Origin of the sequence: Nonomuraea sp. ATR24 (assembly GCF_041950485.1) — a bacterium.
Lineage (GTDB): Bacteria > Actinomycetota > Actinomycetes > Streptosporangiales > Streptosporangiaceae > Nonomuraea > Nonomuraea ceibae.
Map to the genome: position 1 here is coordinate 280,239 of NZ_JBGNUU010000006.1, position 54,734 is coordinate 334,972.

The 54,734-nt window shown below is 71.4% G+C and carries 57 protein-coding genes (1 of these 57 only partly in view); 29 read left to right on the forward strand and 28 right to left on the reverse strand.

Annotated elements, in window-relative coordinates:
* Positions 1-60: the final stretch of a hypothetical protein gene (locus ACBI99_RS18485; RefSeq protein ID WP_375072844.1), read on the forward strand. Its footprint begins 333 nt before the window's first position; the window shows 60 of its 393 coding nt (coding positions 334-393); its start codon lies off the left edge, out of view; its stop codon occupies positions 58-60.
* A gap of 60 nt (positions 61-120) precedes the next feature.
* On the opposite strand, the gene ACBI99_RS18490 is transcribed toward ACBI99_RS18485, so the two are convergent.
* On the reverse strand, positions 121-951 hold the full coding sequence (locus ACBI99_RS18490) for an alpha/beta fold hydrolase (protein ID WP_375072845.1): 831 nt from the start codon (positions 949-951) through the stop codon (positions 121-123).
* Between the two features lie 94 nt (positions 952-1,045).
* Between ACBI99_RS18490 and ACBI99_RS18495 the strand changes: the two genes are divergently transcribed.
* Positions 1,046-1,498 (forward strand): winged helix DNA-binding protein, encoded by a 453-nt coding sequence (locus ACBI99_RS18495; protein WP_375072846.1) that lies wholly within the window; start codon positions 1,046-1,048, stop codon positions 1,496-1,498.
* A gap of 27 nt (positions 1,499-1,525) precedes the next feature.
* Here ACBI99_RS18495 and ACBI99_RS18500 read toward each other — a convergent pair whose 3' ends face one another.
* Positions 1,526-1,930 (reverse strand): VOC family protein, encoded by a 405-nt coding sequence (locus ACBI99_RS18500; protein WP_375072847.1) that lies wholly within the window; start codon positions 1,928-1,930, stop codon positions 1,526-1,528.
* Positions 1,931-2,189: 259 nt separating this feature from the next.
* Here ACBI99_RS18500 and ACBI99_RS18505 point away from each other — a divergent pair, with 259 nt between their 5' ends.
* On the forward strand, positions 2,190-2,789 hold the full coding sequence (locus ACBI99_RS18505) for a hypothetical protein (RefSeq protein WP_375072848.1): 600 nt from the start codon (positions 2,190-2,192) through the stop codon (positions 2,787-2,789).
* Between the two features lie 134 nt (positions 2,790-2,923).
* A complete protein-coding gene (locus ACBI99_RS18510; protein ID WP_375072849.1) occupies positions 2,924-3,529 on the forward strand; it encodes a copper resistance protein CopC in 606 nt (201 codons plus the stop codon).
* A 22-nt stretch (positions 3,530-3,551) separates the two neighbouring features.
* Here ACBI99_RS18510 and ACBI99_RS18515 read toward each other — a convergent pair whose 3' ends face one another.
* Both ACBI99_RS18515 and ACBI99_RS18520 read right to left on the reverse strand, forming a co-directional pair.
* The gene (locus tag ACBI99_RS18515) at positions 3,552-4,784 is read right to left on the reverse strand and encodes an MFS transporter (protein ID WP_375072850.1); all 1,233 of its coding nucleotides are present in this window, start codon (positions 4,782-4,784) and stop codon (positions 3,552-3,554) included.
* A 5-nt stretch (positions 4,785-4,789) separates the two neighbouring features.
* A complete protein-coding gene (locus tag ACBI99_RS18520) occupies positions 4,790-5,881 on the reverse strand; it encodes a PLP-dependent cysteine synthase family protein (protein WP_375072851.1) in 1,092 nt (363 codons plus the stop codon).
* Positions 5,882-6,180: 299 nt separating this feature from the next.
* Between ACBI99_RS18520 and ACBI99_RS18525 the strand changes: the two genes are divergently transcribed.
* Both ACBI99_RS18525 and ACBI99_RS18530 read left to right on the forward strand, forming a co-directional pair.
* Entirely contained in the window at positions 6,181-6,357 is a 177-nt protein-coding gene (locus tag ACBI99_RS18525; protein ID WP_357592259.1) for a hypothetical protein, read from the forward strand.
* A gap of 234 nt (positions 6,358-6,591) precedes the next feature.
* Positions 6,592-7,302, forward strand: a complete 711-nt coding sequence (locus tag ACBI99_RS18530; RefSeq protein WP_375072852.1) for a helix-turn-helix domain-containing protein — start codon at positions 6,592-6,594, stop codon at positions 7,300-7,302.
* Here ACBI99_RS18530 and ACBI99_RS18535 read toward each other — a convergent pair.
* Positions 7,284-7,862 (reverse strand): dihydrofolate reductase family protein, encoded by a 579-nt coding sequence (locus tag ACBI99_RS18535; protein ID WP_219517019.1) that lies wholly within the window; start codon positions 7,860-7,862, stop codon positions 7,284-7,286. The genes ACBI99_RS18530 and ACBI99_RS18535 overlap by 19 nt on opposite strands.
* Before the next feature lie 282 nt (positions 7,863-8,144).
* Here ACBI99_RS18535 and ACBI99_RS18540 point away from each other — a divergent pair, with 282 nt between their 5' ends.
* Positions 8,145-8,864: an SDR family NAD(P)-dependent oxidoreductase gene (locus tag ACBI99_RS18540; RefSeq protein WP_375072853.1), complete on the forward strand. Its 720-nt coding sequence runs from the start codon at positions 8,145-8,147 to the stop codon at positions 8,862-8,864.
* A gap of 10 nt (positions 8,865-8,874) precedes the next feature.
* On the opposite strand, the gene ACBI99_RS18545 is transcribed toward ACBI99_RS18540, so the two are convergent.
* Positions 8,875-9,561 (reverse strand): MBL fold metallo-hydrolase, encoded by a 687-nt coding sequence (locus ACBI99_RS18545; protein ID WP_375072854.1) that lies wholly within the window; start codon positions 9,559-9,561, stop codon positions 8,875-8,877.
* A 140-nt stretch (positions 9,562-9,701) separates the two neighbouring features.
* Between ACBI99_RS18545 and ACBI99_RS18550 the strand changes: the two genes are divergently transcribed.
* From ACBI99_RS18550 to soxR, 3 genes are all read left to right on the forward strand, one after another.
* On the forward strand, positions 9,702-10,667 hold the full coding sequence (locus ACBI99_RS18550) for a LysR family transcriptional regulator (RefSeq protein ID WP_375072855.1): 966 nt from the start codon (positions 9,702-9,704) through the stop codon (positions 10,665-10,667).
* A gap of 65 nt (positions 10,668-10,732) precedes the next feature.
* Positions 10,733-12,220 carry an MFS transporter gene (locus ACBI99_RS18555; RefSeq protein WP_375072856.1) on the forward strand — a complete coding sequence of 496 codons (1,488 nt, stop codon included), beginning with the start codon at positions 10,733-10,735 and terminating at the stop codon, positions 12,218-12,220.
* Between the two features lie 27 nt (positions 12,221-12,247).
* A complete protein-coding gene (soxR, locus tag ACBI99_RS18560; RefSeq protein WP_308126238.1) occupies positions 12,248-12,721 on the forward strand; it encodes a redox-sensitive transcriptional activator SoxR in 474 nt (157 codons plus the stop codon).
* 33 nt (positions 12,722-12,754) lie between these two features.
* Here the strand turns inward: soxR and ACBI99_RS18565 are convergent, their stop codons facing one another.
* From ACBI99_RS18565 to ACBI99_RS18585, 5 genes are all read right to left on the reverse strand, one after another.
* Positions 12,755-13,738: a hypothetical protein gene (locus tag ACBI99_RS18565; RefSeq protein ID WP_375072857.1), complete on the reverse strand. Its 984-nt coding sequence runs from the start codon at positions 13,736-13,738 to the stop codon at positions 12,755-12,757.
* 75 nt (positions 13,739-13,813) lie between these two features.
* Positions 13,814-15,022, reverse strand: a complete 1,209-nt coding sequence (locus tag ACBI99_RS18570; protein ID WP_219518761.1) for a flavin-dependent oxidoreductase — start codon at positions 15,020-15,022, stop codon at positions 13,814-13,816.
* A 43-nt stretch (positions 15,023-15,065) separates the two neighbouring features.
* Entirely contained in the window at positions 15,066-16,025 is a 960-nt protein-coding gene (locus ACBI99_RS18575; RefSeq protein WP_375072858.1) for an ABC transporter substrate-binding protein, read from the reverse strand.
* 155 nt (positions 16,026-16,180) lie between these two features.
* The gene (locus ACBI99_RS18580; RefSeq protein ID WP_375072859.1) at positions 16,181-16,969 is read right to left on the reverse strand and encodes an ABC transporter permease; all 789 of its coding nucleotides are present in this window, start codon (positions 16,967-16,969) and stop codon (positions 16,181-16,183) included.
* Positions 16,966-17,760, reverse strand: coding sequence for an ABC transporter permease subunit (locus ACBI99_RS18585; RefSeq protein ID WP_308126239.1), 795 nt, complete (start codon positions 17,758-17,760; stop codon positions 16,966-16,968). The genes ACBI99_RS18580 and ACBI99_RS18585 overlap by 4 nt, the downstream gene beginning before the upstream one ends.
* Positions 17,761-18,045: 285 nt before the next feature.
* On the opposite strand from ACBI99_RS18585, the gene ACBI99_RS18590 reads away from it, so the two are divergent.
* The 3 genes from ACBI99_RS18590 (at position 18,046) to ACBI99_RS18600 (ending at position 20,713) form a co-directional block, all read left to right on the forward strand.
* Complete coding sequence (locus ACBI99_RS18590; protein WP_375072860.1) at positions 18,046-18,927, forward strand: hypothetical protein; 882 nt, start codon at positions 18,046-18,048, stop codon at positions 18,925-18,927.
* A 164-nt stretch (positions 18,928-19,091) separates the two neighbouring features.
* Positions 19,092-19,874: a GntR family transcriptional regulator gene (locus ACBI99_RS18595; protein WP_219518772.1), complete on the forward strand. Its 783-nt coding sequence runs from the start codon at positions 19,092-19,094 to the stop codon at positions 19,872-19,874.
* Between the two features lie 83 nt (positions 19,875-19,957).
* Entirely contained in the window at positions 19,958-20,713 is a 756-nt protein-coding gene (locus tag ACBI99_RS18600; protein WP_375072861.1) for a sulfite exporter TauE/SafE family protein, read from the forward strand.
* 60 nt (positions 20,714-20,773) lie between these two features.
* Here the strand turns inward: ACBI99_RS18600 and ACBI99_RS18605 are convergent, their stop codons facing one another.
* The 3 genes from ACBI99_RS18605 to ACBI99_RS18615 all read right to left on the reverse strand — a co-directional run bounded on the left by ACBI99_RS18605 (position 20,774) and on the right by ACBI99_RS18615 (position 23,523).
* Positions 20,774-21,583: a hypothetical protein gene (locus ACBI99_RS18605; RefSeq protein ID WP_375072862.1), complete on the reverse strand. Its 810-nt coding sequence runs from the start codon at positions 21,581-21,583 to the stop codon at positions 20,774-20,776.
* A gap of 136 nt (positions 21,584-21,719) precedes the next feature.
* Positions 21,720-22,427 carry an MBL fold metallo-hydrolase gene (locus ACBI99_RS18610; RefSeq protein WP_375072863.1) on the reverse strand — a complete coding sequence of 236 codons (708 nt, stop codon included), beginning with the start codon at positions 22,425-22,427 and terminating at the stop codon, positions 21,720-21,722.
* 190 nt (positions 22,428-22,617) lie between these two features.
* Entirely contained in the window at positions 22,618-23,523 is a 906-nt protein-coding gene (locus ACBI99_RS18615) for a nucleotidyltransferase domain-containing protein (protein WP_375072864.1), read from the reverse strand.
* A gap of 140 nt (positions 23,524-23,663) precedes the next feature.
* On the opposite strand from ACBI99_RS18615, the gene ACBI99_RS18620 reads away from it, so the two are divergent.
* A complete protein-coding gene (locus ACBI99_RS18620) occupies positions 23,664-24,149 on the forward strand; it encodes a hypothetical protein (protein WP_246647028.1) in 486 nt (161 codons plus the stop codon).
* Positions 24,150-24,206: 57 nt separating this feature from the next.
* Here ACBI99_RS18620 and ACBI99_RS18625 read toward each other — a convergent pair whose 3' ends face one another.
* Together ACBI99_RS18625 and ACBI99_RS18630 are read right to left on the reverse strand one after the other, a co-directional pair.
* Positions 24,207-24,779: a GNAT family N-acetyltransferase gene (locus ACBI99_RS18625; RefSeq protein ID WP_219519120.1), complete on the reverse strand. Its 573-nt coding sequence runs from the start codon at positions 24,777-24,779 to the stop codon at positions 24,207-24,209.
* A gap of 65 nt (positions 24,780-24,844) precedes the next feature.
* Positions 24,845-28,381 carry a serine/threonine-protein kinase gene (locus ACBI99_RS18630; protein ID WP_375072865.1) on the reverse strand — a complete coding sequence of 1,179 codons (3,537 nt, stop codon included), beginning with the start codon at positions 28,379-28,381 and terminating at the stop codon, positions 24,845-24,847.
* A 173-nt stretch (positions 28,382-28,554) separates the two neighbouring features.
* On the opposite strand from ACBI99_RS18630, the gene ACBI99_RS18635 reads away from it, so the two are divergent.
* Complete coding sequence (locus ACBI99_RS18635; RefSeq protein ID WP_246647027.1) at positions 28,555-28,704, forward strand: hypothetical protein; 150 nt, start codon at positions 28,555-28,557, stop codon at positions 28,702-28,704.
* 125 nt (positions 28,705-28,829) lie between these two features.
* Here the strand turns inward: ACBI99_RS18635 and ACBI99_RS18640 are convergent, their stop codons facing one another.
* The 7 genes from ACBI99_RS18640 to ACBI99_RS18670 all read right to left on the reverse strand — a co-directional run bounded on the left by ACBI99_RS18640 (position 28,830) and on the right by ACBI99_RS18670 (position 36,765).
* Positions 28,830-29,192: a nuclear transport factor 2 family protein gene (locus ACBI99_RS18640; protein WP_357593979.1), complete on the reverse strand. Its 363-nt coding sequence runs from the start codon at positions 29,190-29,192 to the stop codon at positions 28,830-28,832.
* A gap of 159 nt (positions 29,193-29,351) precedes the next feature.
* A complete protein-coding gene (locus tag ACBI99_RS18645; RefSeq protein ID WP_219519113.1) occupies positions 29,352-29,759 on the reverse strand; it encodes a hypothetical protein in 408 nt (135 codons plus the stop codon).
* 313 nt (positions 29,760-30,072) lie between these two features.
* Complete coding sequence (locus ACBI99_RS18650; RefSeq protein ID WP_219519110.1) at positions 30,073-32,577, reverse strand: NPP1 family protein; 2,505 nt, start codon at positions 32,575-32,577, stop codon at positions 30,073-30,075.
* A gap of 51 nt (positions 32,578-32,628) precedes the next feature.
* On the reverse strand, positions 32,629-33,882 hold the full coding sequence (locus ACBI99_RS18655) for a sensor histidine kinase (protein ID WP_375072866.1): 1,254 nt from the start codon (positions 33,880-33,882) through the stop codon (positions 32,629-32,631).
* 79 nt (positions 33,883-33,961) lie between these two features.
* The gene (locus tag ACBI99_RS18660) at positions 33,962-34,636 is read right to left on the reverse strand and encodes a hypothetical protein (RefSeq protein WP_375072867.1); all 675 of its coding nucleotides are present in this window, start codon (positions 34,634-34,636) and stop codon (positions 33,962-33,964) included.
* 187 nt (positions 34,637-34,823) lie between these two features.
* Positions 34,824-35,642: a GNAT family N-acetyltransferase gene (locus tag ACBI99_RS18665; protein WP_375072868.1), complete on the reverse strand. Its 819-nt coding sequence runs from the start codon at positions 35,640-35,642 to the stop codon at positions 34,824-34,826.
* Between the two features lie 112 nt (positions 35,643-35,754).
* Positions 35,755-36,765, reverse strand: coding sequence for a saccharopine dehydrogenase NADP-binding domain-containing protein (locus ACBI99_RS18670; RefSeq protein WP_375072869.1), 1,011 nt, complete (start codon positions 36,763-36,765; stop codon positions 35,755-35,757).
* Positions 36,766-36,810: 45 nt separating this feature from the next.
* Here ACBI99_RS18670 and ACBI99_RS18675 point away from each other — a divergent pair, with 45 nt between their 5' ends.
* Entirely contained in the window at positions 36,811-37,485 is a 675-nt protein-coding gene (locus ACBI99_RS18675; protein ID WP_375072870.1) for a TetR/AcrR family transcriptional regulator, read from the forward strand.
* Between the two features lie 62 nt (positions 37,486-37,547).
* Here the strand turns inward: ACBI99_RS18675 and ACBI99_RS18680 are convergent, their stop codons facing one another.
* Entirely contained in the window at positions 37,548-38,435 is an 888-nt protein-coding gene (locus tag ACBI99_RS18680; RefSeq protein ID WP_375072871.1) for a lysostaphin resistance A-like protein, read from the reverse strand.
* Positions 38,436-38,605: 170 nt separating this feature from the next.
* Here ACBI99_RS18680 and ACBI99_RS18685 point away from each other — a divergent pair, with 170 nt between their 5' ends.
* From ACBI99_RS18685 to ACBI99_RS18695, 3 genes are all read left to right on the forward strand, one after another.
* A complete protein-coding gene (locus tag ACBI99_RS18685; protein ID WP_375072872.1) occupies positions 38,606-39,790 on the forward strand; it encodes a histidine kinase in 1,185 nt (394 codons plus the stop codon).
* On the forward strand, positions 39,787-40,473 hold the full coding sequence (locus tag ACBI99_RS18690; RefSeq protein ID WP_357593808.1) for a response regulator transcription factor: 687 nt from the start codon (positions 39,787-39,789) through the stop codon (positions 40,471-40,473). The genes ACBI99_RS18685 and ACBI99_RS18690 overlap by 4 nt, the downstream gene beginning before the upstream one ends.
* Positions 40,474-40,887: 414 nt before the next feature.
* Positions 40,888-41,433 (forward strand): hypothetical protein, encoded by a 546-nt coding sequence (locus ACBI99_RS18695; RefSeq protein WP_357593806.1) that lies wholly within the window; start codon positions 40,888-40,890, stop codon positions 41,431-41,433.
* A 59-nt stretch (positions 41,434-41,492) separates the two neighbouring features.
* Here the strand turns inward: ACBI99_RS18695 and ACBI99_RS18700 are convergent, their stop codons facing one another.
* Both ACBI99_RS18700 and ACBI99_RS18705 read right to left on the reverse strand, forming a co-directional pair.
* Positions 41,493-42,767, reverse strand: a complete 1,275-nt coding sequence (locus ACBI99_RS18700) for a phytase (protein ID WP_375072873.1) — start codon at positions 42,765-42,767, stop codon at positions 41,493-41,495.
* A 74-nt stretch (positions 42,768-42,841) separates the two neighbouring features.
* Complete coding sequence (locus ACBI99_RS18705) at positions 42,842-44,008, reverse strand: ABC transporter substrate-binding protein (RefSeq protein ID WP_375072874.1); 1,167 nt, start codon at positions 44,006-44,008, stop codon at positions 42,842-42,844.
* A 215-nt stretch (positions 44,009-44,223) separates the two neighbouring features.
* On the opposite strand from ACBI99_RS18705, the gene ACBI99_RS18710 reads away from it, so the two are divergent.
* The 9 genes from ACBI99_RS18710 (at position 44,224) to ACBI99_RS18750 (ending at position 53,150) form a co-directional block, all read left to right on the forward strand.
* Positions 44,224-45,195: a Gfo/Idh/MocA family oxidoreductase gene (locus ACBI99_RS18710; protein WP_375072875.1), complete on the forward strand. Its 972-nt coding sequence runs from the start codon at positions 44,224-44,226 to the stop codon at positions 45,193-45,195.
* Between the two features lie 33 nt (positions 45,196-45,228).
* Complete coding sequence (locus ACBI99_RS18715; RefSeq protein WP_375072876.1) at positions 45,229-46,110, forward strand: deoxyribose-phosphate aldolase; 882 nt, start codon at positions 45,229-45,231, stop codon at positions 46,108-46,110.
* Between the two features lie 106 nt (positions 46,111-46,216).
* Positions 46,217-47,194 carry an anion permease gene (locus tag ACBI99_RS18720; RefSeq protein WP_375072877.1) on the forward strand — a complete coding sequence of 326 codons (978 nt, stop codon included), beginning with the start codon at positions 46,217-46,219 and terminating at the stop codon, positions 47,192-47,194.
* A complete protein-coding gene (locus ACBI99_RS18725; protein ID WP_219517656.1) occupies positions 47,191-47,847 on the forward strand; it encodes a DUF47 domain-containing protein in 657 nt (218 codons plus the stop codon). Before ACBI99_RS18720 ends, ACBI99_RS18725 begins: the two co-directional genes overlap by 4 nt.
* A gap of 26 nt (positions 47,848-47,873) precedes the next feature.
* On the forward strand, positions 47,874-49,715 hold the full coding sequence (locus ACBI99_RS18730; RefSeq protein ID WP_357593796.1) for an iron ABC transporter permease: 1,842 nt from the start codon (positions 47,874-47,876) through the stop codon (positions 49,713-49,715).
* Positions 49,716-50,813, forward strand: coding sequence for an ABC transporter ATP-binding protein (locus tag ACBI99_RS18735; protein ID WP_357593795.1), 1,098 nt, complete (start codon positions 49,716-49,718; stop codon positions 50,811-50,813).
* Positions 50,810-51,574: an HAD-IA family hydrolase gene (locus ACBI99_RS18740; protein WP_357593793.1), complete on the forward strand. Its 765-nt coding sequence runs from the start codon at positions 50,810-50,812 to the stop codon at positions 51,572-51,574. The genes ACBI99_RS18735 and ACBI99_RS18740 overlap by 4 nt, the downstream gene beginning before the upstream one ends.
* On the forward strand, positions 51,565-52,368 hold the full coding sequence (locus tag ACBI99_RS18745) for an inositol monophosphatase family protein (RefSeq protein ID WP_219517652.1): 804 nt from the start codon (positions 51,565-51,567) through the stop codon (positions 52,366-52,368). Before ACBI99_RS18740 ends, ACBI99_RS18745 begins: the two co-directional genes overlap by 10 nt.
* Positions 52,365-53,150, forward strand: coding sequence for a Cof-type HAD-IIB family hydrolase (locus ACBI99_RS18750; RefSeq protein WP_375072878.1), 786 nt, complete (start codon positions 52,365-52,367; stop codon positions 53,148-53,150). The genes ACBI99_RS18745 and ACBI99_RS18750 overlap by 4 nt, the downstream gene beginning before the upstream one ends.
* Positions 53,151-53,198: 48 nt before the next feature.
* Here the strand turns inward: ACBI99_RS18750 and ACBI99_RS18755 are convergent, their stop codons facing one another.
* The gene (locus ACBI99_RS18755) at positions 53,199-53,729 is read right to left on the reverse strand and encodes a hypothetical protein (protein WP_375072879.1); all 531 of its coding nucleotides are present in this window, start codon (positions 53,727-53,729) and stop codon (positions 53,199-53,201) included.
* A gap of 63 nt (positions 53,730-53,792) precedes the next feature.
* On the opposite strand from ACBI99_RS18755, the gene ACBI99_RS18760 reads away from it, so the two are divergent.
* Positions 53,793-54,251: a MarR family winged helix-turn-helix transcriptional regulator gene (locus tag ACBI99_RS18760; RefSeq protein ID WP_375072880.1), complete on the forward strand. Its 459-nt coding sequence runs from the start codon at positions 53,793-53,795 to the stop codon at positions 54,249-54,251.
* Between the two features lie 84 nt (positions 54,252-54,335).
* Here the strand turns inward: ACBI99_RS18760 and ACBI99_RS18765 are convergent, their stop codons facing one another.
* On the reverse strand, positions 54,336-54,698 hold the full coding sequence (locus ACBI99_RS18765) for a hypothetical protein (protein WP_219517648.1): 363 nt from the start codon (positions 54,696-54,698) through the stop codon (positions 54,336-54,338).
* Positions 54,699-54,734 lie beyond the last annotated feature (36 nt).

The window sequence follows — 54,734 nt, forward strand, 5'->3', positions numbered from 1 at the left end:
CTGGTCGTGACCGCCTGCGGCGCCCTGGCGCTCGCCCTGTCCTACGGCGCCTACCACTGAGCGAACCGCCGCCCACCCGCTCGCCACGATGAAACCCCTGCTCGATGAAAAGCGGAGGAGTCAGGCGTTCTGCAGAACGCGCCGGAGCTGGGCGGCGTAGGCGCGGGGGTGGGTGGTGTTGCCGTTGTGGCCGCCGGGGAACTCGGTGACCTCGGCGCCGAGCAGCGTGGCCAGCTCCTGCGCGCAGCGATAGTCGAAGACCGTGCGCGGGGTGGCGCGGCCGACGGCGGGGACGATGCGGGCAGGGGTGTGCGCCAGCTCGCCGACCGGCAGGGTGTCGTCGATGACGGCGGTGAAGTCGTGCTCGATGAAGAAGCCGAAGTTGGCGATCCGCCCCGAGGTCATGGGCTGCGGCGTCAGGCCGGGCTCGGCATCGGGATGGGCCGGGTCGATGCCCAGGACCTCGGCGACCGCCTTGAGCGCCGGCGGGAGCCCTTCCTCGCGGTAGAGCTGCTGGATCTCGGCCAGCTCGGCCTCATGGCGGGCGCGGTCCGGGGCGGGCAGCAGGCGAGGCGCGACCGGCTCGTGCGCGATGAGGGTGCTGAGTTGGCCGGGGTGCTGGACGGCCAGGTGAAGGCCGATGACCGCGCCCAGGCTGCAGCCCAGCATGGCCGCCGGCTCGTCGGTGAGCGCGGCCAGCAGCCGGTGGACGTCGTCGGCGTGCTCGGCCATCGTCACACCGTTGCCGGGGTCGTCCAGGGTGCTGCGGGACAGGCCGCGCCGGTCGTAGGTGATCACGGTGTAGGCGTCGGCGAGCTGGTCGACGAGGTCGGCGCTGCGTCCGGCGTCGCCCTCGCCGCTCTGGGCGATCAGCAGCGTGGGGCCGTTGCCGCGCATCTCGTAGTAGAGGCCGGCGCCCGGGACGGGCAGGTAGCCGGTTGTCGTGGTCATGGGAGGGTCCTTTCACCTTGGCTCGCGATCACCATATTCCATCATTGTTGATACATCAAAACTGATGCATCGTTTTGGATGTAATCTCGGTCACGTGAACGGAGTGGACCTGTTCCTGCTGGGACGCACCCTGATGAAGATCGGCGAAGAGGCCCTGCCCACCGAAGGGCTGGGCGACCAGCCCGGGAGCACCCGGAGCGTGCTGATCGTGGTCAGCGACATCCGCGCGCACCCCGCCAGCGCGATCAGCGAGATCGTCACCCGCACCGGCCTGCCGCAGAGCGCCGTGTCGGCGGCGGTCGCCCGGCTGCGGGAGGCGGGCGCCGTCGTCACGGAGCCCGACGCCCGCGACCGCCGGCGACTCCGCGTCCGGCCCGCCCCGGAGTTCTCCAGCCGCGTGGAGCAGGTCCGCTCGACCGCCATCGACGCGGCCTTGGCCAAAGCGCTGGGCAGCGACGACCCGCACCGGGTCGCCGAGATCACCGCCCTCCTGGAGGAGCTCGCCCGGCACCTGTCCCCCCAGGCGCTCAGCCGTTTGCGCGACTGACCAGTGCGGGCCGCTTCCCCCGGGCGATCAGGGCCGCTGGGTGATGTTGACCATCCAGGTGATGCCGAACCGGTCCACGAGCGAGCCGGCCTCGTCGCCCCACAACTGCTTGTCCAGCGGCAAGGTCACGGTGCCACCGGCGGACAGCCGCTCGAAGTGGCCGCGAAGCACGGCGTCGTCGCCACCGAGGAAGACAGCGACGCTGTTGCCGGGAGTGTGGAGCATCCCGTCCCGGACGTCCCAGCCCATCAGCGTGTAGCCGTCCGGGGTGCGGAGCGTGGCGTGCATGATCCGGTCGGCGGGCGCGTCCGAGGAGCCGAAGTCGGCGTACGTGCCCATCTCCAGCTCACCGCCCAGGACGTCCCGGTAGAACTCCATCGCCTGCCGGGCGTTCCCGTTGAAGGCGAGGCAGGGGTTGAGCTGAGATCCCATGTGATGATCCTCCGAATGCGTGGGTTGCGGGAAGCCTCGCAGCGAATCACGACATCCTGTGTCGCGTATTCGCGCACGTTCTCCCACGCGCGGCCCGTCCAGGGCGAGAGCGCGGCGGAGGTACGGTTCTCGACCTGATCAGGCAGGACGTCGAGCTGATCCTGCATGAGTTCCGGGTGAGAGGTCACCCACACGGCCCCGTGCTCCTCGTGGGTAGAAGTTAGGCGCCGGCGACGGCCTGGTCTGGCAGGATGGCGGCGTGCATGCCGGGGTGCGGATCGGGCGTCCCGCGGTCCGCGCGCTGCGCGCCGCGGCCTTCACCGCCATCTGCGTGCTGGCCTCGGCCGCCCTGCACATGCTGGTCGGCGGCACCTCGATCAGGCCGGGCGCGCTCGTCGTCGCCGTGGCGGCGACCTGGGCGAGCGCCTACGCACTGGGTTCGCGCCAGCGTGGCCGGCCGACGCTGCTGGCCCTGTGCGGAGCCTCCCAGTGGGGACTGCACCAGCTGTTCGCCGCCGGTGAGCAGACCGCCTCGGCCATGCAGGCGATTCCGCAGAGCGGCCACGACCACGGCACCGGGTTCGGCATGCTGCTGATCCACGTCGCGGTCGCCCTCGCCTCGAGCTGCTGGCTGGCGCGCGGCGAGAGCGCGCTGGCGTGTGTCCTGCACCTGGCCGCCGTCGGGATGACCAGGTATTGGCGCCTGCTCATGGCGGCGCTCGCCGCGCCGACCGGCCCGCCGGTCACCACGCGTCCCCGCCTCACGCCGGCCTGGCCGGACACGGCCCGGCGCATCCCGGCGGCCCTGGTCCGTGCCGTCTCCCGGCGCGGGCCTCCGGCGCTCCGGCTCTGCGGCTGACGCACGCCGTACGGCCATCTCTGACATTTCCTCGACGCCTGCCCGGCGGGCGCGCGGCGATCACGCCGTGCCCGGGGCGGGCGTCCGTTCCCTCGCCCGGCATGCTGCTGGGCCCCGCATCCTTCGGAGTCCCTTTGACTCACCTGTACACGTTCATCCGGCGGGCTGTGGCCGCGGCAGCCGGTGCCGCCCTGGTGCTGTCGCTGACCGCGCCTGCCGCGCTGGCGCACGACCGGCTCAAGTCCAGCTCACCCGCCGACAAAGCCAAGATCGAGCGCCTGGAGATGATCGAGCTCGAATTCACCTCGCGCATGACCATGCCGATCGTCGTCCTGGAAGGACCCGGCGGCAAGCCCGTACCGATCAGCAAGCCGCGGGCGGAGGGCACGACGGTGTCCGCTCGTCCCGAGGGGGAGCTCGCGGATGGCCGGTACCGGATCGCCTGGCGGGTGGTCTCCTCCGACGGCCACCCCATCGAGGGCGAGCTGCGCTTCACCCTCGCCGCGCCACCGACCACGGAGAGCCCCACCCCCAGCGCCTCCGACGTGCCGGCCGCGCCCTCGCAGCCGGCGCCATCCGTTGACCCTCCATCCCCGGCCGAGGCGCAGCCCGCTGCCGCCGAGGGCGGCGCGGGCGTGCCCGGCTGGCTGCTGATCGCCGCCGTGGTGCTCCTGCTCGCGGGGGCGGCGGTCTTCCTCGTCGGCCGCCGCAGCCGGAGCTCCGGCCCGGGCGGCACCTGACCGGCACCCGGGCCGGTTCCGGTCAGCCGGTGACGACCGGACCGGCCACCGGCAGCCGGCTGCGCCGATCCAGGTGACGGACGGCCGCCGCGGAGGCGAACCCCGCGGCGGCCAGCAGCACCCACGGCAGCCCGGCCAGCCCGACGGTGCGGCCCGCGTCGACCAGGGCGCCCGCGACCAGGTTCCCGGCCAGGATGCCCACACCGGACAGCAGGTTGTACAGCCCGTAATAGGTGCCGACGAGCCGTTCTCCCGCCATGTCGGCGATGGTGGCCATCTCGAACGGGAAGGCGATCAGCGTCCCGATGGTGAGCAGCAGCGTGCACGCCACCAGCGGCAGCAGCGCCCACCCGGTGGGCAGGGCCAGGCCGGCTGTCATGGCCGGGTACAGGAACGCGACCCCCATGAGCGCCAGGCCGCGGCTGATCGCCTGCCCCCGGCGCCAGCGGGCCGAGCACCAGGCGGTCAGGCGCACCTGAGCGGCGATGCCCAGCAGTGCCGACAGCGCGTACAGGACCATGACGCCCGTCTCACCGCCGCCGAGCCGGGCCACTTCGAGCGGCAGGGCCAGATACATCTGGTACGACAGCGCGTACGAGGCGATCATCGCGGCGGCGAACGACACGAACGTCCGATCGCCGAACGCCCGGCGCCAGTCGTTCAGCACCGGCGGCCGTCCGGTCACGGGCGCACGCCGGGCCGGCAGCCACACGCCCTGCAGCACGGTCAGCACCGCGAAGATCCCCGCGGCGGACAGGCACACGGCGGTGAATCCGGCGTTCAGCAGCGCGAAGCCCACCAGCGGGCCGAGCAGGATGCCGCCCTGGTAGAACACGTTGAACACGGCGAACGCGGCCACCTTGCGCTCACCTGCCTCGCACGCCAGGCAGGCGCGCGCCGCCGGGTTGAACAGCGCCCCGGCGAACCCCGTCACAGCCGCCGCGACGAGAAGCCAGGGCAGCGAGGTGCTCAGCCCGAACAGGGCGAAGCCGACGGTACGCAGCCCGCACCCCAGCATGATCAGCGGTTTGTGCCCGAGCCGGTCCGCCAGGGTGCCGCCGATCAGGAACAGGCCCTGCTGGCTCATGTTCCGCAGGCCCAGGACGAGCCCGATCGTCCAGGCGGCCAGACCGGCGCCGGCCGACAGGTGCTGGGCGAGGTAGGGCATGAGCATGTAGAAGCCGAGGTTGATGCCCGCCTGGTTGATCTGCAGGAGCTGGACGGGCCGGTCGAAGGAGCGGAACTCCGCCAGCATGCCCCTCATCGGGTGCCCGCCAGCGGGTCGGTCACGTGGGTGCAGCGCGTCCAGCGGTGCACCTCCCGCTCGGACGGCGCGTGCACCACGTCCGGTTCGTCGGCCGGGACGGTCCCGAGCAGGCCGTGAGCCTGGCCGTAGGCGTCGTCGAAGACGGTGTTCCAGTAGCGCCAGGGCCCGTCGGGAAGGACGGCGACGATGGTCCGGCCGGGCTGGGTGCGGGCCAGCCAGCGGGCCACGAGCGTGACGGCGCCGGTGCTCCAGCCGCCCGAGACGTAGTGCTGGGCGGCCAGCGTCCGGCAGGCCCAGACCGCTTCGGCCGGGGCCACCCAGTGGATCTCGCTGAAGGCGTCGTAGGCGACGTTGCGCGGATGGATGCTGGAGCCGAGCCCGCGCATCAGCCGCGGCCGGGCGGGCTGGCCGAAGATGGTCGAGCCCACCGTGTCGACGCCGACGAGCCGCAGGTCCGGGAAGTGGCGGCGCAGGACGCCGAAGATGCCCGCGCTGTGCCCGCCGGTGCCGACCGAGCACACCAGCGTGTCGATCTGCGGCAGCTGGTTCAGCAGCTCGTGGGCCAGCCCGGCGTAGGCGTCCACGTTGTCCGGGTTGTTGTACTGGTCGGGACAGTAGGCGCCAGGATCCTCGTCCAGCAGGCGCCGCACCCGTTCGCGGCGGGCCTGCTGCCATCCTCCGGCGGGGTGCGGCTCGGTGACGATCTCCAGACGTACGCCGTAGGCGGTGAGCAGCCGGCACATGAGCGGCTCCATCCCGGGATCGCCCACCAGGACGACCGGATGGCCGAACACGATGCCGGCCAGCGCGAGGCCGAGCCCGAGGGTTCCGCTGGTCGACTCGATGACGGTGGCGCCCGGCCGCAGGTCTCCCCGTGCTCTCGCCTGGCGGACCATGTGCAGGGCGGGGCGGTCCTTGATGCCGCCGGGATTGAAGCCTTCGAGCTTGGCCCAGAACCCTCCGCCGCCCGGCACGAACGGCTCGGAGATGAAGGCCAGCGGGGTGTTTCCGACCGAGAGAGAAAGTGTGGAGAATCCGATGGGCGGCGCCTCTTTCGGGCGCGCGAAAATCGCCGGTGATGACATGGGTACGATCCCCGAAGTGAATGGCAATTGTTCACGACATACCGCGAACAATGACGGACAGTTGACGACTCAAGACGTCGCGTGTCCTATATGCGCATCACGCAGAGGTCTTCCCGATAGGGCGCGGTAAGGCGGATTGTTGCTTCTGGGGGGCCGGCGACCGAGGCAGCAGCGGGAGGGTGAGAGACGGCGGCGGCCGAGTGCGCGGGCGCGCCGGCCGGTGGGCTCGCCGGACTGACCGCCGAGCAGTTCTGCTCCGTGCCGTGCTGGTGTCCCACCGGCAGCTGACGATGCCGGCAGTGCGCGTCGTGATCAGCGGTGACGACGCCCGCGTGGGCGCTGTGGCCGGCCTGCTCGGACAGCTCCACGGCCGCGCACGCGCCGCCGTGGGCGAACACCGCACCGAGGACCATGACGATCACGAGCAGCGCGTGCCCCGCCAGTCGCCCGGCGGCGGAGGTGGCCGGGCGGCGTGAACGAGCCGTTCGTGTCGCGAGCATCACCGGTGATGATGCCCGGAAAACCGCCCGGCGCGCCCGGCGATCGCAAAGCTTCAGGTAAAACTCCCGCCGTCGTCGCCATATCCCTTCGACATCGGAGAAGGTCGTCGTGCAGAAAGGAAATATCCACTGCCGCCTGCGAATTCCCGCTGACATGAGGTGAGAAGGGCCCTGGACCACGGAGAACGCGAGGCGACGTATCCTTCCCCCGTGGGGCTGCGGTTCAAGACGCGCGAATCGGACTCGGCATGGGTCGACACCGTGTGGACGTGCACGAGCGAGCAGGTCACCGCGATGACGTCGGTAGCGGGCGCGCGCTGGGGCCTGGTGTTCTGGGAGCACGCCGGCCGGTCGTACGCGGGCATCACCGGTCCGGAGACCCGGACCGGCACGGCGCCGGTGCCGGAGGGCGCCACCTTCACCGGCATCGAGTTCGCCGTGGGCACCTCGCTGCGGGCCGTGCCCACGCCGGCGCTGGTCGACGGCGGCATCGTACTTCCCGACACCTCGCGCCGGACGTTCCGGCTGGACGGCACGCGCTGGGAGAGGCCTGGCCCCGACGACGCCGAGGCTCTGGCCGGACGTCTCGTCCGGGCCGGGATCGTGGTCCGTGACCCGCTCTGCGCCGAGGTGCTGCGGGGTCACCGTCCCGCCGTCTCAGGGCGCACGGTCGAACGCCGGTTCCGCACCGCGACCGGACTGACGCAGGGCGCCGTCCGGCAGATCGAGCGCGCCCGTACGGCGGCGCACCTGCTGACCGCCTGCGCCCCGGCCGCCGACGTCGTCGCCAAGCTCGGCTACTGCGACGAGCCGCACCTGGCCCGGGCCCTGCGCTCCTACGTCGGACGCACCGCCGGGCAACTGCGCGAGGGCGCCGGCGGCGCGATCGCCCTCGACCTGGATCAGCGCCTGACGTCGTAGACCAGCTTCAGGATCCCGTTGGAGTAGCTCTCCGATTCGCGCAGCGTCAGCAGGTTCTTGTCCCGATCGGCCCGGCCGAACAGGCTCTTCCCGGCGCCGAGCAGCACGGGAAACACGAGCAGGTTGTACTGGTCGATCAGATCCGCGTCCGACAGCCGCCTGGCCAGCTCCGCGCTCCCGTGGATGAAGATCGCGCCGCCCTCGCCCTTCTTGAGCGCGGCGACGTCCTCGGCCGAGCGCAGAATCGTGGTCGGCCCCCACCCGTCGACGATCGCGTCGTCGGACAGCGTGGCCGACACCACGTACTTGGGCAGCTCCTTGTAGGCGGCGTGGTCCTGCGAGCCGGGCCAGACCGCTGAGAACGCCTCGTAACTGCGGCGACCGAACATCAACGCCGTCGTGTCGGCGAGCTCCTCACCCTTCAGCGACCACGCTTCGGGGACGAAGTCGAGGTCCTTGAACACCCACCCGCCGCTGCGGTGCTCCTCTCCCGGCCCGCCGCCGGGCGAGTCCACGACGCCGTCGAGCGACATGAAACCGGTGTAGACCAACTTACGCACTGTGCTGTCTCCTCATACGCGGGCGAACTGCCGGGTCCACACGGTAGACCACGGCTGCGGTCGCTGTCTTGAACGAAACCGACAGCGCAGCCCGGCCGCGTACCTGACCACCGCCGGGCCCGGGCGGATGTCCGGAATGTGCAAGGGGCCCGGTCTCCCCGGGGAAAGACGCCGCCGGCCCCTCCGGGATTGGATTCGGGCAACCGTACGGACGGATTCGAGGCGCTGCCGCGCGGACTGGAGCGGATCGACGTTGAGGGCACGACCTGAGGAGCGGCGTACATGAGCGGGGAGTTCGCGGGGCGGCGGGCGTTCGTGACCGGGGGCACCTCGGGGATCGGCGCGGCCACGGCCGTGCTCCTCGCCGAGCAGGGCGCCGAGGTGATCGCGCTCGGACTGCCGCCCGCCGACCCCGCCGACCTGCCCGCCCACCCGCGCGTCCGCGTCGTGGAGCACGACGTGCTGGACCGCGCCGGGCTGAGCGGGCTGCTGTCCACGGGCGGGCCGCTGGACGTCCTGGTGAACTGCGCGGGCGTCAGCCACGACCGCGAGGAGTACGACCTGGCCCGCTGGCAGCGGGTCATCGAGATCAACCTCACCGCCACCATGGTCGCCTGCGAGGCCGCCCGCCCGTCCCTGGCCGGGAGCGGCGGCGCCATCGTGAACGTCTCGTCCATGTTCGCCTTCTTCGGAAGCCGGGACCGGCCCGCCTACAGCGCGAGCAAGGGCGGGGTCTCCCAGCTCACCAGGTCGCTGGCGGCCGAGTACGCCTCCGACGGCATCAGGGTCAACGCCGTCGCCCCCGGCTTCGTGATCACCCCGCTGGCCCGGGGCGTCCTCGACGACCTCCGGGCCACGGCGCAGGTCCTGGCCCGCATCCCGGCCGGGCGCCTCGGGCGGCCGGGTGAGGTCGCCTCGGTGGTGGCGTTCCTGTGCTCGGCGGCGGCCTCGTACGTCACCGGCGCGGTCGTCCCCGTGGACGGCGGCTACCTGGCGGTGTGACCCGCCACCGCTAGTGCGCTGACAGGGCCGCCTTCCCGAGCGCGGCCCGCGCGTCCGTGACGGGGTCGCCGTGCCCCACGCAGGCCACCTCCGTGTCGAGGTCCGCGAGCCGCCGGAACGAGCGGAGCATCTCGTGGCGGTCCATGTTGAACACCCCGGGCATGACCTGCCCGTCGACGTGCGCCACGGTGTCGCCGGTGAACAGCACCCCCGCCCGGGGCAGGTGCACGGCGATGCTGCCGGCGGTGTGCCCGGGGGTGGCGATCACGTGGGCGCCGCCGCCGAAGGCGATCAGGTCGCCGTCCTCCAGCTCCCGATCCAGCCGGCACGGCGGGGCCGGCGGCAGCAGGTGGGCGCCGAGGCTGCGGTGCAGCGCTCGCTCCTCGTCGGTGAAGTTCGGCGGCGGCGCGGGCACCTCGCCCCTGATCACCGGCGCCTCCGCCCGGTGGGCCAGCACCTCCACCTCGCCCCACGCCGCGACCGCCGCCGCGCCGCCGCAGTGGTCCTCGTGGTAGTGGGTGAGCACGACCCGGCGTACGGCGTCCGTACGCAGGCCGAGCCGGCCGATCGCCTCGGCGATCGCGTCACCGCTGGTGGCGATGCCCGTGTCGACCAGCGTGAGCGTGCCCGCGTCGTTCCACAGGTACGCCTGCCCGAACGCAAGCCGCAGCAGGTGCAGCTCCGGACGGATCTCCACGATCTCCACTGTTCCGCCTCCCAACGCCGCGAGCAGCCTTCCTGCGTCGCGACGACCAGGTAACCCGGTCGGCGCCGTCCGCGTCCAACAGCCATCCGCGCCGGATTGACAACTGGTGGTTGTCAATCCATGCTCCTGGCGTGGACGCGAACATCTCCGGCCTGCGCGCCTTCGTGGTGACCGCGGAAGAGCTGCACTTCGGCAGGGCGGCAGCGCGCCTGTTCGTCACGCAGCAGGCGCTGTCGAAGCGCATCCGCAGACTGGAGGAGGGGCTGGGCGCCGCGCTGTTCGAGCGGACCACCCGGTCCATCCGCCTGACGGACGCGGGGCGGAGCTTCCTGCCTGCGGCGGCCGAGGCGGTGGCGGCCTTCGACCGGGCCGTCGAGGCGGTCCGCGAGGCCGCCGACCCGGTCCGGGTGGACATCTACGACGAGCGGTTCACGCCGCTGCGCCTGGTGCGGGAGGCCAGCGAGCGCGACCCCCGGCTGCGGGTGGAGCTCAGCATGCGGCAGGGGCTGGCGGTCGCGCTGCCCGCGCTGCGCAGGCAGGAGATCGACGCGGCCTTCGGGCGGGTGCACGACCTGCCCGGGCCGTGGCCGCCGGAGCTGGCGTACCGGCTCGTGCGCGTGGAGCCGCTGGCCGCGTTCGTACCGGAGGACCACGCGCTCGCGGGACGGAGCGAGCTGCGCCCGGCGGACCTGCGGGCGGGAGGCATCGCCATGCCGGACCCGGCGGGCGCGGAGGAGTGGCGCGGCTACCTGGAACGCCTCGCCGCCAGGCTCGGCGTGCCGCTGCGCTTCAACGTGCCCGCGATCGGCGTGCAGCACCTGGTGGAGCAGTTCCTGGGCGAGAAGAGCGCCGTCGGGCTGGGCGAGATGAGCATCGACGCCGCCGGGAGCGGGCTGCGCCGGATCCCGATCGTCGAGCCGACGCCTCTGCTGCCGTGGTCGGTGGTCTGGCACCGGCGCAATCCCCGCCCGCTCCTGCGCTCCCTGCTCGCCCAGCTCCGGCCCGCCCGCCTGCCCGACCCGGCCGACCCGCGCCAGTGGGTCCCCGACATCGACCACGTGGCGCCGGGGCGGCCGGCGGCTGACCAGGGGAGTTGACCTCAACTTCGGTTGAACTGATGGGCTGTTCGCCCTCCGACCCAAGACCAGGGAGAGCGAGCAGCATGGACCCCACCACAGACGCGTCCCCCGCTTCGGCCGTCAGGGACCGGCCGTCACCGCTGACACTTCCCGTAGTCCTCGCCGGCGTCGTCCTGGTGGCGATGTCCATCTCGGGAACCGCGGTCGCGCTGCCGAGCATGGGACGTGATCTCGATGCCTCCGGATCGGCGTTGAACTGGGTCGTCGCCGGATACAACCTCGCCTTCGCCGCGATGACCCTCGTCGCGGGCTCGGCCGCCGACCGCGTGGGCCGCCGCCGGGTGTTCCTCGGCGCGGCGCTGGTCTTCGCGGCCGGGTTCCTCGTGACGGCGCTGAGCCCGGCGATCGTCGTCACCGACCTCGCCCGGATCGTCTCCGGCGCGGGCGGGGCCGGGATCATGGCGGCCGGCGGCGCCATCCTCGCCTCCAGCTACGACGGTGCCGCCCGTAACCGCGCCTTCGCGCTGATGGGGACCATGGCCGGGATCGGCATCGCCATCGGCCCCACCCTGACGGGCTTCCTGATCACCGCCACCGGATGGCGGGGCAGCTTCGCGATCTTCACGGCGATCGGCCTGCTGATCGCCCTCGGCTCGACCCGTACCCGCGAGTCACGGGCCGACAGCGCCGGCCCGATCGACCGGGCGGGCAACGCGCTGTTCGTCGCCGCGCTGGCCCTGCTCATGTTCACGCTTCTGGAGGCGCCCGCGCTCGGCTGGACCCACCCGGTCATCCTGGTCACCGGGATCACCGGCCTGGCCATGTTGGCGATCTTCAGTGCCGGGCAGCGGCGTAGCGCCGCACCGGTGCTGGCCCCATCGCTGGTGGCCAACCGCGGCTTCCTGGGCTGGAGCCTCGCGACGCTGACCACCTCGATCGGGTTCCTCGGCGTCCTGGTCTTCCTGCCCACCTACCTCCAGGCGACGGGCGGGTTCTCCCCGGCAGCCGCAGGAGTGGTCATGCTGCTGCTGACGGCTCCCGTCCTGTTCACGCCCATGGTCGCGGTGACCCTGGTGAACAGAGGGGTCGCCGCCCGCCTCCTCATCATGGTGGCGCTGGTGCTGGTCGTGGCCGGGAACCTGCTGCTCACCGGGCTGAACGCCGACGACACGGTCACGGCCGTCGCGGCGCCGCTGCTGATGATCGGCATCGGCATGGGGGCCTCCTTCGGCATCACCGACGGCCAGGCCATGGCCCTGGTCCCAGCGGACATCGTCGGCATGGCCACGGGATTCCTCAACACCCTGCGCGGAGCGGCCGAGGCGCTCGTGATCGCCGCGTTCGGCGCCTCGCTCGCCGGCCTCCTGACGGTCAGGCTCGGCGACGCCGGCGACGCCGCCGCGGTCAGCGCCGGACGCCTGGCCGGCGGAGCCGGGGCGGCCGCGCAACTGGACGCGTTCACCTGGGCCTGGCAGGTGACCCAGCTCGGCGTCGCCCTGCTCAGTCTCGTCCTGTCGATCGTCGTGGGGGTGCTGCTCCTCAGCGCCCCACGCTCGCACCATCACGCCTGATCACCCCTCCCTCGAAGGAGAGACGCCGTGCGCGCCAGTCCGGACGATCCCCTCACCATCGGCGAGGTCATGCGCCGGACCGGCGTGCCCGCCTCCGCGCTGCGCTTCTACGAGCGCAAGGGGCTGATCTTCAGCGAACGCGGCACCGGCAACCAGCGGATCTTCTCCCGCCACATGCTGCGCCGGATATCGCTGATCATCGTGGCCAAGCGGCTGGGCATCCCGCTGTCGGACGTCGCCGACGTCTTCGCCACCCTGCCTGCCGACCGCGCCCCCACCCACAGGGACTGGCAGCGGGTCTCCCGGGTGTGGAAGAAGCAACTGGAGGAACGCCGCCGGGCTCTCGAACGCCTTGAGCACGAGCTCACCGGGTGCATCGGCTGCGGCTGCTTGTCCATGAGGGCCTGCCTGCTCCTCAACCCCGACGACGCCCTCCAGGGCAGCGGGCCCGGGCCGGTACGGCTCCAGCAGTCCGGCGCCCCTGATGGCCCGGCTTGGTGAGGATGCGCCGCTGACACTCCGGCCACCACCCGGTCAGGGGCCGGCCCGGCGGACCCGTGCGAGCAGCACCACGAACGCGGTCCCGAACAACGCCCCCGCGGCCGCCCACAGCGGGTTTCCGGTGAGTGCGCCGAACAGCACGGCCAGCGCCGCCTGTGCCAGCCCGGCGCCGAGCACGAACGCCACCGCGTCGCGCGGCCCGATCGGCCCACGCCGGACCGCCGACCACAGCACGCCACCGCCGACCACGGCACCGTACGCCGGCAGGCACGGCCACGGCACCCGCGAGAGAGCCAGCAGTTGCAGGACGAGGAACAGCGCCACGAACACGACCGCGCCGAGTCCGGCCGCCCACCACGGCCGGCCGGCCCCCGCGACCGGGTCCGGCCGCGCCGATCGGCGCGCGACCGCCGCCACCGAGCACAGCGCCACCGCCGCCCCCAGCACCACCGCGGCGTGAACGGCGAACGTCGAGGCAGGCTGGGTGCGCACGTCCTCGCCGATGATCAGGAACCGCCCGGCCCCCAGGGCGGCGACGAGGACGCCCAGCGCCCACGTGACCGGCAGCGGCAGCCACGGGCGTCCCGCCTGCCGGGTGAACACGTGCTCGGTCAGCAGGATCGGGGTCAGCACGGAGAAGAGCCCGTGCCACGGCACGATGAACACGAGCCACGGGATCCGCAGCCCGGCCACCAGGCCGTACGCCGCCCAGGTGTCGTCCTGGACGCCCAGCGGGTGGTACAGCGACTCCGTGAGCAGGCCCTCGTTGTAGAGCCCGTACACCAGGCCGAGGCAGAACAGCCCGAGCAGGCCGATCCGGGCGCGGACGGCGACCTCCCGGATCACCAGCACCGGTATCCCGTACAGGACGAGGACGTAGGCGGCGAACGTGCCCGGCGCCAGGAAGCCGATCAGCGAGGTGGCCCCACTGAGCACCTCGGCCAGCAGCGGCGCGGACACCACCAAGAACAGGACCGGCGGCCACACGCGGCCGTTCAGCAGCGTAGGAACCTTCATGGCGCCGACGTTAGGAGTCGCACCGGCGCCCGCGCGTCCCCCTCAGGCCATACGGGGTTCGGCCGCCGGTACGCCTCAGGTCGTACGCCGGTGCCGTGGCAGGGGCGGAGGCTCCGCGGACCAGCTGCGGCGCGCGTTCAGGGTGGCGGGTTCGAAGCCGGCCAGCCGTTTGTAGTGCAGGGCGATCTCCTCGCGTTCGGTGAGGGGCAGAACCGCTTCGATGTCGGCGAACCCGTGGGGGGCGCGCTCGTGGGCCAGGCGCAGGATGATCTCGGGGCCGTCCTGGCGGTTGGCCAGCACGATGCGGTTCGTGACAGGGCGGCGCTCGTCCTCGTAGAACTTCAGGCCCCGGCCGGTGGCCAGGGCGTAGGCGAGCACCCGGGCGTCGATGACGGCCTGGGTGCCGCCGTTGGACCCGGTGGGATACATCGGGTGAGCGGCATCGCCGATCAGGGTGACGTCGCCGGTCGACCAGTGGGGCAGCGGGTCGCGGTCCACCAGCGGGTACTCGTACACCTTCGTCGCCGCGGCGACGAGCTCGCTGATGTCGAGCTCGTCGCAGTGCCAGTCCTGGACGTGGGGGAGGATCTTGTCCACGCTGACGGGCTGGTTCCAGTCGCCGCGCGGGGTCGATTCGGGGGCCTGGTGCTGGACGGCCCAGTTGATCAGCTGGTTCCCGTCCTCGTCGGGCGCGATCGGGTAGATGACGATCTTCGTCGCCCCGTCACCGGCCATGATCATGGATCGGCCGGTCATGAACGGGGCCCGGTAGGTGGTGCCGCGCCACAGCACGTGCCCGCCCCACAGAGGTTCGCCCTCGCCGGGGAACAGGGCCTGCCGCACGCTGGAGCGGATGCCGTCGGCGCCCACGAGCAGGTCGGCGTCATGGTGGAGTCCGGTCACGGGGGAGCCGGTGACGACGGCGCCGGCGCCCAGGCGTTCGCGGACCGCTCGCAGGAGCATGAGCTGCAGGCGGCCGCGGTGGATGGAGTACTGCGGCCAGGCGTAGCCGGCCTGCCGTCCGCGTGGCTCGCTCCAGATGCGCTGGCCGTACCGGTTGATGAAGGTCAGGTCGGCCGTCTCGACGCCGATCTCCGCCAGGCGATCGCCCAGGCCGAGTTCGATGAGCTCGCGTACGGCGTGCGGCAGGATGTTGATGCCCACGCCCAGCGGCTGGATGTCCTCGACGGCTTCGTGGACGACCACGTCGGTGATCCCGGCGGCGTGCAGGCTCAGAGCCGTGCTCAGCCCGGCTATCCCGGCGCCGGCGATCTTCACGCGCATGGCTCGGCCTCCCGCGGGTGAGGCGTGGGTGGTGGGGTGGTGCTCATGACGTGCCTGCCGTCAGGAGCAAGGAGGAGACGTCGAGCTTCTCCTTCAGGTAGCCGAACTCGAGCATGAGGTCGGCCACCCGCTGGAGCCGGCCCTTGTCGACCGAGGTGGAGTAGCCGCCGAGGCGCATGAGGTCGGCCGTCGCCTTGTCGATCTTGGTGTACTTGAGGATGGCGGCCTTCGCGTCGGCGGAGTTCGAGATGGCCGTGGTCGTGGCCTGCTGCAGGCCGCGCTGGAAGGCCGCGACGGTCTTGGGGTGCTGCTGGGCGAACTGGTCGGTGACCACGTAGCCGGCCATCGGCCACTTGGCCGTCGCCGCGGTGAACAGCTCCGACAACTGGCGGGCACCGCTGTCCTCGGCCGCCGTCTGCCAGAAGGGCTCGGGCAGGACGGCGGCGTCCACGAGCCCGCTGTCGAGCGCGCCGGCCATCTGCGGGAAGGGCTGCTCGACGAACTTGACGTCGTCCGGTGCCAGCCCGGCAGTCTTCAGCAGTGCGCTGACGGCGAGGGTGGCGACGTTGTTGAGGGTGTTGACGCCGACCTTCTTCCCCTTGAGGTGGGCCAGCGTCGTGATGGGGGAGTCGCGCTTGGTCATGAGGACGAAGTTGCCGTCCTGGGCGACGTAGGCCTCGCCGATGACCTTGGGCTTGGCCACGCCGAGGCCGGCGGCGAGCATCGCCGAGACGTAGTTGCTGTGCAGGACGTCCAGCTTGCCGCTGAGCAGGTCCGGCATCGCGGCCGCGCCGCCCTGGATGATCTCGACCTTGACGGTGAGGCCCTGCGCTTCGAAGTAGCCCTTGTCGATGCCGATCTGGATGGGGGCGACTTCCGGCAGGGGGAGCATGCCGAGGGTGATGGTGCTCTTCTCCAGCCCGGCCTTTCCGGTGGTCGGGTCACCGCCGCAGCCTGCGGCAACCACGGCGATGACGGTGAGTAAGAGCGCGCGAATGCGCATGCGACAGCTTTTGGGTCCGGACATGAACGCTCCAAAGAAAGGGGAAAACGTCAGATGGCCAGCAGTTCCATTGGGCGACTTTGCCATTCGGGTCGTCTTTTCGCGACACGATTTCGGCGACGATTATTGTGTCGGCGGACGTGGCGGGGTGCCGGTCAGGTGGTGGTGTGCGCGGGGTGCCGGCTCAAGGCCCGGCGTTCCAGCAGGAGGAAGGCCTGGTTGAGCAGATAGCCCAGGACGCCGAGCAGGACAATGGCGGCCCACATGCCCGGCAGGTCGAAGGCGCGCTGCGCGGCACGCAGCTGGAAGCCGATGCCCTCGGTGCTGAAGAACTCGGCGATCACCATGAGGATGAGCGCGAGCGACAGGCTGACGCGTAACCCGGCGAGGATCTTGGGTGCCGCCGAGGGCAGCAGGACCCGCAGCAGCCGCTGCGTCCGGGACAGCTTGAAGACCTGGGCGGAGTCCAGGTGGAGCGGGTCGACGTTGCGGGCGCCGTCGGCGGCGTTGATCAGGACCGGCCAGATGATGCCGCAGGTGATGGTCGCGATCTGCATGCGGGTGCCCGTGGAGAACAGGGCCAGGAACATGGGCAGCAGAGCCGGTGGCGGCAGCGCGCGGCCGAACTGGATGATCGGGTCGAGGAACCTGGACAGCAGCGGCGACCGGCCGAGCGCGATCCCGGCGAGGACGCCGATGATCCCGGCCAGCGCCCATCCGGCCAGCAGCCTGGAGAGGCTGTGCGGAGCGTTGTCCAGAGCCATGGCGCTGAGCCAGAGCCTGCTGGGCGGGCCGTCGAACCACAGCTCCCGCATGCGCTGGGCGATCGCCGTGGGCGGCGGGAAGTACGGGTGCCGCATGAGCCGGGTGGTCAGTTCCCAGACGCCCAGGACGACCGGGACGAGCCACAGCCGAGCCAGGGCGGTGAGCAGCGGTCTGATCATCGCTCTGCCCTCGCTGCGGTGTGCCAGGGCAGCAGACGCCGGGAGGCGAGGACGAGCAGCCCGTTGGTGAGCAGGCCCAGCGCTCCGGCCCAGATGGTGGCGGCGATGGTCAGCCGCAGGCCGTCCGGGCTGCTCTCGGCCAGGATGATGAAATGGCCGATGCCGCGCGTGCCGCCGGCCAGCAGTTCGGTGCTCACCGCCAGGATGAGGGCGATCGCCGCCGCCACCCGGATCCCGGTCGCGATGAACGGCGCCGCGCTGGGCAGGCTGACCCGCCACAGCACCGACAACGGGCCGAACCCGAAGGCTCGCAGCGTGTCCTTGGCGAGCGGGTCGGTCTCACGCAGGCCGTAGAGGGTGTTGAGGAGGATCGGCCAGGCCGACGCGTACACGATCATCGCCACCTTCATCTCCAGGCGGTCGGCGAAGACGAAGGCGGCCAGCGGGATGAGCGCCACCGACGGGATCGGCCGCAGGAACTCGATCACGGGACGCAGCGCCCGTTCGAGCGGCGGGAGGCTGCCGAGCAGCACTCCGGCGGGGACGGCGAGGGCCACGGCGGCCAGCAGCCCCAGCGCCCAGCCGGTGAAGGTGGCCAGGACGTCGGCGAGGAAGCCGGCGTCGCCGGCCAGCGCGGCGGCGGTGACGAGAATCGTCGAGGCGAGCGGGAACTGCAGGGGAGACACCAGGCCGAGCCGGCCTGCGACCTCGGCGAGGCAGACCACGCCGGCGACTCCCGCGACACCGCAGACCACGACGCTCTGGAAAGGGCGCGGGGGGATCAGACCCACGATAACGCCGTCGCACTATTCGTGAAGGATGACATTTCAGCTCTCCCGAGGAGGTGTCCAACCGGATAGGTGAGCAGGGCAGGTGTCAGCGTAACCCGAGCCGACCGTCGCGCTCCTCGTGCGATTTGTGCAGTTTTGCGCGTTCCGTAAATCGTTGTGACTCTTGAAGTATTAGCGATGGCATTTCGGATGTGCTCAAATGCGCGCATCGCAGGGCCGTGACGTACTCGGGTGTCGTCATGCCAGGGTTGTGGCGAAAGTCCGGTGGGGGAGGGAAGGCGGCAGATGCGGACCTGGAGCGTGGCCGAGCGGCACTCTGTCCCCAAGGATCGGCAAGGCGGGGCAGGGGAGGACCGGCTGGTGGTCCTGCACGACAGGCACGGCGCGCTGCGCTGCGTGGCGGTCGTCGACGGGGCGACGGACAAGAGCGGACGGGACTACGGCGGGATGAGCGGCGGAGCTCGTGCCGCCGAGCAGGTGGCCGGAACCTTGGCCCGCCTGGCGGCGGATGCCGGACCGGAGCGGGCGGTCCGGGAGATCACCGCCGACCTGGCCCGCTTACGCGCCCGGTGGGGGATCGCGAACGACGACCTGGTCGCACCCTGCGCGGTGGCCGCGGTCATGCTGCCGCAGCAGGAGGTGGTGTGGCGGGTGGGTGACGTCCATGTCGCGCTGGCCCGCAGCGCGGAGGAGGACGCGCCCGGGCCGGCATCATGCTGGGAGTGTCATGACGGGGACAAGCTCCTGGACCGGGTGCTCGCGCAAGCCAGGGCGGCCTTCCTGCACTGCCTGCTGGCCGGCGACGGTGACGTCAGCACGCTGGCGGCCGAAGATCCCGGCCGGGCTTTGATCCTGCCGCTCCTGCGGCGGCAGAGCATCCTGGCCAACCGGCCAGGCCCCTACGGGTACGGGGTGCTGGACGGGCGGCGGGTGCCCGAGCGGTTCATCGACATCTTCCCCCTGGACGGCGTCGACCAGGTGGTGCTGGCCTCGGACGGCTACCTGAGCGCCGAACCCAGCCTCGCCTCGGCCGAGCGCCGGCTGGCGGCGTCCGTGGCCACCGACCCGCTGCGGATCGACGAGCATCCGGCGACCAAAGCGGTCCGGCCTGGTGCGGACAGCTTCGACGATCGCACCTACGTCCGCCTGATCCGGCCTCCGGGGTAGCCGGCCATCGCCGGCCCGTGGATGACCGGGTATCGGAGCTGCGAGCAGGCCGGGCGGGTGGCGGAGCGTGCGGGGCCGCCCCTGAACCGGCTGGTGAGGCGTTCGCGCTGGTCGGCGCAGGTGGCGTAACACTGGCGTAACGGGCGGCGGTTAGCGTGGCCGACATGGACCGCAGCGGGAAGGCGGCCGGTGCCCCGGCCGCGGAGTGGAGGTCGTCGCGGCCCCGGGCCGAGCGCGCCCGGCGGGTGGCCGACGTGCTGCGGCAGCAGATCACGGAGGACCGCTTCGGCGGCGCGCTGCCGGACGAGCGGACCCTCGGCAGGCAGCTGGGAGCCTCCCGCAACGCGGTTCGTGAAGCGCTCGGCCTGCTCCGGCAGGAGGGCCTGATCACGCGACGGCGCGGGGTGGGCACCACCGTGGTGATGCCCAAGTACGGGCACGGGCTGGACCGGCTGGCGGGCCTGGCCGAGACGCTGGCCGGCCACGGCACGGTGACCAACGAGGTGCGGGTGGCCGAGAAGGTGGCGATCCTGCCGGACGCCGTCGCCGCCCGCCTGGAGGTGCCCGCCGAGGCGGGCGGGGTGCGCCTGGAGCGCGTGCGGTGGCTGGACGGCCTGCCGCTGTCGCTGGACACCAGCTATCTCACCGCCGACGTCGGCGCCGCGGTGCTCGCCGGTGATCTGGTGCGCCGGGACGTGTTCGGCCTGATCGAGGAGACCACCGGCAGCCGGCTGGGCCGCGCCGACGTCGCGGTCCACGCCGTGTGCGCCGACCCGGACACCGCGGCGCTGCTGGGCATCGCGGCCGGGGCGGCGGTGTTCGCCCTGGAACGGCTGACCCGGCTGGCCGACGGCCGCGCCGTCGACGCCGAGTCCATCCGCATCCGCGCGGACCGCATGACCCTGCGCGCGACGCTGCACCGCGGCCTGCCACCGGCCACGGCCTGACCACCCCGCTTCTTCCTGGAGATCGTCTTGTCCGTGCCGTGTTCCACGCTGCCGTGCCGGCCCCACGTCTTTGGCGGTCGGTGATGGCCGGGCTGAGCCTGCCGGTGCTGGTCGCGCTCGGCCTGGCCGGGCTGGTCGGCGGGGTGGGGATCACCGCCGTGGGGCCCGGCGGGGTGCTGCCGACCATCGCCCTGACCGACCTGGCGCCGGCCCAGGTGGCCGGCACCGCCATGGTCACCCACGTCGCCACCGGGGTGCTGGCCACCGCCGCCTACACCCGCTCCGGGCAGCTCCGAGACCCCCGGACCCGGCGCACGGCGCTGATCCTCGCGGCGGCCGCCCTGGCCGGCGCCCCCTTCGGTGTGCTCATCAACACGCTGGTGTCCAGGCAGGTGTTCGGCGGGGTGCTGGCCGTCTTCGTGGCGGGCGTGGCGGCCCTGATGTGGTTGCGCGAGCGCCGCCGTCCGGCGGAGACCCGGCCGCACCCGTCACCCGGCGCGGTGGCCGTACTGGGGCTGGCCGTGGCCGTCGCGGCGGGCGTCGTCGGCGTCGGCGGGCCGATGCTCACCGTCCCCCTGCTGGTCGCCCTGGGCGTGCCCGTGCTGGAATCCCTCGCCTGCGCCCAGGCCCAGTCGATCGCCATCGCCGTCGTGGGCAGCGCGGGCTATCTCGCCCACGACGCCGTCGACTGGCCGCTGGCCGTCCTGGTCGGCGTCCCCGAGCTCGCCGGTGTCCTGCTGGGCTGGAAGATCGCCCGGGCGCTGCCCGCCCGCACGCTCAAGTACGCGCTGCTCGTGACCCTGCTGGCCCTCGCCCCCTACCTCGCCCTGCACGGCTGACCCGGGGCCCACGATCGTACGGCCGGCCTACGCGGGGCCTTCCGCCGGCGTACGTGAGGGCTACATCAGCTTGCCGGAGGTCAGGATGAGGTCGGCAGGGCAGGTGGCCGGGTCGGTTCTGCGGAGGTGGATCCGGAGGTCCTGACCGGGGGACATGTCGTCCGTCTTGACCTGGAAGGGTGAGTGGGCGGAGCTGAGTTCGCCTCGGAGAGGAGGGACGGTCCCGGTGATTTCGTAGCTGGATTTCGCTTCCGGGCATCCGGCAAGCTGAAGGCGGATGACGGTGTTTCCGCCGCAGTAGGCCAGGCAGTTGACCCGATATGTCGTGTCCGTTTGGGAGCGGCTGGGGAGTCGCAGGGTGTAGTGGTCGGTGCAATAGGCGAAGCCCAGAATTGGCCCGCATTCGCGAGTTTTGGCCGGTTTGTCGCCCTTCAGGTATTCGATGTCCATGTACCCGGTGGCCGCCCGGGGGATCGTGGCTATGCCCATGATCACGGCGAGAAAGACGACGAGCGCTCCCAGGGCCTGGAGGAGCCGGAGCACGGGACGGATGAACTGCATGAAACCGGGCAGCGACTTGTTGGCCATCGTCGCGCCCACCAGCGCCGCGACGCCGCCGATCGCTTGCATGACCTTGCTGGAATCCTCGTAGGAAACGCCGAACCACGTCGGCAGGCACGTGGCGCCGGCCAGAAGGCTCCCCACGAGAGTGAGGGCGCCGGCGGACAACACATGCCGTCTCTTTCCGGCGTTTTCCGCAGCATCGCGCTTGAACGCGGAGAAGGCGAGAACCGCCCCAGAGAGGACGAGCATGAGAATGCTGGTCACGCAGACGACATGGTCGGCGACCACGGCAAGCTGGAAATCCATGCCACCGTCCCGTCCACACCCAGAGGAAAGGAGACACCGAACCCGAACCCGATAAGGGAAATGTACTGGGTGAGGAGCGGCTTGGCGACGGGAGGCGGCAGTCAGGCGGCGTGGGCACGGTGCTGTCGCTGCCTGGCTACGCGGACTGAACCGCTTCGCGCACTCCGGCCGGCGAGATGCGCCAGGGAGCGCCGTGGCCGGGGAGAACCCAGGACGCCGGCAGGCCGGAGATCCGGTCGAGGGAAGAGAGCGCTTCGGCCGGGTCGTCGGTGAACGGCGCGGGCTGCGGGCCGCCGCGCCCGGTGAGGACGTGCCGCGTGGTCAGGGCGTCGCCGACGAAGAGCGCGTCGGCGATCGGGACGTGCACCGCCACGCTTCCCGGCGAGTGCCCCGGCATGCCCACGATCACCGGGCTCCCGGGCAGGTCCAGGACGTCGCCATCAGCGATCGTGGTGACCTCGCTGACGTAGCGGGTGCGCAGGCCGTTCTTGCGGATGGCGTAACCGAAGAAGCCGAGCGTCGGGCCGAGACGCATGGGGCCCCACGCGGTCTTGGGCTTCTCTCCCGTACGGGTGCGGGCCGCGTCGGCGGCATGCACGAACACCGGTACGCCGTGTTCGCTGCGCAGGCGCTCGGCGAACCCGATGTGGTCGGAGTCGCCGTGGGTCAGCACCAGCCCGCGGATGTCGTCGACGGACTTGCCGAGGGAACGGAGTTCGGCCTGCAGATCCCGCCAGTGGCCGGGCAGCCCCGCGTCGATCAGGGTGATGCCCTCGGCGGTGTCGACGAGGTAGCACGCCACGACATCATTGCCGAGGCGGTGCAGGTGCGGCGCGAGCTTCATGGGCTTCCCAAGGTTGACGGTCGTTCCAGCATGCTCTCTTTGGAGAGCATTGCCCTGTTATGAGAGCAATGCTCTCGCTCTGGAGTGCTCCCTGTCAAGAGCACTGATCTCCCTCAGGTGAGGAACCGGCGCGCAGGGGCGCTGGATGTGATCATCGGCCCTGACCGCGCCGGACCGCCTGCGTGGCTGGTCAGCTCACCTGGGCGATGACGTCGTGGAGGTACTGGACAGCGAGCTTTTCGGCGTGGCGACGGGGTACGAGCCCCGCCGCCGCGTTGTCGAGCCACTGCCGGTAGAGATCGACGCAGGCGAGCAGAGCCCGGCCGGCGTCAATGCGGTCGTAGCCGCAGAGGGTGGCCTGAAGGGCACGCGCCTCGTCCGGTGCGATGGATTCGAGGTGGCGGACACCCCGGGGTGACGCACCCACCCGCCGGGCGGCCAGCGGACCCAGCACGGCCTCGCGCAGGTAGCTGAGGAAGCCGATGACCTCGAACAGTTCGCCACGGCCGAGTTTCGTCGCGCCGTAGTGCACCCAGACCCAGAACCGGTCCTCGATCCACTGGAGGTCGAGCGACGAGTCCGCCGGCGGATGCTCCGCCAGGGAGGCGGCCAGGCTGCCGTCCCGATCCCAGAGAACGTCCGGGTCCTCGATCCGCTCGGCGAAGTCGGACGCCCGCACGAACTTGAAGTCGACATGGAGAAGGGGCGGCCCGACGAGCGTGATGATCAGACGCGGTTCGCCGACGTGCTCCCCGGTGAACCCCGCCACCAGGGCTGCCCACGAGCCGATCAGCTCAAGACGCTCCTCCATGACCCGGTCGAACGCCTCGTCGTCGATGACCACGATGAGATCGACATCGGAATAGACGTCGGGGTGCCCCTTGGCGATCGACCCCGCGACGGCGACACCGGCCACTCTCGGATCTTGCCGAATCCGGGGGAGCGCGTCGCTCAGGAAACGGTTGTGCAGGGAGAGAGAGTCCATGACGTGCCTTTCGATACGGACAAAGTCTTCGAACTTACCATGCTGTTGCGCGCGATCCGCAGCGCGGTGACCGCGGCCGAGCGGCGTACCCGGCAGGTCTCGGCGGCGCATCGCGCCCACCTGTGCCGGCCCTCGCCGCCGTGCCGGTCGTCGCCACTGAGATCAACTGGTGGCGAACCAACCACCCGTGAGCGGCATCAAAAGGAGGGATTTCCACGAACCACTGAAGAAACGGGGCGATGAGGATGAAGATGACTCCACTGGTTGCGGCGCTGGCGGTCGCCGGCGCGACGCTGGTGATCGCGAGCCCGGCAGGAGCCGTTACCGCTCCGTCGGGCACTTTCGGCCCGTACGGCTACGGCGGCGTCAAGCTGGGGATGACGGCCAAGCAGGCCAAGGCCACCGGCAAGATCGTGCTCAAGTGGCGCGGCTACTGCTCCGGCTGGGACTACAAGGCCCACCGCAACGCTCGCGACGAGGTGGGGCTCTACCTCTCCAAGAAGCGCGGCGTCGCCGTCATCTTCGCGCCGGCCGGGGTGCGCACCCCCAAGGGCATCGGCGCCGGCTCGACCCTCCGCCAGATCAAGAAGGCCTACCCCGGCGTCAAGGAGGAACCGAGCGGCTACTACGCCACCGTGCCCGGCAACCGCAAGGCGCACTACTACTTCGGCCTCAACCGGCAGAACAAGGTCGAGCAGCTCGGCCTCGCCCTCAAGAGCCAGGACTGCGTGAACTGACATCCCTCCGATGGCCGGAGGGCCGTCCTCTCGGGGACGGCCCTCCCCGGCTAGGCCCTAGGAGGCCGGAACCGGGACGGCTGACGGGCGCCACTCCCGCCTGAGCAACCCGAACACCCAAGAGTCGGACACCTCGCCGTTGACGATGCAGTCTTCCCGCAGCGTTCCTTCGCGTACGAATCCGATCTTCTCCAGAACCCGGCCAGATGCCACGTTGCGCGTGTCGGCCTCGGCCTGGACCCGATTCAGGTCCAGTGTGTCGAACGCCCACCGCAGCAACGCGTGCGCGGCCTCCGTCGCGAAGCCGTGGCCCCACATCGCATCGTCCAGGCAGTAGCCCAGCGACGCGCTGCGGTAGTCCGGGTTCCATCCGGTCAGGCCGCACCAGCCGACGAAGGCCCCGTCGGAGACACGGTCGATGGCCACCCGGGCTCCGGTGCCCTCGTCCGCGATTTTCCGGCATATCGCGATGAAACGCTCGGCGCGGGCCCGTTCGGTCCACGGCGGGGAGTCCCAGTAGCGCATCACGTGGGTGTTGCTGTGCAGCGCGAAGAGGGCGTCCGCGTCGGCGTCGGCGAAGGGGCGCAGGCGCAGGCGAGCGGTGTTCAGCATGGGGGTGGCCAGAGTCACGGGCACCATCTTGTGTCCTCGGCGGGCGGGCCGGCCACCGAATATCCGGGCCCGGCCCGTCGTCGTCATGGCCGGGGGCACGTCTCGTGATAGGGCGCACCCGTGACGTGACGCGCCCACTCCGTCCTGCTCAACGGGCTCCCGGCGCGGGCGCACACCGCCGCCGCGACCGCGCCCGGCTCGACGAGCTGCTCGCGCACCGTCCCGTTACCGTCGAGCACCAGCACCTTCGTACCGTCGGCGGCGAAGGCCAGGGCCTGCACGCCGTACTGGTTGGCGTCGGCCAGCACCCCCAGCGACGCCCGTCCCGCCAGGTCGAACAGCTGCACCCGGTCGTCCCGCGTGACCGCCGCGACGACGTCCTCGCGCGGCGATCTGACCGCGTGCCCGCTGAGGTTCCCCCTGATCGCCTCCCCGGCCGGGCGGCGGGTGGCCACGTCGTAGACGGTCAGGCGCCCGCCCGAGTCCACGACGGCCAGCGACCGGCCGTCCCGGGTGAAGACCGCGTCGGTGAGCGTGATGCCCTGGCCCGCGCCGCCGAACGGGCCGCCGATCGGCCGGCCGGAGGCGGCGTCGTAGAGGCGCTCGGCGTCGGTGGCGACCGCCAGCGTCCTGCCGTCCGGTGCGAACTCCACGTCCTGGGCCCGCCGCACGTCGCGTGACCACAGCAGGCGGCGGGCCTTCCAGTCCCACATCGCCAGCGAGTACGTGCGGGCGGCGCCGTGCTCCGGCCCCTCCACCACCGTGGCCAGCCGCGTGCCGTCCGGGCTGAACGCCAGCTGTTCGGTGGCGGTGAAGGCGGCAGGGGTCAGCCTGGCCAGCTCCCGCCGGGCGTTCGCGTCCAGCACGGAGATCGTCCGGGCGCCGCCGACGGCCGCCAGCCGCCCGTCCTGGCTGAGGGCGAGCGCGGTCGTCCCGTCCTCGCCGGTCCGGCGCTGAAGGATCTCGCCCGGCTCGCCGGGCGTCATCACGCGGATCTCTTCGCGGCCGTCGGCCTCGACCCTCAGCAGGCGTCCCGGGGTCAGCGCGGCCTTCGCCCAGTACGTCCTCCCTGAGACCAGTGACACGTCGGCGAGGCTCACGGTGACGACCCGGTCCACCAGGAGGTAGCGCAGGACGCGGCCGTCGAAGGCGACCTGGGGGATGGCGCCCGGGGCCAGGGCCTCGTCCGACAGGCCCTCAGGAAGCGTCACCTCGGTCAGGAAGTGGCCATCCCGCATCCACACCTGGATGTCGTCGCGGGTGGCCGTGGCGAGCAGCCGCCCGTCGGCGCTGAAGGTCACCTCGCCCTGGTTCCAGAGGGTGCCGCGGTCCCCGATCGTGTGCATGACCGAGCCGTCCCTGACCGACGTGATCACCAGGCCGTCCGGCGCCGCCTGCGCCAGCCCGCGGCCGTCCGGCGTGAGGGCGAGCGGCCATCCGCACAGGTCGCACCGGCCGGCCGCGCGGCGGGTGGCCTGCGTGGCGAGGTCCGGGACGCGCCGCCGGTCGATCCGGGTGGGCGAGACGGAGGCGGAGGAGTAGACGGCCGTCCCGGTCGGCGTCATCGGGCCGAGCTTGTCGGCGGTTCTGGCGCGGCGGTTCCGTTCCACGTCCCACAGGTAGTCGTCGCGGTCGATGCGGACCACCGCGTACCTGTCCACGCTGCCGTACTCCACGCTGACCGGCAGGTCCACGCCTTGCCCGAGTTCCTTGTCGAACCGCCACGTCGCGATCCGCCGGCCCGTTCGCAGCTCCCACACCCCGGCCTGCGTGCCGGTGGCCACCAGAACCCGGCGGCCGGTCGGGGAGAGCGCGGCGCCGGCCGGGCTGCCGTCCCCGAGCCCCAGCTTGGCTATCCCGCCCTTGGGCCTGCCCGTGGTCACGTCCCAGAGCCGTACGGCGTCGCCGCTCACGCTGGCCATCGTCCGGCCGTCCGCGCTGAGCACGCGAAGGGTGTCGCCCGCCGTCGCCGGATCCCTGAACATGGACACCTCGCGCTGCGCCAGCGACGCCGTCAGCGCCGTCCTGGTCCGCGGCGTGCGGTCCAGCCGCCACGCGGCCAGGCTGAGGTGCATGGCCAGGCGGGGATCGCTGTGCCGGTACGTGTCCGCGACCTGCGCCAGCCGCGCCGCCTCCGCCTTGCCGAGCTGGACGGCGATGCGGGCCGCCCGCTCGTCGGCCAGCCTGCCCTGCTGCACCGCCAGGCCGCCCGCGACCAGCGCGATCGTCAGCAATCCCGCCAGGCTCAGCGTGACGAGGCGGCTGCGCCTGGCCCTGCGCCTGGTCAGTGCGGCGGCGGATTCCAGGAAGTCGCGTTCCGTGGGGGAGAGGGTGATGTTCCTGCGGGCGGTGGCCGCCCACTGGAGGGCGTTCTCCAGGGCCGAGCCCTGGAACAGGTCGCCGTCCCTGCGGCCCGACTGGTCCCAGCGCCGTGCCGCCGTCAGGATCTCCCGGTGCACGGCCAGGCCGTCCCGGTTGGCCTCCACCCAATGGCGGTAGCGCGGCCAGGCGCGCGGCAGCGCGGGACGGGTCAGCCAGACCGACTCGCCGTCCCGGCCCAGCAGGTACCCGAACACCTCCAGAATCCTGTTCACCGACGAGACCTCGGGCAGCGACCTGCCCTCGACCAGCTCGGCCAGCTCCGCCCGGCACGCCGACAGCCCGCCGCTCTCACCCACCGTGACCAGCCGCAGGAACACCTCCGGCACCAGCTCCCGCTCCTCCGGGGCGAGCATCCCGTACGCGTCCTCGGCCAGCGCCCCGAGGCCGGGGTCGGCGGCGCCGGTCACTCCGGCCGCCTCCCTGCCGCCCTGCACGAGCAGCTGGCCCAGGTCCGGCCCCCCGCTGACCAGGGAGAGCAGCAGGTCGCGGGCGCTCGGCCGGTGCAGCGGCTCCTTGCTGAGCGCCGCCTCGACCAGCGGGCGCAGCGACTCGGGCATCACCCCCAGGTCCGGGATGGACGACAGCACCCGGTGCATGACGGCGCCCAGGGTGGCGGCCTCGAACGGGTCCTTGCCGGTCGCCGCGTACAGCATGATCGCGCCCCACGCGAACACGTCGGCGGGCATCCCCGCCCGGTCGCCGGTGAACACCTCCGGCGCCATGTACGTCGGCGTGCCCCGGACCAGGCCGGTCGCGGTCAGCGACATCTCGGCCGTCCTGGCGATGCCGAAGTCGATCACGCGCGGGCCGTCCGGGCCCAGCAGCACGTTGTCGGGCTTGAGGTCGCGGTGGATCACCCCGGCGTCGTGGATCGCGGTCAGCGCGGTCGCGACCGCCGTCGCCAGCCGGTGCAGGTCACCGCCGGAGAAGCGGCGTCCCTCGGTGACGGCGGCGCGCAGGCTCGGTCCCGCGACGTACTCGCTGACGATGTACGGCCTGGCCCCGTCCAGCCGGGCCTCGATCACCCGCGCCGTGCAGAACGACGCCACCCGCTGGGCCGCCGCGGCCTCCTTGGCGAGCTGGCCGGCGTCCTGGTCGCTGTGCAGCACCTTGATCGCGACGCGGGCGCCGTCCTCCGCGTACCCCTCGTAGACGACCCCCTGGCCGCCCGCCCCGAGCCGCCCGGCCAGCCAGTACGTCCCCAGGTACTGAGGATCCCCGTCGATCAGTATTTCCACGGAGCGTTGGATGTGCGGTCAGCCGGGAAAGTTTGCGCCTTCCGCGTTGTGCGTCAGGGTTTGTCCCCTCGTCGCCACGAGCTGAGCCATCTCCCCGACCGGGGCCGGCCGATCCTCCGCCTGCAACCTTTCGCCGCCCCGGTGGCGTTGGCAACGGTTGAGAGGAGAGCCCATTGAACCGTCATGAAGGCTTCCACGAGTTCGTGCTGGCCCGCCAGCAAGCGCTGATGCGCACCGCGTACCTGCTCATCGGGGACGCGCACCGGAAATCCTCCTCCCGGGCCACGCTCGCCCTGCCCGGCATCAACGGCGAGTTCATGTAGCGGGTGGTGGCGTGGTCAGGTGGAACCACTTACCCATCAATGCGGGTTACACCTGTCCGGTCATGTCCCCGACGTGAAGAGGACATGACCGGCCTGGACTGCCAAGGCCAGCGAGAGCGCCTATGTCAATCGGTCGTGCCGGCGTGCACGGCGATGATTCGCCAACCGTGCGTCTCGGTGTACAGCCACGTACGGGTGTAGCGCATCCTGGCCGAGAACGGCGCACCGGAGACGGTGCCTTCGACGGTGCCGAGAAACCACGTCACCCCGGTGTGCCCATCGGCGAGCACGGTCAAGTCCTCCTCGGCCACCTTCGTCAGCACCTGCGTCCGGGTGCGGTGCAGCTCCAGGTCGTCCGCCTTGGTCGCCACGTTCGCACCGAACGTGAAGATCAGCCGATCGTCCAGCAGCCGATCCAGCGCCTCGACATCTCCGGCGAGCTGCGCGGCCTGGAGCCGGCGTTCGGCGTCCCGCAAGTCTTCCATCATGACGCCCACCCTCCCAGCCGGGGCCGTATCCCCGCCAGGACGTTCACGCTCGGCTGATCTTCGCAGCCCGATCCAGGGACCCCGACGCCGCGGGGGCGGGCGCTCCTGCGAGGCACGGAACTGCTGGGCCGTTTCGGCACAGCCCAGCAGCGACTCGGGTCAGCCTTCGAAGCATTTATCGGATATTACCTTGCCTGTATTTCTGTCCTTGCACACCTCGCATTGACGGGTCTTCGTCTTTCCGTCCTCGATTATTTGGCTCGTCTTGAACGTGCAGGTGATCTGCTTGGGTCCTTCTTCCTTCTGGGGTTTGCCGGTCTTCGGCTCGCAGTACTGCTGCTTCCAGTTGCCGCTCTTCGTCTTGCAGAGCCGGCACCGGTTCTTGCTGCCTTCCATCCACTTGCATTTCGGGGCCGCGGCCGCCGCGCACGCGCCGAGCGATGCCGGTGCCGCCGCCGGCGTGCTTTGAGTAGAGCCCCCGGCCCGGACCTGCGGAGTCGCCGACACCGCCGAGGGAGCGATCGCGACCGTCACCAGAGCGCTCGCCGCGAATACTTCCTTGAGCATGAGACCACCCCCTTTTTGTGTCGCCTCGCGCTTTCTCTTTCCATCGTCACTCCTGCTTCCGGGCCGACGTCAAGTCGCTGCGCAAGATTTCCGAAACCGCTGCCGCGCGGCGGTGCGGGAGTTTTTACGGTCGATTCAAGCTTTTACGCAAACACTGCATTGTGCGCCCTGTCCCCAAGGAGTCGTGGCCGGGTTTTCCCCAGGTTCGCACCCTGGTCGAGGATGTTCGCCATCGGAGGGTGCGGGGGAGGCGGCAACGGCGACGTGCCCGGTCAGGCTCCACGCTGACCGGGCACAACTCAGACCTGGGGTCCTACGGGTGGAACTTGGCGAAGTACTCGGGCGGCAGCTTGTTGAGCCAGGCGTGCGTGACGCCGGTCCAGCCGATGCGCAGGAAGTCGGCCTTGCCGTCCCCGTCGAGGTCGGCGAAGTGGATGTCCTTGACCGGCACCTCCGCGTCACCGGCTATGCGCCCGATGTCGCGATACTTCCCGCCGGCGCCCTTGGCCCCTTCGTTGATCCAGGCCCTGGCGCCGCCCTTGGCGGTGATGAGGATGCGGTCGGCGCGCCTGTCACCGTTGATGTCGGCGTAACGGATCTCGCGGGGGTACTTGAGCGGGCCGCTGATCTTCTGGGGCGGGGCCCAGTCCAGATACTTGCGCTCGCCCTTGACCTGGAAGTCCCTGTTGTACCACGCGGTCGCCGTACCGTCGGGTTTGAGCAGCAGGTAGTCATCGCGGCCGCCTCCGGTGACGTCCGCGAAGCGGATCCTCGTGTTGGGATCGATGGTCAGCTTGTCCCCTTCTGAGCCGTTGGAGAAGACGTTCGCCACGCCGTCGTACTTCTTCATGCACATGCGCTGCCCGGCCGGGGCGCCGGCGTTCCACGTGCGCACGTCCACCTGCCCGGTCAGCCATACGGTCAGGCAGTCGGGGAAGCCGTCGCCGTCCACGTCGGCGAAGCGCAGCATGTTGCCGACCGCGCCGCCGGGCGGCTTGTAGGAGTGGGTGCCCTCCACGAACGGCACCCACTTGCTCCCCGAGGGCCCGCTGTTCCACCAGAACCGGAAGTTCTGGTTCGTGTCCACGGTCACGAACTCGGCCTTGCGGTCCTGATTGATGTCCACCATCCAGAACCTGTTGCTGGAGGGGAACTGGGTCTCCTGGATGACGCCGCGGTCCTCCCAGCCGGTGCCCAGCTTGTCCGACGTCGGCACGTGCAGGCCGGGGCCGTGGTCCACGAGACCACAGGGATTGCTGCCCGCGTTCGCCGCCATCGCGTGCGGCTTGCGGATCCAGTTCTTGCCCATGGCCTCGCGGGCCGCCTTCACGAACGCCTCGCCGATCTTGCGGTAGCCGGCGGCGTTCGGGTGGACGTTGTCGGAGCCGATATCGGACAGCTCCAGCCCGGTGGTGTCGGCGTACCCGACCCGCAGTCCCTGGCCGGCCAGCCGTCCGGCCAGCTCGGCGATCTGGGCGGTGAACGCCTCTCCGCGCCGGTTGGTGGCCGGGTCGCCGAACGGCTGCATGCCGGCCACCAGCACGGTCACGCGCGAGTCGTCCTCGATGACCTGCTTGATCAGGGATTCGAGCCGGCCGATCGCCCCGCCCATCTCGTGGTCATAGATGACGTCGTTGCCGCCCGCGATGAGCGTGATGAGGTTGGGCTGGTACGTCTTGACAGCGCACCGCGCCTTGTCGGCGATCTGGTTGATCTTGTATCCCCGCCAGCCTTCGACGTCGCGGTCGGGCATGGTCCCGACCCGTACGGATCCGACCCAGTCCACCTTGGGGGTGGTGTCCTGGGCGGCGGCCGCCGCCGCGTCCTTGGCCTCGAAGAGGTCGCTGAACCCGTGGTCGGCCACGTCTCTGTAACCGTTGCCGTCCGGGCTGCCCTCGCCGAAGGTGCTGGACGACCCCAGCCCCATCACCCGCAGGGAGTCCGCGGGTTCGCCGTCGCCGCCACCGTCGTCGCCGCCACCGTCGTCGTCACGAGGCGGGGTGTTCGGGTCCGGCATCCCCGGCGGCAGGATGTTGGTGTAGATGTTGAAGTCGAAGGGCAGCTCCTCCTCCTCGTAATACTCGCCGTTGGCGACGAGCCGGCGGTGGGCCTTGGCGAGGTCGCGGGCGAATTCGTTGCCCTGGTCCTTGAGGGCGAGGGTGGCCGAGCCCCAGTCGTGTGCCGCGAGCTTGTCGCGCAGCGCGTTGGAGGGGAAGCCGCTCCAGCTGATCAGGTCCGGCTCGTGCCAGCGCCCCTCATGGTTCTCCGGCTGCTCGCCCTTGTCGGCGAACCGGAACGCGTGCGTGTCGCCGCCCTGCAAGTGGTAGACGATCTTCGGGTGGTCGCCGTCCATCTCGATCTCGGCAGGCTCCCTGACGACATAGCTGCCGTGCTGGGAGGCGGCGACGTACTTGACCTCGTTGTCCTTGGTCCAGACCACGATGTGTTCCCAGTCGTGGACGTGTCCGTTGTGTACGAGGGTGCCGTCGTTCTTCTGGTCCTTCTGGAAGTACAGTGCGTACTTGTGCGCGCACCAGCCGTTGGCGTTGCACCGGGTGCGCGCGTACATGTTGCTGTTCTTCAGGTCGGAGGCGTCGTGGCACGCCCCGTTGCGTGCGCCGCCGAGCTTCAGCCCCGGGTTCATGGTGCCATCGTGGCCGATGGCCACCGACGGGTAGCAGCCGTCGTTGTCATAGTCCAGGAGCGGCCGGAACTTCAGGTGGGCGGCGCTGGCGCTCTCCGCGATCTCGGGAGGGGGCGGCTCGGCCCACGCGGGCGCGGTGACGCCCACGATGCCGAGGCCGGCGACCAAACCCATGGTCAGGGCATGGGTCGCGAGCCTTGACGATCTTCTCATGAATGCTTCCCCTCAGCATTGGCATGCCGGCCGTCGATGACCGGATCGACCTTCGCCTGGCCAGGGTCCACCACCGGCGCGATCTTCCAACAGACCACCTGTTGTCCATTTCGTGGTCAGAAGGGGGCGTCCTCCTGGGGCATCAAGACGGACGCCTGCCGGCGTTCCCGCCGAGACCGTCGTCGGCAGGGGCAGCATCACCTCCACCCGCGTCCCCCGGCCCGGTTCGCCGGTGATGACGCAGATGCCGCCCAGCTCCGCCGCCCGCTCCCGCATCGAGGAGAGCCCGACGCCGGGCCGGTGGGACTCGGGCAGGCCACGCCCGTCGTCGGTGACGGTCACCCGCAGCACGCACCGTTCCCGGCGCAGCGTGACGGTGACGGTCTCGGCCTCGGCGTGCCGACGGATGTTGGTCAGCGCCTCCTGCACGATCCGGTAGACCGCCACCTCGACGGCCGCCGGCAGATCCGACAGCGCCCCCTCGACCCGCACCGGCACCTGCGGCCCCGCCAGCTCACGCAGCGCCCGGGCCAGGCCCAGATCGTCGAGCGCGGGCGGGCGCAGCCCGTGCACCAGCTCGCGGACGTCACCGGCCACCGCGTCCATGCCGGTACGCAGATCCTGCAGAAGGGCGTCGGCGGAATCGGGCGAGTCCTTGAGCCGGCTGCGCGCGATATTGATGATCATCGCCATGCTCGACAAACTCTGGCCCAGCCCGTCGTGCAGGTCCCGGCGCAGGCGGCGGCGCTCCTCCTCGCGGGTGCTGAGGATCCGTTCGCGTGAGCGTTGCAGGTCGGCGGCCATGCGCACGGCGTGGGCCACGTCGGCGGCATACGGGGCGAGCGTGGCCAGCACGCGCTCGTTGTGCGCGGCCGGGAAACGCCGCGGACCGGGCGCGCCCACCAGCAGACGGCCGACCTGCTCACCGTGCCAGACCAGCGGCACCCGCCGCGGCGCTGCGCCGACACGGCCGTTCTCGACGTAGCGCGGCTCGCCGTCGGCGACCTCGACGGCCACGCCCTCCACCGCCAGCCCGTCCTTCAGCACCGCCACGACCGACGTGAGCGCCTCGGCGGGATCACCACGCCGGATCGCCTGGGTCAGCCGCTCGGCCAGCAGGGCGGGGTCACCGACCCTGCCGTACAGCATCCGGTCCACCAGCCGCCGCAACGCCATCGACGTGTAGACGAGCGTCCACCCGACCACGATCATCACCTGCAGGTACGGGCCCAGCGCGAGCGTCGCCCACGGGGGCAGCGTCGCCATCCGGCCTCTGCCTCTCCTGGAGCTGGACGCATAGTGCACGCCTTCGGATGGATGAATCGTCATAAGAGGTCGCTCGCTGTCACGCGAGGGTGAGGTGCCGCGCTCCCGGGGCGCCGCTGCGCCATTCGGTGTCCGTCATGCGCAGTACGCGGCGTCCGATCCAGCCGTAGGCGGCCAGGTGCAGCAGGGCGCCGGTGGACTGGGCGACGGGCGTCTGGTCCATGGTCAGGAACGGCACGAGGGTGCCGGCCAGTGCGGCGGCCGGGACCCACCAGGGCACGGACTTGACCTTGGCCAGGGTCACCAGCAGCGCGGTCAGGGCGAGGTGCAGCGCGAATCCGGGCAGGAGCATTCCGTACACGAAGCCCGGCAGGTTGTTGGCCTGCTGGGTGACCGCTTCGGCCTGGGCGTCGGGCAGGGTCTGGGCCAGGGCCAGGTCGTAGAAGTCGGTGGTGAACAAGGTCAGCCCGAGTCCGGCGCCGATCAGCCCGGTCGCGGTGGCGATCCCGCTTGTCATGGGGGCGCGCCGGCGCAGGAGGTGTCCCAGGGCCAGGACGACCGGGATGAGGCTGAGCGCCGCCCAGATGTAGAGCAGGGCGCTGACCTGGACCGCCGTCGCGTTCGTACGGAAGACGGCCGGATCGTGCTCGGCCCCCGGCGGAGAGGTGAGGAAGGCCAGGAACTCCAGCACCGGCCAGGCGAACAGGGCGATTGCGGCGGTCACCCGCCGGAACGCGTCAGGATCCTTCATCATGCGCCCAGCCAACCGTCAACCGGTCCCGGGCAGCCCGGGGCCCTGGTCCCCGATGCCCGGGAGGAATGTCCCGGGCATCGGGGCTTGAAGCGCGGCGAGCGGTCCGGCGTACGCGCCGGGCACGGCCATCAGCGGCGCACCCCGGCTCGCTGATCTCTACGCGACCGGGCCCCCTTCTGATGTCCGGTCAGCCCATCGAGATGAGGATGGGCGCGACGTATCGGCTGCGGTCGCCCGGGTGCCGGTCGGCGCCGTGGACCATCGTCGGGAGGGCCGACGGTCCTTGAACGGGACCCAGCCCGGTGAGCCACGGACGCAGGCCCGGGTAGGCGTCCAGCAGGTCGATCCGCACGTCGCGGTCGGCGCCGTGCGCGGCGGCCAGGATGAGCTCGCGGGCGGCCTCCTCCGAAGGCGCGACCACGGGGCCGATGACACGGTGGGGGCCGGCGTTCCAGGCCACGGCGAAGCCGCCGTCGGTGACGACCACGCGCTCGGCCATGGACAGCAGGGCGGCCAGCGCCTTGCTCCGGTCGGCCCCGGTGATCTCGGCGTCCAGGGCGATCAGCGCGGCGTGGTCGTCCGGTGTGGCCACGCGGACGGCGGCCGACGACGCCGTCTCCCGCATCGGCCCCGTGGTGATCGTCAGGTTTCCCGTCGGCCGGAAGCCCAGTCGCTCGTAGACAGGGCGCCCGAAGCGGGTCGCGGTCAGCTCCACGACGCGGTCCCCGGCGACCTCCAGGGCATGCTCCATCAGCCGGGTGCCGAGCCCCTGCCTGCCGTACCTGCCGGCGACGATCATCATGCCGACGCCGGCCAGCGCATCGCCGTACGGACTCACCACGACGCACCCGGCCAGCCCGTCCCCGTCCGCCGCGTCGACGGCGTAGACCTCGCCCGCCTCGAACATCAACCGCCACTTGGCCTCGTCGGTGGCCCAGCCGCGATCGGCTTCGAGCTGCCGGCACAGGGGCAGGTCCTCCGGACCAAGACGTCGAATATCACTCACAGGCGAGAACCTACATCCCCCGGTTTCGCCATGAAGTCCGGGTTCTGCCAAATAGGGCCTGGTCTGCACGCTGCTGCCCTGTTCCTGGAGGCGGGTTCGTGCTGAACGACGGTCATGCGGGGTCGTCGCCGAGGTCGAGGGCGAATCCGCCGGTGGCCAGCTCGGTCAGGAACGGTACGGGGTCCACGAGCTGCTCGATGTGGGCGGCCCCGGGTGGCAGGTCAGGAAGGTGGCGGATGAGCAGGGCGGCGGTGCGCCCGGTGGCGAGACTTTGCCGCCGTCCGCTGAAGGAGGCCTGGACCGCGCCGCAACGCACCGTCACGGCGAAGCCGTCACCGCCGACGTGGGCCGTGCCGAGCGCGCTGAGCAGCAGCCGACGGACCTGGGGGCGGTGGAGCAGGCGGGCGACGGCCGGCCGTCCGGCCACCGACAGCAACCGGGTGACCAGGCGGGAGTCCAGGCACAGTCCGGTGCGGGCCGAGGGGACGCCCAGGGTGGTGGGCAGGGTGTGCTGGTCGGAGAACGGGAAGCGGTGCACGGTGCGTTCGCCATACGGCGCGGGGAAGTTCATGGTCCACGAGCCGTCGAGCCGGCCGAGCCCGTCCAGCGTCCAGGCGAGTGCGGCGGGCCCGTGTGCCTCGCCCGAGCCGAGCAGCGCGCCGATGAGCAGCTCGGTGGAGGGGGAGCGTTCGGCGCAGACGCGGGCCAGCAGGTTGGTGACGCCGGGGATCAGGCCGACGCTCATCGCGAGCGTCGCGCCGTGCTCCCTGGCCGGCTCGTCCAGGGCCTGGAGGGCGGCGAGCAGGTGGTGGGAGGCGGTCACGTCCACGTAGTGGATGCCGCGTTCCACGCAGGCGCGGGCGACGCGGGCGTTGTCGACCTCGGCGCACATGAGCACGGTGTCGACCCCGTCCAGCGCTCTGGCCAGGTCGGCCGGGTCGGCGGCGTCCACGCGCCTGGCGGTGGTGCCGGGGACGGGCGGGGCCTTGCCGGGGTTGCGTCCGGCGACGATGACGTTCGTGCCGGGGTGGCCGGCAAGCGCGTGCGCGGCCTCGCGGCCGACCGCGCCGTAGCCGCCCAGGACGAGGATCGAGCGCCGCGCCCTTGAGCCCGGAGTTTTCATAGTCACACTATAAGAATGTTTTCATAGTGCCGCTATAGTCAAGTCGTGAGCGAAGCACCACGAACCCCATCGGGGCGCGTACCCGGGAAGAAGGAGGACGGGCGCACGGCGCGGGCCCGGTCCACCCGCGCCCGCATCGTCACCGCGGCCGCCGAACTGTTCACCACGGCGGGCTACACCACCACGAGCATCACCGCGATCGCCGCCAAGGCCGAGGTGAGCGAGCCGACCGTCTACTACTCCTTCGGCACCAAGCGGGCCATCCTCACCACCGCCCTCGACCTGGCCGTCGCCGGCGACGACGAGCCCATCCCCACCCTGGAACGGCAGTGGGTGCGCGACGCTCTCGCCGACCCCGACCCGCTCGGGCAGCTACGCCGCCAGGTCGCCGGAGCCGCGGACATCTACCTGCGCGCCGCACCCTTGCTGGACGTGGTCCGCAGCGCCGCCACCACCGACCCCGACCTGGCCGAGGTCTGGGCCGCCAACCTCCAGCAGCGCCTCACCGTGCAACGCGTCTTCACCGACGCCCTGGCCCGCAAGACGACCCTGCGCGACGGGCTCACCGCCGAGGCCGCCGCCGACGTCGCCCTGGCCGTGCTCTCGCCGGAGAACTACAACCTGCTCGTCAACCACCGCGGCTGGTCCCACCAGCAGTGGCAGGACTGGGCCGTCGACGCGCTCACCCGCCTGCTCACCCCGGCGGACGGCCACGCCTGAACTGCGCGCACGGCCCACCCGGCCTGGGTCTGGTGCGATGACGGGACGTACGAGCCGGGGGGTCAGGCGGGGTGCTCGGCGCGGCGGGAGCGGGGCCGGATCTGGCCGTTACGCGCGGCCCGCCGCAGCAGGAGGACGGTGGGCACCAGGCAGAGCAGCAGGGCGAGCAGGCTGGCCTCGGGTCCGAACGTCCCGCCGGTCAGCACGGAGGGGCCGGACAGCGTGACGTTCAGCAGGCCGTGGGACGGCACGTCCGCCCCGGAGATCGTGACGCCGAAGATCCCGCTCTGGGTGAAGTTCCACGCGAAGTGCAGCCCGATCGGCAGCCACAGCGCACGAGTGGCGACGTAGGCGGCGGTCATCAGGAAGCCGCCCGTCAACGCGATCGAGAGCGCACCCCACAGCGTGGCGTTGGGGTTGACCAGGTGCAGCGCGCCGAACAGCAGCGTGGAGACGGCCAGCGCGCCGGCCGTGCCGATGCGCCCCTCCATGATGCGGAACAGAACCCCGCGGAACAGGAGCTCTTCGGCCACCGCGACGCTCGACATCATGCCTGCGGCGCCGACGAGCCCGCCGACGGAGCCCCAGGACACCTCCTGCCAGCCCCCGAACATCGCGATCAGCACCATCAACCCGGCGAACAGGCCGAACCCGAGCAGCGTCCCGCGCCACAGCTGGGACCGGCTGCCCGCCTTCGGGAGTTCGGCGATGTCCGGGCGGAGCTCGACGGTCCGGCACAGCCATCGGTAGCAGGCCACGGCGGCGACGGCCAGGCCGATCCCCACCGGCAGGGCGAGGATCGGGACGGGTGAGACGACCTGGTTGATCCCGGCGATCGCGGTCATCACACCGAACATGGCCACCAGCAGGACAGGGAAGCGGAACTGCCGCAACCGGAGCCGTCCCGCCGAGGGGGCGGCCTCCGGGGAAGCGCTTGCCGGGTGTTCCATGGACGCCATGATCGCGTTCCTCTCGACCGAGTCGCCGCGGCGATTTCCGCGACCTCACCGAGACTAGGAAGCGGCACGGGGCCTGCCATCCCACCGGAACGGACATTCGCTGTAGCTCTCACGGGGGATGGAGGCACGGCGGAACCGGCCTGCGCCATTAAGCTTGCACGGTGTTCGCGAACGTCGTCCGTTCTGCCCGCTCCTGGCTGGACTTCTGGGGAACTCGCTCCACCCCCGCCAAGGACAGCGCGCTCGCGGCGTCGCTCACGCTGCTGGGGTTCGTGCCGACACTGTCGACGATCGCGGCGCGGATCGGCGATCTGGCCGAGCGGCCGTCCGACGCGGCGGCCGTGGTGCTGACCCTGGCGCAGTCCGCACCGCTGGCCGTGCGCAGCCGCTGGCCGGCGCTCTGCCTGGCGGTCACCGGCACCGCGTTCGCCCTGCACCAGGCGCTGGCCTATCCGCCGACCTTCGCCAGCATCGGGCTCTACCTGGCGGTGTACGCGGCCGGAGCCCATCAGGCCCGGTTCCGTCGCGGACTCGCCGCGGCGTCGACCGCCGGCTACGCCGTGCTGGCGGTGGTGCTGCACGGTCTGGGGTCGCCCAGCCGGGTCCAGGACTTCGTGGCGTTCTACCTGACATTGGCGGTGATCTGGACGGCCGGCGCGGCGATGCGCCGGTGGCGGGCGGACGAGGCCGAGCGCCGGCGACTCAGCGCGGACGTGGCCAGGGCCGCGGAGCGCGCCCGCATCGCCCGCGAGCTGCACGACGTGGTCACGCATCACGTGACCGCCATGGTCGTCCAGGCGGACGCGGCACAGTTCACGTCCGGCACGACGGCGGGGTTCGCCGCCATCAGCGACAGCGGACGGCGGGCGCTGACCGAACTGCGCCACCTGCTCGGCGTACTGGAGGCCACCGGCGACTCGGGCGGCGCGGACCGCGCGCCGACGCTGGCCGGGATCGCCGGTCTGGTGGAGAACGCCCGCCTGTCCGGCCAGCCCGCCGAGCTGACCGAGCATGGTGAGCAGCGGCCACGGGCCGTGGACGTCGAGCTGGCCGCCTATCGGGTGGTGCAGGAAGCGCTCACCAACGCGATGAAGCACGCGCCAGGACGCCGCACCACGGTCACGCTGCACCACCACCCCGACCACCTCGCCGTCGAGGTGGCCAACGACGGCCCCGACGGCACCGTGCCCGCCGTTTCCGCCGTGCCCGCCGTGCCGTCGGGCGGGCGCGGGCTGGACGGCCTGCGCCGGCGGCTGCGCCTGCTGGACGGCGAACTGGTCACAGAGCACCGGCCCGACGGCGGGTTCGGCGTACGGGCCCGCATCCCCGCCAGGAGTGAGACATGACCGACACCCCGATCAAGGTCCTCGTCTGCGAGGACCAGGAGCTGGTACGAGCCGGCTACATCGCCATCTTCTCCGCCCAGCCCGACCTCGACGTGGTCGGCGAGGCCGCGGACGGCCGGGCGGCAGTCGAGGCGGCGCGACGGCTGTGCCCGGACGTCATCGTGATGGACATCCGGATGCCCGTCCTGAACGGCATCGAGGCCACCCGGCAACTGGCCGGCCCCGGCAGCGCCACTCCGGCGAAGGTGCTGGTCGTCACCACGTTCAACGTGGACGAGTACGTGTACGAAGCGCTCAGGGCGGGAGCCAGCGGCTTCCTGCTCAAGGACACGCCACCGGCGGAGCTGGTCAACGGCGTGCGTACCGTCGCACGCGGCGAGTCGCTGCTGGCCCCCGCCGTCACGCGCTCCCTCATCGGCCACTTCGCCGACCGCCTCCGCCCCGCCGACACCTCCGGATCGGCCCGGGAGGAGGTCGTACGGGCCCTGACCCCGCGCGAGCTGGAGGTGCTCGAACAGATCGCCGCCGGACTGTCGAACGCGGAGATCGCCGCGAAGCTGTTCATCACTCCCGAGACCGTGAAGACGTACGTGTCACGCATCCTGGCGAAACTGCACCTGCGTGACCGCGTCCAGGCGGTCGTGCTCGCCTACCGGGTGGGGCTGGTCTCGACCGCGTACTGAACCAGCCGGTCACACCGCCTCTCCCGGGAATGTCGGTGGCGTGCGGCACAGTGATCGCATGAGCGACTCGCCTGCCACCAGCGTTGTGCCCGATGCCCCCAGTTCTGTCACCCGGGCGGGTGCCCCTGCGCAGGCCCTCGTCTGTTCCACCTGCCAGGGAGTGATCGTCGGCGTCGAAGCCGGAGCCTTCACGGTCCAGCGTGGCCAGCTGATTCTCAGCAACGGCTACTGCCAAGGAGACCGTTGCGGCTCAGCGCGATGACCTCCGCTCGCCACGATCGGGGTCCGTCTGGGGGATGACCTCGATCGCGACCTCCGGAGGATCTGGCCGAGACCTGACGCCGACGTTCAGGGCACCCCCGCGGCGACAGACTGGCGGAGTTGTAGAACGCAATCTCCCGAGGGGGCCGCTACATGACTGAAACGAAGAAGCTGTGGGCACGACGTGGAATCGCCGGACTGGCTGCCACGCTCGCGTTGATCACCGGGACGGCGACGGCGTCCTTCGCCGGCACCGCGCCTTCCGCCCCCGAGCCCCGGCTGTCGGGATCCGCGGGCGGCGTCCTGACCAAGGCGTTCGGGTCTTGGGCCGGGGACCCGGTGAAGTTCCAGATCGAGGCCCGTGGCGGACCCGGCACCACGAAGGGGCGTTTCCAGGTGTTCCACGGGAACAGCAGGACCGGTGGCGTCGTCGCCGAGTTCGAGGGGAAGATCACCTGCCTGCTGGTGGGCGGTGAGGTCGCCGTCGCCACCGGCGTCATCACCCGTGGTCAGGCGAACCTCACGAATGACAAGAACACTGACGTGACCGGCCAGAAGGTCTCGTTCACCGTGCACGACAACGGGCGTTCCGACAGGCTCTACTGGATGTGGGGGTTCATGAACGCGCCGATCAACGACTGCCAGGGCACGGCGCCGATCCTGAAGACGAGCCACGGGGACTTCAAGGTCCGGGACTGACGACCTCCAGGCCGGACCCGGGCCTGGAGGTCGTGCGCCCCGTGCAAGCTCCGGGCTCGTCAGTCGCGCGGGTGCCAGCCGTCGGTGTCGACGTCGAGGCCGAGCTCGTCGGCGATGTCGTTCCAGTCGGCGTACTTGAAGTTGGTGTTCTCCCGGTCGGGCACCTCGGGGGTGTTGGCGCCGTCGTGGGCGATGAACAGACCGCTGTCGAAGTCGCCGAGCGGCACGTTGAGGACCATGGAGCCGTCACTGTGCTCCACGCCGTCGATGCCGTCGTCGGCGCCGACGCGGAACTGGCCGAGGTAGGCGTTGGCGCCTTCGCGCCGGTAGACGGCGAAGGTGTTGTCGCCCTGGCTGGAGGCGAGCAGGTAGCCCTTGCCGTCCTCCCGGTAGTAGATCGTCAGGCCTTCGGCGTCGGCCGACAGGTGGGCGCCGCCGTAGCCGGGGTCGGCGCCGGGCACGCACTCCTCGGTCTCGGGGTCGTACGTGCCGGGCACGCCGTACTCCTTGACCTTGTCGACCAGGACCGGGGCGCCGGTGAGGTCGGCGCGCATGCGCCAGATGCCGACGTCCTCCTGCGCGGCGTAGAGCACGTCGCGCTGCTGGTCGACGACCATGCCCTCGACCTGGGCGAGCTCGTCGGGCTCCATGCACGGCGTCCACGTGGCGCCGTTGGGCAGGGTGAAGGAGGCGGGCAGGTCGAGCGTGCGGACGGCCCGGTAGCTGACCTTGCCGCCGGCGGTGGCCACCAGCTTGAACAGGCCGATGGAGGTCTTGTGGCGGCGGCTGACCAGGGCGTAGGCGCCGGTGGCGTCTTTCCAGGTGGTCAGGCCGTAGCCGGTCTCCTGGTCGTTGACCTGTTCCTGGGTGGTGTTGAACAGGAACGGCACGGCCGGGTCGGTGACGTCGGTGAGGCGGCCGTCATCGACGGCGTAGAAGCGCAGGTGGTCGCGGCCTCGGTCGGAGACGACGGCCAGGTCCTTGCCGGCGAAGCCGTAGGCGATGTCGACGTTGTTGAAGCGGCCGTTCTCGTCGTCCGGGCCTGGCGCGGCGGGGGCGTCGATGTGCTGGGTCAGGTCGCCGTCGAGGTCGTAGACGTTCAGGCCGCCTTCCTTGGCGGTGGTGACGACGACGCTGTCCTCGTCGTCGTGGGGGTCGACCCAGATGGCGGGGTCGTCGCCGTTGGCGTTGCCGCCGGCCTCGTCGTCGAACAGGGCGGGCGTCTCGATCTTCGGGTCGATGGAGGGGATGCTCTGGCTGGAGGCGGGTGCGGCCAGGCTGCCCGTCAGCATGACGCTGAGGGCTGCCAGGAACAGGGGGCGGGCAGGACGCATTGTTCTCCTTGGGCAGGTGAGGGACTCTTCTTGCGGGGAGACGTCGCCAGGGCGAACGACCCAGGTCTATAACTTCAGCGGTGGTTGAGCCGCCAGAAGTCGGACATGATCTGCCTGTTCTGCAGATCGGCCACCAGGGATCGGGGGTCGGTGTGGAAGAGCTGCCCCTTCCAGTCGCTCAGGCCGGCCGGGGCGACCAGCGGCTTGACGGTGCTGTTGCCGGAGATGCCGCCCTCGCCGATCTCGTGCTTGACGCCTTCCTCCGTCATGATGAAGTGCACGTACAGTTTGGCGGCGTTCGGATGCTTCGACTTGGCCGCGATGGCGACGTACTTGGGATAGCTGAATCCGGCGAAGGGTGCCATGCCCTCGCAGGTGGCCTGGGTATAGCCCTTGTCCTCGTTGTTGCGGAACTTCGAGATCGACATGAAGCCGATCTTCCTGTCGGTGGCGGCGGGCGCGCCGACGGCGCCGGAGGTGTCCTCGTCGGAGCCGGTGAGCACGGGCTCGTTGGCCGCCAGGCGCTTGATCCACTCGTAGGCGGCGCTCTTCTCCTCGGTCTTCAGCGGCTCGCCGTACTTGGCCTGGTAGGCCTGCTCCAGCGCCTGATTGCCGTGTGAGTCGAGCTGGGTGAGGAACGACAGCACGGTCGGCTTGCCGAGCGGGTCCTGCATGACGACCTTGCCCGACCAGTCGCTTTCGGTGAGGTCCCAGATGTTCCCGACCGGGCAGCCGCCGGGGGAGAGCTTGGTGTTGTAGGCGAACACGGTGGCCTTCGACAGGGCACGCAGGGGGTTGCGGTCCTCGGGCAGGATCTGGTCCTGGAGGTCGGCGGGCACCCAGGTCCGCACGATGCCCTGCGGGATGAGCTGGCCCATCAGCACCCCGCCGTCCTCGTACATGGCGGCGTCGATGGTGACGTTGTCGGCGGCGTGCTCGCGGGTCATCTTCTCCGCGGTCTGCGGCGTGTCTGACTTCACGCCTTCCATCGCGATGCCGTACTTGGCGGTGAAGGCCTTGGCGACCTCCTCGATGTCGCCGCTGGAGTCGTAGACGAGCAGGCTGCCTTCCTTCTTGGCCGCTTCGACCAGCGCGTTCAGGTCGAAGGCGGCGTCGACGGAGGCTGAGGGCAGCGGTTCGGCCTCCGCGTTCAGGGCGCCGGCCTGGCCGCCGGTGGACGGTGCGCAGGCGGCCAGGGCCAGCAGGGCCGCAACGGTGACGATCTTCTTGGTACGCCGCATGATGGCGGTACTCCTCATGGCTCGCAGTGCCGTACGCGGCTCAGAGCCCCGACTGACGCCGCAGTGCGCACCACGATGAACGCGTAATTAATAGGTTGTCAAGACATATTTATGCCCAATCTTGAAAGAACGTCATCTCGTCAGAATGTCAGGACAAATCATTGACGTTCATCTCTCGTTCATCTAAGACTGAAGCTCCCGGCGAAGGAGACGATATGCGGGTCGGTTTGATAGGGCTTGGGCGAATTGGGTTATTTCATGCAGAAACGTTGACCCGCCTGGTCGACGACCTCATCGTCGCCGATGCCGACCAGGATCACGCTGCGGAGGTGGCCGGTCGGCTCGGGAGCACCCTCGGCGACCCGTGGAGCGCGGACGCCCTGGTGATCGCGACCCCCACCTCGACCCACTCGGAGCTGCTCGTCAGGGCTTGCGAGCGGCGCATCCCGGTGTTCTGCGAGAAGCCGGCCGCGCCCACCGTGGCGGAGACGATCCGGGTGGCCGAGGCGGCCGAACGCGGCGGGGCCCTGGTCCACATCGGGTTCCAGCGGCGCTTCGACGCCGGGTTCGCCGCCGCGCGCCAGGCGCTGCTCGACGGCGAGCTCGGGGAGCTGCACCGGGCTCATCTCCTGACCGGTGACCCGCGCCCACCGGCTCCCGAGTACGTCCCGAGGTCGGGCGGCATCTTCCGCGACTGCCACATCCACGACTTCGACATCCTGCGCTGGGTGACCGGGCTGGAGGCCGACACGGTGTACGCCGCCGGCGCCAACCGGGGTGAGCCGTTCTTCGCCGAGGCGGGCGACGTCGACACCAGCGCCGCCCTGATCACGATGGCCGACGGGACGCTGGTCACCCTGCAGGGCTCCCGGTACAACGGCGCCGGCTACGACGTGCGGATGGAACTGGCCGGGACCCGGGCCACCTGGGCCGTCGGGCTGGGCGAGCGGGCGCCGCTGCATCGGGCCGACGACGGCGGCCATCCCGACCAGCCGTGGCCGGACTTCCGGAGCAGGTTCGCCGCCGCCTACACGGCCGAGATCGAGGCCTTCCTGGCCGCGGCGCGGGGCGAGCGGGACAGCCCCTGCACCGTGCGCGACGCGCTGGCCGCGTTGCACCTCGCGGAGGCGGCCGACCTGTCACGCCGCGACGGACGCCCTGTCCAGCTCGCGGAGGTGACCAAGTGAAGGTCGCCGCCACCCGCTCCGAGGAGGAAGCGCATGTTTGAGGACGCCCTCTGCCGGCTGCGGGAGGACCGCGCCCGGCGGCCGGAGCGCGTGAGCGAACTGGCCGCCGGGCGGCGGCGCCGGCCGGTGCTGGCCGGTCGCGGCCAGCTCCTGATCGTCGCCGCCGACCACCCGGGCCGGGCCGCCCTCGGGGCGGGGGAGCGGCCGATGGCGATGGAGAGCCGGCTCGACCTGCTCGACCGGCTGATGACCGCGCTGGCGCGGCCCGGCGTGGACGGGTTGCTGGCGACGCCGGACGTCGTCGAGGATCTGCTGCTGCTCGGCGCGCTCGACGACAAGCTGGTCATCGGCTCGATGAACCGGGGCGGCATGCAGGGCTCGGTCTTCGAGTTCGACGACCGGTTCACCGCCTATGACGCGCCGTCGATCGCCGCGATGGGGCTGGACGGCGGCAAGATGCTGTGCCGGATCGCCCCGGAGGACCCGGCGACCGTACGCACCCTGGAGTCCTGCGGGCGGGCCGTCTCCGCGCTGGCGGGGCACGGCCTCATGGCCATGATCGAGCCCTTCTGGTCCAGGCACGTGGACGGTTCGGTCAGGCACGAGCTGTCGGCGGCGGCGATGGTGAAGGCGATCAGCGTGGTGCAGGCGCTCGGCACGACCTCGGCACGCACCTGGCTGAAGATCCCGGTGGTCGAGGACATGGAACGGGTGCTGGCGGCAACCACGCTGCCGACGCTGCTGCTGGGCGGCGACCCCGGACGGGCGGCCGGCGAGGCGTTCGCCGCCTGGGGCAAGGCCCTGCGCCTGCCCGGGGCCCGCGGCCTGGTCGTCGGCCGGGCCCTGCTCTACCCGCCAGGCGACGACGTGGCGGCGGCCGTCGACGCGGCGGCGAGCCTGCTGGAGCAGCCATGACCCCCGTCCCGCACGGGCGCGCCGTCCGGCCGGGGGAGTGGCGGGCCGATCCCGGGCGGAGGCCCCCGGCCGTACGGCTGTCGCGCGACCGGCGGCTGTACCGGTGATGTGGACCATCGCCTTCGCCGTCGCCGCGGTCCTGTTCGTGCTGGTCACCGGCGCCAACGACGGGGCGGCGCTGATCGGTCTCGGCCTGCGCTTCCCCAAGGCGCCCGGCTGGTTCACCGTCGGGCTGCTCGCCGGCGCGCTGATCGCCGTGCCGTACCTGCTCGGGGTCGCGGTGGCGGCCACCTTCACCGAGCGGCTGGCCGGGCTCGGCGCGGACGGCGGCGCGGCGGCGTTTCTCGCCGGCGTGGTGATCGCCGTCGGCGTGGTCGCGGTGCTGGCCGGGCGGGGCCTGCCGACGAGCCTGACGCTGGCCGTGGTCGGCGGCATCACCGGCGCCGGGTTCGGCGCCGGGCTGCCGGTGTCGCTGTCCGGGCTCGGCACGGTGCTGGCGGTCGGCGTGGCGGCGCCGCTGGCGGGAGTCCTGCTCGGCTACGTCATGGGCGCCGTGTCCCGCCGGGTGCCCAGCCACGGGCGCATGCCGCGGATCGTGCTGGCCGCCCACCTGCTGGCCTACGGCGCGCAATGCGTCGCCTACGCGGTCAACGACGGCCAGAAGATGCTGGCCGTCGTCAGCGTGGCAGTCGAGGTCGGCAGGCACGGGGTCGGCGGCATCGGCCCGGTTCACGTCGGCCCGGCGTGGATGGCGCTGCTCGTGGCGGTCTTCCTGGCCGGGGCGCTGACCAGCCTGCCCCGGGTGGGCGCGCGACTGGGCCGGGGGCTCGTCCTGGCCAGGCCGTTGCACGTGGTGTCGGCGGAGGCCGCCGCGGCCGGGGCCGTACTGGGCAGCTCGGTCCTCGGCGCGCCGGTGAGCATGACCCAGTCCGTCACGGCCGGCGTCGTCGGCGCGGCCGCCAGCGAGGGAGGCAAGAGGGTGCGGTGGCGCGGCGTGGCGACGATGGGGGCGGCCTGGGTGGTCACGCTGCCGTCGTCGATGGCCCTGGGCTGCCTGGCCGGACTGGCGGTGAGGTGGCTGTGAGCCGGCCGGGACGCGGACGGCGCGGGCTCGCGCGGGTCTGGGACGAGCTGAGCGGCGGATCGGGCGGGCGCGTGATCAAGCTGGTCCAGGCGCAGATCGCCGCCGCCCGGGCGGGCGCACGGCTGGCGGGCGAGGTGGCCGCCGGGTCCGACCGGCCGCTGGCCCGCGCCCGGATGGCCGAGGTCGAGCACCAAGGCGACGCGGCGCGCGCCGAGCTGGTCGCGCTGCTGCGCCGGGTCCTGGTGACGCCCATCGACCGGGAGGACCTGTTCCGCCTGTCCCGCTGCATCGACGACGTGCTCGACCAGCTACGCGACTACGTGCGCGAGGCCGACATCTTCGGCCCGGGTGACCTCGGCTTCGCCGCCGAGCCGCTCCAGGCGCTGGCCGAGGGCCTGGACGAGCTCGAACGCGCGGTGACGCACATGGTGGACGACCCCGGCGCGGTCACCACCGCGGTGCTGGCCACGCGCAAGGCCAGGACGCGCATGCGGCAGCTACGCCAGTGCAGGCTCGGCGAGCTGTTCACCATGCCCCTGGACATGGACACCCTGCGCCGCCGCGAACTGCTCTCCCGCCTCGACGCCGTCGGCCAGCGTCTCGGGGAGGCGGCCGACGCCCTGGCCGACGCGATGCTCAAACGAAGTCATTGAGGCACGACCCCCCGAAGGAACCCATCATGGCTGTTCTCACCGAGCCGAAGCCGCCACCATCGACGCCCCCACCACGGCCTCCGAGACGGCGCAGGATGCTCTACCGCCTGCGCGTCCTGCGCCACGACCCGACCGCCGCGCTCGGCTTCATCCTCGTCGTCGTGCTGGCGTACATGGTCGTCGCCCCTCTCGTCGCGGTGCTGTCGGACGCCTTCCGGCTCCAGTACGGCGACCAGGCGCACGCGGGGCAGCAACCCGGCGAGTGGACCGGCTACTACCTGTGGCGGGTGTTCCGCTCGCAGGTGAGCGACCTGCTGTTCTGGGAGCCGCTGCTCAACACGCTGGTCATCTCGCTGGGCACGGTCGTGTTCGCGCTGGTCGTGGGCGGTGGCATGGCCTGGATGGTGACCCGTACCAACGTGCCGGGACGCACGTGGCTGGCCGGGGCGCTCGTGGTCCCGTACATGCTGCCCTCGTGGACCTTCTCGCTCGCCTGGCTCACCCTGTTCAAGAACGACCGGGCCGGCGGGCAGGCCGGCGTGCTGCAGGCCCAGGGGATCGCGACGCCGGACTGGCTCGCCTACGGGCCGCTGCCGATCGTCATCACGCTCGGCCTGCACTACTACCCCTTCGTCTTCCTGCTGGTCGGCAACGCGCTGCGGCGCATCGACGCGCAACTGGAGGACTCGGCCCGCATCCTGGGCGCGCCCCGCCGGGTGGTCATCCGCAGGATCGTCGCCCCGCTGATGCTGCCCGCGCTGTCGTCGGCCGTGCTGCTGGTCGTCGGGCGGGTGCTCGGCACGTTCGGCACGCCGTACGTGCTGGGACTGCCGGCCGACTACCGGGTGCTCTCCACCGGCCTGTACCAGTCGATCCGTGACCGCAGCACCGGGGTCGCCTCCGTGCTGACCGCCGTCATCGTGCTCATCGGCGTACTGATCGTCCTCACCGACGCACGGCTGTTACGCGAGCACCGCCGGTTCGTCACCGTGGGCGGCAAGGGCGCCATGGACCGGCTGAGCGACCTGCGCAGATGGCGCTGGCCCGCCTTCGCGCTGGGCGGGGTCGTGTTCGTGGCGAGCGTCCTGGTGCCGATCCTGACGCTGCTCCTGTCGTCGCTCACCCGGACCCCGATGGACCTGTCGACCTTCACCCTGAGCTACTGGTTCGCCGAGAGCCTGCCCGGGGCCGTCGGGTTCCCGCACGGCGTCTTCCGCGGCGCCGAACTGTGGACCGCGGCTTGGAACTCGCTGCGCATCGTCGGCATCGCCTCGCTGATCTGCGCCGTCGCCGGGCTGCTCATCGGGTACGTGGTGGTGCGCGGCTCGGCGCCCCGCGTCGCCGCGTTCCTGCGGCAGGTCTCGTTCCTGCCCTACCTCATCCCCGGCATCGCGTTCGCGGCGGCGTCGCTGTCGCTGTTCGCGGTCGCCCGCGGCCCGGTGCCGGCCCTGTACGGGACCACGTTCCTGCTCATCCTCGTCATGGCGGTGACACATCTGCCCTACAGCTCCCGCTCCGGCATCGCGGCGATGACGCAACTCGGCCGCGAACCGGAAGAGGCCGCCCAGATCGCCGGCGCCTCCTGGTGGCAACGCATGCGGCGGATCGTCTTCCCCATCCAGAAGGGGGCGCTGGTCACCGGGATCGTGCTCCCGTTCATCTCCGGGCTCAAGGAGCTGAGCATCGTGATCATGCTGACCACGACCGGCACGGAACTTCTCACCACGCTGTCGATCGGCCTGGTCGACTACGGCTACACCCAGCTCGCCAATGCGGTCGTGCTCGTGATCGCGCTCGTCTCCTTCACCATGACGTACCTGACCCAGAGGCTGACCAAGAGCAGTCTCGCGTCCGGCCTGGGAGGATAGATGCCCACCATCGTCCTGAGCGGAATCGCCAAGCGCTACGGCGGCGGCGACCACGCGGTCAAGAACCTCGACCTGGTCGTCCCGGACGGCGCCTTCATGTGCCTGCTGGGCCCGTCAGGGTGCGGCAAGACCACCACCCTGCGCATGATCGCCGGACTGGAGCAGCCGACGGCCGGCTCCATCACCGTCGGCGACCGCGTCCTCGACTCCGTGGAGAAGGGCCTGTACGTCCCGCCGGAGAAACGCGGGATGGGTCTGGTCTTCCAGAGTTACGCCCTGTGGCCGCACCTGTCGGTACGCGCGAACGTGGAGTTCGGGCTGCGCATGCGCAAGGTGCCCGCGCCGGAACGCCGCTCCCGCGCCGAGGCGGCGCTGGAGATGGTGCACGTCTCCGACGCGATGGACCGCTACCCCTCGCAGCTTTCCGGCGGCCAGCAGCAGCGGGTCGCGCTGGCCCGCATGCTCGCCGTCGACCCGGCGGTGCTGCTGCTCGACGAGCCGCTGTCCAACCTCGACGCCCGGCTGCGGCTGGAGATGCGCGCCGAGCTCAAGCGCATCCACGAGGAGTCGGGGGCGACGATCGTCTTCGTCACCCACGACCAGCTGGAGGCGCTGACCATGGCCACCCACGTGGCGGTCATGAACCAGGGCGAGCTCCAGCAGCTCGCGCCCCCCATGGAGGTGTACGCCCGCCCGGCCAACCGGTTCGTCGCCGAGTTCGTCGGCAGCCCGGCGATGGCCCTCGTCGACGTCGGCCCGGCGCCGGCCGGGCTGGGGCGCTCCTTGCTGGCGCACAGCCGCGAGAGGCATGGGGCCGGCGGCCCGGCCGCGTTCGGCATCCGCCCGGAGGCGCTGCGCCTCGGCACGCCGCCCCCCGGCGCCTGGTCCGAACCCGCCACCGTCGAGGCCGTGCTCCCGGCCGGCGCCTCCTGGACGGTACGGCTGCGCGTCCTGGACACCGAGCTGTTCGCCGTCACCCACAGCCCCGTCGAGGCGGCGCCCGGCGACACCGTCACCTGCTGGACCGATCAGCTCCACCTGTTCGGCGCCGACGGCCTGCGCATCCAGGACCGGGACACGGCGGAGGCCCGCGCATGATCGTGCCCGAGGCCCTGCTGCTCGACTTCGGCGGCGTGGTGGCCGAGACCGTCAAACGCCCGGCGTGGGCCGCCGAGCTGGCCGCCGAGGTGCACGCGATGCTGGAGCGCGCCGGGTTCGGCGGGTTGAGCGTCGCCGAGATCGAGACCGACATCCGCGCGGGCGCCCGGGCCGACTCCTGCTGGAAGGACTCCACCTCCCGGCAGTACGCCCCGGCGGAGATGACGCATCGCCGCTTCTGGGCGGAGTTCGTCGCGACCGACTGGCCGGAGCAGGCCCGCGAACTGGTGACCGTGGAGGCGAGCCCGCTATGCCGCCTGATGGGCGAACGGCGCCGCGAGCGCACGCTCCGCCCCGGCGTCAAGGAGCTCCTGGCCGCCTGCTGGGAGCGCGGCGTGCGACCGGCCGTGGTGAGCAACGCCCTGTGCGGCCTGGTGCACCGGGACTTCCTGGCCCGCGAGGGCCTGGCGGGGCAGCTCGCCGTGCAGGTCTACAGCGACGAAGCCGGGGTGCGCAAGCCGAACCCCGAGCTGATCCACATCGCCTGCCGGGCCCTGGGCGTGGCGCCCGGACGGGTCTGGTACGTCGGGGACAACCACGACCGTGACGTCGTCTGCGGCGTCCGTGCCGGAGCCGGTGCGACGGTGCTGATGCGGTCGCGCAGCACGGAGAAGATCCCCTACCAGGTGCGGCAGACCCCGCACGCCACCGTCGACGACCCCATCGGCCTGCTGAGACTGCTGGAGAACACATGGACCTGACCACCTCACGCGCTCTGGCCGCCATCGCGGCGGAGGCCGCCAGGGCCGTCGGCGACCGCCTGCGCACGGCATTCCGGTCCAGCCCGGAGGTGGCGACCAAACGCGACTTCCACGACCCCGTGACCGAGCACGACAAGGCGGCCGAGGAGGAGATCCGCGAGGTGCTGGCCCGTCGCTGCCCGGACAGCGTCGTGGTGGGAGAGGAGGGCGGCACCCGGGGATCAGGAGCGATCAGCTGGTACGTCGACCCGATCGACGGCACCGCCAACTTCGCCGCCGGCCTCCCGTTCTTCTGCACCTCGATCGGCGCGGTCGTGGACGGCGAGGTGGTGGCGGGCGTCGTGTACGACCCGGTCCGAGACGACGAGTTCACCGCCTGGCTGGGCGGCGCGGAGTGCAACGGCGAGCCGATCCGCAGCGCCGGGGCGCGCACCGACCGGGAGGCCGTCCTGCTGTCCAGCTACCCGACCCCGCGCGACCTGGCCGAGGAGGGGGAGGAGGCGCTGCATCGCTTCGCCCGCATGGTCAACGCCTTCGCCAGCACCCGCCGCCCCGGCAGCGCCGCGCTCAAGCTCGCGCACGTCGCCGCGGGCTGGTCCGACGTCGCCTACGGCACGCACGTCAACGCCTGGGACGTCGCCGCCGGCTCCCTTCTGGTACGGCAGGCGGGCGGCACCTACCTGCCCCTGTCGGGCAGCGTCTTCACCCCGGGCGGCTACCTGGCCTGCGTCGGCGGCTTCGACCTCGACGGCTCCGTCATGGCCGAGGTCGCCGCAGCGGGGAGGCAGCCGTGATCCGCTGGATCGTCACCGACCTCGACGGCACCCTGGTCGGCCGCGACCTGGCCATGGTGCCCGCGAGCCGCGACGCCCTGCGCCGCTTCCGCGCGGCGGGCGGGCAGGTCGTCATCGCCACCGGACGCATGGAACGCTCGGCCCTTCCGTACTACGAAGAGCTCGCTCTCGACGGCCCGGCCATCCTCTACAACGGCGCCCGCACCGTTGACCTGGCCACCGGCACGGTGGTGCGCTCACGCTGCCTGCCGGCCGCCGCGTGGAAGGCGCTGATCGACAGCTTCGACGACGTGACCCCGGGGGCGTACCCCGTGGTGTTCTCCGGCGGCCGGGCCTACGCCGTGGACGACGTGCCCGAACTGCGGGACTACGCCCGGCGCGACCGCATCGAGCTGGCCGACCCCGGCTCCTGGACGGCGCTGCCGGCCGACGAGGTCACCAAATGCATGCTGATCGGCGACCAGCTGCCCCGCGTGCGTGTCGCGGGGACGACCACGGTGCTGTCCGAGGACACGTACCTGGAGATCCTTCCGCAGGGGGTGAGCAAGGGCCTGGCCCTGCGTGAGCTGGCCGAGGAGCGGGGCGTGGCGCCGGCAGAGATCGCCGCCGTCGGCGACAACCCGAACGACCTCGACATGATCGAGCTTGCCGGGATCGGCGCGGCGGTGGGTGACGGACACCCCGCCGTCCGCTCCGCCGCCGACGTGGTCGTCCGTCCGTGCGCGGACGGCGCGGTGGCGCAGCTCGTGGAGCTGGCCTTCCAACGCAACGGCTGGTCGTGAGGGTGACACATCGACGGCACGCTCGCCGGACTGTGGGCGTGCCGCGCGTCAGGCCGGTGCGGGGCCGGTCGGTGCCGCCAGGGGCGTGGGCTCGTCGCGGTGGAAGATCGCCAGGAGGCCGAACCAGACCAGGATCATGATCCCGGCCGGGCGCAGGAACTCCTCGGCGAGAACGGTGCCGACGAAGGAGTAGCCGGCGAGCCAGACGCCGGTGACGACGCCGACCACCCGGACCGGCCAGGACCGGCTGACCACGGAACTCGCCACGATCCAGACCCCGGCGAGGACGTGGCCACCGAGCCGGACCGCCCAGGCCGTGTCGTACTCGACCCCGTTGATCATGAGGATGCCGGCGAGCACGTCGAGCGCCACCCAGCCGTAGCCTGCGGCTTTGGCCCAGGGCGCCGCCTCCAGGCGCGAGACCAGAAAGAGGATCGAGAGGTGGAAGAAGACGCCCAGGTATTCTCCCCACGCGACGTCTGGGTCGGTGAAGAAGGCGATCACGGCTGGGAGGAACAGCACGAGGGGAAGTAGCGCCACGAGGCGCAGGCTGGCGTAGTGCCGCCGAGGATCGAGCATCAGGGAAGTCCTTGCACATCGAAGTATGTGGTCGGGACGAACACTAGGAAGTAGACTGTTGATATGTCAACACTTGGCCCGGGTGAGGCGACCGAGCTGTGGCTGCGGTGGAAGCGCGCCCATGAGCTGGTCCGTGCCGCCGTCATCGCCGAGACCACGGCGGCGTCCGGAGTCTCCGAGCCGGAACTGGGCGTCCTGGTCTGCCTGCACGAGTCCGGCGGGAGTCTGCGGCAGAACGCCCTCGCCGCCACCCTCGGCTGGGATCGGACGCGGCTGTCGCACCTGCTGACCCGGATGGCCGACCGCGGCTACGTGGCCCGCGACAAGGTTCCGAACGGGGTGGAGGTCACGCTGTGCCCGGCAGGCAGGCGCGTGATCGACATGACGCTGCCGACGCTGGAAACGGCCACCCGATGCCACCTGCTGGACCGGCTCGGCCCGGACGACGCCAAGACGCTCAAGGCCCTCATCGACCGCCTGCTGGCGAGCGAAGAGGCAGCGGCGGAGACCGGCACCGGGTAGGGGAGTGTTCTCGCCCATCAAACCGAGTCGCGCCCCCGATTCAAGCGCCATGCCGGTCGTCCGGGGTGTTGCCGTGACGTGCCCTCAGGTTCGTCCCGGCCCGGGAGGGAGCCACCGGGCCGGCCGCGCCGAGCCGCCGAACCAGGCGGCGGAAGAGGGAACCAGCAGGAGAACCACGGCTGCCACGGTCAGGCCGAGACCGCCGACTGATCCGAGAGTCGGATCGACGATCAACCGCAGCACGTAAAAGGCCGCGAGCCCGGCCTGGACCGCCGCGCCCGCCCATCGAACCCAGGGCCGAGGCTTTCGCATGTTGAACGCCACAATGCCGAGGGCCACGATCAGACCCAGGACATAGTACGCAAGCACCGGGACGCTTCCGACGATCGCGAGCGGCAGCAGGAGGATGGCGGTCATGATGGCCGCCACCACCAGCTCCAGGCCCATGATGACCAATGCCACCAGTACCGGGACGGGCATGGT

Excerpts from the sequence above, each read along its gene's own strand:
- ACBI99_RS18490 (WP_375072845.1), bottom strand. The coding sequence starts at position 951 with ATGACCACGACAACCGGCTACCTGCCCGTCCCGGGCGCCGGCCTCTAC.
- ACBI99_RS18500 (WP_375072847.1), bottom strand. The coding sequence starts at position 1,930 with ATGGGATCTCAGCTCAACCCCTGCCTCGCCTTCAACGGGAACGCCCGG.
- ACBI99_RS18515 (WP_375072850.1), bottom strand. The coding sequence starts at position 4,784 with ATGCTGGCGGAGTTCCGCTCCTTCGACCGGCCCGTCCAGCTCCTGCAG.
- ACBI99_RS18520 (WP_375072851.1), bottom strand. The coding sequence starts at position 5,881 with ATGTCATCACCGGCGATTTTCGCGCGCCCGAAAGAGGCGCCGCCCATC.
- ACBI99_RS18540 (WP_375072853.1), top strand. The coding sequence starts at position 8,145 with ATGAGCGGGGAGTTCGCGGGGCGGCGGGCGTTCGTGACCGGGGGCACC.
- ACBI99_RS18555 (WP_375072856.1), top strand. The coding sequence starts at position 10,733 with ATGGACCCCACCACAGACGCGTCCCCCGCTTCGGCCGTCAGGGACCGG.
- ACBI99_RS18565 (WP_375072857.1), bottom strand. The coding sequence starts at position 13,738 with ATGAAGGTTCCTACGCTGCTGAACGGCCGCGTGTGGCCGCCGGTCCTG.
- ACBI99_RS18570 (WP_219518761.1), bottom strand. The coding sequence starts at position 15,022 with ATGCGCGTGAAGATCGCCGGCGCCGGGATAGCCGGGCTGAGCACGGCT.
- ACBI99_RS18575 (WP_375072858.1), bottom strand. The coding sequence starts at position 16,025 with ATGCGCATTCGCGCGCTCTTACTCACCGTCATCGCCGTGGTTGCCGCA.
- ACBI99_RS18580 (WP_375072859.1), bottom strand. The coding sequence starts at position 16,969 with ATGATCAGACCGCTGCTCACCGCCCTGGCTCGGCTGTGGCTCGTCCCG.
- ACBI99_RS18590 (WP_375072860.1), top strand. The coding sequence starts at position 18,046 with ATGCGGACCTGGAGCGTGGCCGAGCGGCACTCTGTCCCCAAGGATCGG.
- ACBI99_RS18595 (WP_219518772.1), top strand. The coding sequence starts at position 19,092 with ATGGACCGCAGCGGGAAGGCGGCCGGTGCCCCGGCCGCGGAGTGGAGG.
- ACBI99_RS18600 (WP_375072861.1), top strand. The coding sequence starts at position 19,958 with ATGGCCGGGCTGAGCCTGCCGGTGCTGGTCGCGCTCGGCCTGGCCGGG.
- ACBI99_RS18605 (WP_375072862.1), bottom strand. The coding sequence starts at position 21,583 with ATGGATTTCCAGCTTGCCGTGGTCGCCGACCATGTCGTCTGCGTGACC.
- ACBI99_RS18610 (WP_375072863.1), bottom strand. The coding sequence starts at position 22,427 with ATGAAGCTCGCGCCGCACCTGCACCGCCTCGGCAATGATGTCGTGGCG.
- ACBI99_RS18615 (WP_375072864.1), bottom strand. The coding sequence starts at position 23,523 with ATGCGCCGCCGAGACCTGCCGGGTACGCCGCTCGGCCGCGGTCACCGC.
- ACBI99_RS18620 (WP_246647028.1), top strand. The coding sequence starts at position 23,664 with ATGACTCCACTGGTTGCGGCGCTGGCGGTCGCCGGCGCGACGCTGGTG.
- ACBI99_RS18640 (WP_357593979.1), bottom strand. The coding sequence starts at position 29,192 with ATGATGGAAGACTTGCGGGACGCCGAACGCCGGCTCCAGGCCGCGCAG.
- ACBI99_RS18645 (WP_219519113.1), bottom strand. The coding sequence starts at position 29,759 with ATGCTCAAGGAAGTATTCGCGGCGAGCGCTCTGGTGACGGTCGCGATC.
- ACBI99_RS18650 (WP_219519110.1), bottom strand. The coding sequence starts at position 32,577 with ATGGGTTTGGTCGCCGGCCTCGGCATCGTGGGCGTCACCGCGCCCGCG.
- ACBI99_RS18655 (WP_375072866.1), bottom strand. The coding sequence starts at position 33,882 with ATGGCGACGCTGCCCCCGTGGGCGACGCTCGCGCTGGGCCCGTACCTG.
- ACBI99_RS18660 (WP_375072867.1), bottom strand. The coding sequence starts at position 34,636 with ATGATGAAGGATCCTGACGCGTTCCGGCGGGTGACCGCCGCAATCGCC.
- ACBI99_RS18670 (WP_375072869.1), bottom strand. The coding sequence starts at position 36,765 with ATGAAAACTCCGGGCTCAAGGGCGCGGCGCTCGATCCTCGTCCTGGGC.
- ACBI99_RS18680 (WP_375072871.1), bottom strand. The coding sequence starts at position 38,435 with ATGGAACACCCGGCAAGCGCTTCCCCGGAGGCCGCCCCCTCGGCGGGA.
- ACBI99_RS18690 (WP_357593808.1), top strand. The coding sequence starts at position 39,787 with ATGACCGACACCCCGATCAAGGTCCTCGTCTGCGAGGACCAGGAGCTG.
- ACBI99_RS18695 (WP_357593806.1), top strand. The coding sequence starts at position 40,888 with ATGACTGAAACGAAGAAGCTGTGGGCACGACGTGGAATCGCCGGACTG.
- ACBI99_RS18700 (WP_375072873.1), bottom strand. The coding sequence starts at position 42,767 with ATGCGTCCTGCCCGCCCCCTGTTCCTGGCAGCCCTCAGCGTCATGCTG.
- ACBI99_RS18705 (WP_375072874.1), bottom strand. The coding sequence starts at position 44,008 with ATGCGGCGTACCAAGAAGATCGTCACCGTTGCGGCCCTGCTGGCCCTG.
- ACBI99_RS18710 (WP_375072875.1), top strand. The coding sequence starts at position 44,224 with ATGCGGGTCGGTTTGATAGGGCTTGGGCGAATTGGGTTATTTCATGCA.
- ACBI99_RS18715 (WP_375072876.1), top strand. The coding sequence starts at position 45,229 with ATGTTTGAGGACGCCCTCTGCCGGCTGCGGGAGGACCGCGCCCGGCGG.
- ACBI99_RS18720 (WP_375072877.1), top strand. The coding sequence starts at position 46,217 with ATGTGGACCATCGCCTTCGCCGTCGCCGCGGTCCTGTTCGTGCTGGTC.
- ACBI99_RS18730 (WP_357593796.1), top strand. The coding sequence starts at position 47,874 with ATGGCTGTTCTCACCGAGCCGAAGCCGCCACCATCGACGCCCCCACCA.
- ACBI99_RS18735 (WP_357593795.1), top strand. The coding sequence starts at position 49,716 with ATGCCCACCATCGTCCTGAGCGGAATCGCCAAGCGCTACGGCGGCGGC.
- ACBI99_RS18740 (WP_357593793.1), top strand. The coding sequence starts at position 50,810 with ATGATCGTGCCCGAGGCCCTGCTGCTCGACTTCGGCGGCGTGGTGGCC.
- ACBI99_RS18745 (WP_219517652.1), top strand. The coding sequence starts at position 51,565 with ATGGACCTGACCACCTCACGCGCTCTGGCCGCCATCGCGGCGGAGGCC.
- ACBI99_RS18755 (WP_375072879.1), bottom strand. The coding sequence starts at position 53,729 with ATGCTCGATCCTCGGCGGCACTACGCCAGCCTGCGCCTCGTGGCGCTA.
- ACBI99_RS18760 (WP_375072880.1), top strand. The coding sequence starts at position 53,793 with ATGTCAACACTTGGCCCGGGTGAGGCGACCGAGCTGTGGCTGCGGTGG.
- ACBI99_RS18765 (WP_219517648.1), bottom strand. The coding sequence starts at position 54,698 with ATGGGCCTGGAGCTGGTGGTGGCGGCCATCATGACCGCCATCCTCCTG.